This is a genomic window from Mycoplasma sp. CB776 (assembly GCF_054343395.1).
On sequence record NZ_JBTGVD010000002.1, the window covers coordinates 1 to 52,180 of the forward strand.

Below are 52,180 nucleotides of genomic sequence, written 5' to 3' on the forward strand. Positions count from 1 at the left end.
AAAAATTTCTCCTTATAAATATTTTAATTTAAATATTTGCTATTGAGAAATTTTTACACAAAATTTATTACACTTCCTAAACTCCTTCAGGGAATAAAGCAGTATGAGTAAATCCTTCATAATCTGCTTTCATTTTGGTAAGATTTTCTTTATAAGATTTTGTTTGTTTTGGATATTTTTGTTTATTTGATCCATCGATTAAATTATGAGCTGGTCCGTAGAAAGCATCGTCTGCATATTGCGTTAGAAAGACAACGCCACCTTTACCAGAAATATCTTTTCAATCTCCTTTATTGGCTGTTGTTGCAAAAATTCCTACTGCAATACCATATTCATTAAGAGCTAATGAGCCAGAAGAACCTCAAAAGAGACCGGAATTACTTATAAGACCTTGATAACCAATCCCTTTCATTGTTCTATTATTATCAAGTTCAGATTTAACATCTTGGCCATTAGTAAAGTTTGCTCTTTGTGCAAATGCTGCACTGTCTCTTTCTATATTTTTGGAGTAATTACGCATTCAAAATTGTTGATTGTCTGTTGATGGATAACCAGCAATGTATATTGATTTAAGATTTGCGTGAGAACGATTTTTAGAATTATATTGATTAATTTTAGCATCTTCTTTATTTAATCATTGACTTGCATAATCAATATCAAGATAAGGAATAGAATTATTTTCAACATTAGGTATATTATTTTTACCTTTTGATCTTGTGATACTATTTTTTAATGCAGCAATTGCATTATCTATTTTAGTTTTAAATTGAGTTAAATTAGCATCTGTTGCATTTTTCAAATTATTATAGTGAATTTTTAATGAAAAGACTGCAAAATCTTTTCCTACAACTAAATCTTTATTTTTGTCTTCTTCTTGTTTTTGAGCACTTTCTACTAATTTTTTATTTGTTTGATCATCAAAGAAATTTGTAGCAACAAAGACTGTTTTTGGATTATCAAAAACATTTGTAGTTTTAATAAAACCATTTAATGTTGTGTCATCATACTTTGTAGTTTGTGCTGATGTTGCATTAGTATAATAGATTGCTTTATTACCTTGTCCAGGGTGTTCCAAATTATTTATTGAAGCATTATTTGCTATGTTTTTAGGAGCAAAACCGATGTTAAAACTTTCAATTGAATCTGTAGAATTTTTAGAGAAATAATCAGGAAAATCAGTTTTTCATTTTTGATCTAAAACATTATATGCACGTTGATACACGTGAGCATTAGTAGCAAGGAAAAGAACTAATTCATCAGAATTTTCTTGATTATTTTTTCAAGCATAATCCAATAATCAAGCAGTACCATTTGGATTATTTGCTATTACACCAGATTGATTATCTTCAGGATCAACTCCGTTAGAATTAAAGGAAATTGCAAAACTTCTATCTAAAATTTCATTATAAGCTTCACTTTCAGAAATAATTAAATCAGAATCTTGTGGACCTAAATCATCCCTTTTTATTTGATCTTCTCTTTCTCGTTTTTCTCTAGCTTCTCTTAATTGTTTTTCAACATTGGAAGGATCAAAATAAGGTGGCATTCCGTTGTTTGGGTTTTCTTTTGGTGTTTCGGTTTCTGGGAGATTATCTTTAGGATTTGTAACTGGCTGTGTTGGTTTGGGTTCTTTTGAAGGAGGATTTTGAGGGTTTTCTGGTTTGTTTTCTTTACTTTTTTGTTTGTAAAAGAAACCAAAACCAAAGGATTCTTCTATATTTTTGATTTTAAAAGCTCAATACATTCTTGTTGGTTGGAGAGTTACAGAACTAACAGAAATATCACTAGAAAGTGTTAAATTTTGTTCTTGTAAAAATTCTTTTAATATTTCTAATTGTTTTGCATGAGAGATTTTATCAATCTTTTTTTCAAAAAATTTAGAAATATTTTTTTCTTCATCAGAGAATGTTTTCTTAGCATTCTTTAGAGTTTTATAGTCATTGGATTTTTCATATTGATGTTCATTGGTTGGTTTCACAGAAATTTCATTTTTAGTGTTTGAGCAAGAAAAAAGCATTAATGGAGTAAAAGAAGCAAGTGGAATAAATAACTTTTTAATAAATTTTTGTTTTTTCATTTTTGTAAAATATAAAAATAAAATCTAAAAAAATAGATTTTATTTAGTTAATTATTTATTTTGAATTGCTTTAATTCCAGGCAATTCTTTCCCTTCTAAGAACTCAATAGAAGCTCCACCACCTGTTGAAATATGACTAAATGCTTGTTCAAAACCAAGTTTTTCAACTGCCGCTACAGAGTCTCCCCCACCAATTACAGAGTAAGTGCCATTTAGTTTAGAAATTGCTTTTGCAACTTCTTCTGTTCCATATTTAAAGTTAGAAAATTCTGTTACTCCCATTGGTCCATTTCAAAGAACTGTTTTAGCACCTTCAAGTTCTTTTTTAAATAATTCTATTGAATATTTGTCAATATCTAGTCCCATTGTGTTATCAAGAATTTGTAAAGGATTTGAGTCATTTAAAATTCTTGGTTGATCTTCAAAAGATTTACCCATAGCGTGATCAACTGGTAAAATAATTTTGTTTTTGTATTTATTTAAATATTCTTTTGCTAACTCAATCTTATCTTCTTCAACAAGAGAAGTTCCAATATTAAAACCTAAAGCTTTATTGAATGTATAAGCCATACCACCACCAATAATAACTTTATCCGCTTTTTCTAAAAGTGATGATACAACACCGATTTTGTCTGAAATTTTAGCCCCACCTATAATTGCAACAAAAGGTTTTTCTGGATTTGTAACAATTTTGGAAAGTGCTTTCACTTCTTTTTCTAATAAGTAACCCATTGCAGATTCTTTGATGTTAGAAGCAATACCCACATTTGAAGCGTGTGCTCTATGAGCGGTTCCAAAAGCATCATTAATAAATACATCACCTAAAGAAGCTCAGTATTTTCCTAATTCTGGATTATTTTTTGATTCAGCTTTATCATTTAAATCTTCAAATCTTGTATTTTCAAATAATAAAATTTGCCCATCTTTTAATTTTTTAATTGCATCTTCAAGTTTTTTTCCTTTAGTTTCGCTAATAAAAAGAACTTCTTGATTTAATTGTTTAGAAAGTTCAATAGCAACTGGTTGAAGAGATTTTTTTGCTTTATCTGCTTCTTCTTTAATTCTTCCAAGGTGAGAAAAGACAATTGCTTTTCCCCCTTCACTAATAACTTTTTTAATTGTTGGAAGAGAAGCTACAATTCTTTTTGTAGAAGTAATTTTACCATCTTTAATTGGAACGTTAAAATCTACTCTTATTAAAACTTTTTTACCTTTTAATTGTAGATCATCAATTGTTTTTTTAACTGTTGATTTCATTTATTCTCCTATTTTTTATTTTTATTAATAATATTATAAAACTTTTTTATTATTATAGTTATTTTTTATCTTTAATATTTAAATTATTTCACTGGTCAATGTTGTTTTCAATTTTGGCAAAAATAGTTTGTTTATGATCTATTTTGGAACTTAAATAAGTAAAAATTATGTCTGCAATGATAAAGGCAGAAATTTTTGAACCAATTGAACCAATTCTGTAATTTTGTTCAATACTATCTAAAAATATTACGTTTTGCACATTTTTAGTAACAGTTATTTTGCTATTTTTAGTCCATATGCTTGTAGCAATGGAAAATTTGTCTAAATACTCCTTTATTTGTTTAATTTCTAATGTTTTGCAACTTTTAGAAATTAAAGTAATATGCATATGGTCTTTTAATAAGTTACTAAAAGAAAAAAATTCGTGGATATCATTGATAAAAATAGTGTTAAAACCTATTTTTCTTAAATTGGTTGCAAGGTATTTTGCTACAAGAGCAGATTCTCCAACACCAAAGAAAATTGTCATTTTCCTGTATTTTAAAAGGGTATTAATATAATCTGTAATGTTTTTTTCTAGATTTAAATTAGTTAAAGTGCTTTCTAAAGAAAAAAGATAATGTGATTTTATATTATTCATTACTTGAGTTAAAGTTAAATTATTTTCATCTTTAATATCTATTTCTAAATCTTTTTTATATTGAATTCTTTGAGATACATAAATTTGTAAATCTTTAAAACTAGCAAACCCTATTTTTGTTGCAAAACGCGAAACAGTAGATTGAGAAATATCTAATTTTTTAGATAAATCTGTTGAATTTGTTTTAATAAAGTTAAAAGGTTCTTTCTCGATAAAATTTCAAATTTTTTTAAAAGAAGAAATAGAAAAGTTCTTTTTATCAATTTCTTCAATTAAATCCTTGTCAAAAATTAAAATGTTTTTATTCATATTGCTTTAATTATATTCATAACTTAAGAATTTGATTAAAAAATTCAAGTCTTTTTATAACTTGAACTTTTTAATTATTCTAAAGGAGCACCGATGTTTGCGGTTATTTGGTTATTTAAAAGTTCTGCTTCAACACCAATAATTACTTGGAATGAATTTTCAGAAATTTTAATTAATCCAAAAGTTCCAGCGCTTTTCATCAGTTTTTCATCGATTTTAGAACCATCTTTAACAATATATCTTAATCTTGTTGAACAGTTATTGTATTCTACAATATTTTCTCAACCACCAAATGCTTTTATGATGGTTACTGCTTTTTTAGATAAAGTACTTTTAGATTTAGAATCTGTTTGTTCTATTTTGCTTGATTTTTGGTTTTCTATTTCTTCATCAGCAATTTTTCCTGTACCTCTACCTGGGGTATTTAGATTTAATTTTTTAATTAATAGTGTTCCAACAAAGAAATATGTAGTTGCTGTTAAAGCACCGATAGGAATTATTCAACCTGGGTTTGCAAATACTTTATTTGCTCCAGTAAATCCTGATTCTTTAATTATAGCAAGTGATTTAGGAATACTTAAAATGTAATCCATTAATCCAGCTGAAAAACCAAATCCTAATTGAATTCCAAATGCACCTGTTATAAAAGCAAAAATACCAGTTAAAACAGCATGTACAACAAATAATAATGGTGATGCATAAAGGAATGCAAATTCAAGTGGTTCTGTTATTCCTGAAAGGAAACTTACAAGTGCAGCAGAACCAAGAAGAGCTATAACTCTGATTTTTTGTTCTTTATTTTCTGCTGTATATACAAAAGCTCCAACTAATGCAGGTAATCCAAACATCATCATTGGGAAGAAACCTGATTGGAATAATCCACCTGGGTTGTTTTTAGCAACTCCTTGTAAGAAAATAAAGATATCTCCGTTTACAACTTCATCTGCTTTTCCACCTTCTTTAGCAAAACTTCCTAATTGGAATCAGAATAAATTATTTGGGATATGATGTAATCCAAAAGGGATTAATAGTCTATTTAAGAAACCATAAACCCCTTCAATAGAAGCTCTTGTGAATCTGACTGAAAGTGTATTTGCTTCTCCTGGACTTGTTGCATCAGAAAGCAATTTAGATAGTTTGAATATTACAAATGCTACTCAAGGGAAAATTAGTGAATAAACAACTGAGAAAATTACTGCAAAAACAACAGCTAATGAAGGTATTAGTCTTTTTCCTGAGAAAAATCCAAGCACTTTTGGTAATTCAACCATATTAGTTTTATTATAAATTCAAGCAACAAAAGAACCAACTATAATTCCACTTAAAACATTGTTTCCAAGAATTGCTTCGTATTTACCTCTAAATAACGCTTCAAATCCAAGCACTATAGTTTTTGAATCTTTTGCTCAAGATTCTCCTAAATTAATTTGAGAATATAAAGCTGTAGTTAAAATAGGAACGAGTTTTGCAACTATAAACATTGCAACAGCTCCTGAAAAAGCAGCTTCTCCCCTTCTTGATTTAGTAAATCCAAATGCTAAACCAATAGCAAATAGCAAGTAAAGATTTGAAAAAACAAGATCTCCAGACTGAGTTACAATATTTTGAATAAGTTTAGAAAATGTAGTATCTTGCGGAACATCAGCTCCGATTCTTAATAAAATAGCAGCTATTGGTAAAATAGCTATAGGGAATAATAAAGCAGTACCAATTTTTCCAAGTCTTTCTAACATTTTTTTGAAAAAACCTGAACTTGCTTTTCCAGCATTCATTGTTTTTAAACTACTCATTTTTTTGTTTTACTCCTTTCACTTTTTTAATAAAGAATCCATGTATAATAACAGTTGAAAGAATTGATCCAAAGAAAACAATTACAAAAACCAAAACAAAAGAAGCAATTACATCTGCTCTAACTTTTAATGCTGCTGCTTGAAGTTCAGCATTGTTTAAATTTGGTTTTGTGTAAAGAGTTAGCAATAAAACAACAGTTATTAGTAAAATTGAAAACAAAATTCATAGTGAAATGTATATTCATTGAATTTTTTCAATCTTTTTAAAGTCAATTTTTTTGAAAAGAGACATTTACTTTTCCTCCTTAGTGTTAAATAAGTCTTTAACAATTAAATTATTATACATTTTGAACTTTAATGAAATAAAATAAATATTTTATGCATTTTTTTTGAAATTTAATGAATATTTATAAATTCTTATGCATAATTTATGCAACTTTTTTTTATTTTGTTGATAAATTGTAAAATAAAATAAGGTGAAATATGACAATAATAAAAAACTGCAAAATAATTAATCCAGAATATACTATTGACAATGCAAATATTTATTTAGAAAAAAATAAAATATTAAAAATAGAACTAATAGAAGGACAAGGAAGTAATTTAATAGTTCCAGGTTTTGTTGATTTACATATTCATGGAATTGCAAATTATGATGTTATGGATAATAAAGAATCTTTATATAAAGTTTCTAAAAAATTAGCTAAACTAGGAACAACTTCATTTATGCCTACTGCAATGTCTAAACAATGAACTAAAATTTTGGACTCTTTAAATTTAATGTCTCTTGTAGAAAAAACAGTTTCTAGAAATTTAGGAATTCATTTAGAAGGTCCTTTTATTAATTTTGATAAAAAAGGAGCTCATAGTGCTGAATTTTTAAAAAAAGCAACTAAATTTAAAATTCAAAAACTATTATTTGCTTCCAATAATAAATTGAAAAGAATTTCCTTTGATCCTACAATGGCAAATTTAGATATTTTAAAATTTATGAAAAAGAAAGAAATTTTTCCTTCTATAGGTCATTCATCTGCATCATTTACTTTAGCTTCTAAATATTTTGAAAATGGGTGTGATTCAGTTTGTCATTTGTGAAATGCAATGTCTGGAGTGGATTCAAGAAATCCCGGAATAGCACAAGCAACCTTATCAAATAAAAATGTTTATAGTGAAATGATTATTGATTTTATTCATATTAAAAAAGAAACTGTAAAATTCACAATTGATATAAAAGGAGTGGATAAAATTATTGCAATTTCTGATGCTATTAAACCTGCTTATTATAAAGATGGAGAGAGTGTTTCTGGTGATCTTGTTGTTTATAAAAAGGCAAAAGTTATCAAATTACTTGCAACAAATACAATAGCAGGTTCAGGAATAGTAATACATGATGCATTTAAAAATATTTTAAAATTAGGTTATTCTTTAAATGAAGCTGTAAAAATGACTTCATATAATGCTTTTAGATATCTTGGAATTCAAAATTTAGGTAAAATTGAAGAAAATTATTTAGCAGATTTTTTAATTTTAGATTCAAAAAATTATTCAATAAAAAAAGTTTATATAAATGGAGAAGTGGTGAAATAATGAAAATATTTATTAAAAATAATGAAGAAAAAGTAGCAGAATTTACTGCTAATTTAATAAAAGAACAAATTTTTAAAAAAGAGGATTTAAAAATTTGTTTTGCTACAGGAAATTCACCTATTTTAACATACAAAAATCTTATTAAAATGTATAAAAATAAAGAAATTTCCTTTGCAAAAGTCACATCTTTTAATTTAGATGAATATGTTGGAGTTTCTAATGAAAATCCTTGTTCTTATCATTATTTTATGTATCAAAATTTATTTAATCATATTGATATTGTTAAAAAAAATATTAATTTACCTAATGGAATTGGTGATATTAAAAAAAATTCACTTATCTATGAAGAAAAAATAAAAAATAGTGGTGGAATTGATTTAATGATTTTAGGAATAGGAACAAATGGACATATTGCATTCAATGAACCGGGTTCTCAAATTTATGATAGGACAAGAGAAGTAACATTAACAGAAAGCACAATTCAATCTAATAAAATATATTTCAATAATGAAAATGAAGTTCCTAAAACAGCTATTTCCATGGGGATTGGAACTATATTAGAAGCAAAAAAAATTCTTTTAATTGCGACTGGAAATTCCAAAGCAGAAGCAATTAAAAGAATGATAACAGAAGAAATTTCTGGTAATTTACCTGCAAGTTTTTTAAGATTACATAAAGATGTAACTATTATTTTAGATGAACAAGCAGCTAAATTATTGGACTTTCAAAATAAAGAAAAATAAAAATTTTAAATTATACTATTTTCTTTCCCAGTTGAAAGTTTATATTACCGATTTTACTTTATTTTAAGGCATTTTAGTCTTTTTCTCTTTATACTTTACTTGTTAAATTAGTAAATATTAAAATAATAAAAAAGATATAAATTTGTAAAATTTAACCTATTAATAAAGATGATATTAAACAACTTTGCAAACCTTGAATTTAAAAACACCACATACTTTTGTGGTGTTTTTGAAATTATAATAAATCTGCAGGTTTTTCAGAAAAATGTTTTGCTCCATATCGTTCTGGGAATAAGTATGAAAGTAAACGAATTTTTTCATAAAATGAATAAGGATTTTGAGGATTGTGTCCGTTACCAATGTAACCAATTCTTTGTCCATCCAGTAACATAATTGAAGCAGTTCCTTGTTCTGCAGTTTGTCCATCTTGATCTTGTGTTACAAGTCCAGCTAAATTACCTTGACTATCAAAAACATTAGAACCTGATGAACCAGCTGCAAAATCAACACTATTTCAACCATATACAATGGTTTCATTTTTATGATTTAAAGAACCAAGACTATTAATATTTCCTTGGAATCTGAAGTTTCCTAATAAATATTCACGGAAACGAGTTTGTCCGTTTTTGCCTACTGGAGAATCAGGGTTTTTAGAATTTTGTCCTGGCATAGAACCAACAAGTCAATTTAAATTGTTGTAAGCATTTTGATGTAATAATTCATTAGAAATTTTAATTTCTTTAGCAGTTTTTCAGTTTAAAAAGAATTTAATAATTCGTTTTTGATCATCACTGAGTTTTTTACCTTCAAAGGTAAAATCAGTGCTATCTATATTTTTGTTTGCAAAATTATTTTCAAATCAAGAGATGTCTATAATTGCAACAGTGATATCTGAATATTTTTCACCTCTGCTAAGTGGATTTCCATAGTTATCGCGAAAATCTTGAAAGTAAGGATCTTTATAGGAATCTTCATCAGATTTACCATTTGCAAAAAAGTGTGAAACCATTTCAATACTTAAATTATTAATCATATTGTGCCCTAAACCATGATTTTCTAAAATGGGTTCTTTATTAGGTGTATTAGCAGTAGGTCTATTTAAGAAAATAGGAGATAGGATATTACTTCTTGTTCTTTTTTCAATGTTTAATCCATCTAGTGATTGACCTGCTCTTACTCATGAAGGACTAGAACCATCATCTAGCAAATCGATATTATGGGAGTTAGAGACAATGTAGTAACGATGATCGTTTGGATCATCTGGTTTTACTTTGTTGAATAAACCTCATGTTCCTCTTCCATGGTAATCAAAAGCGAAAGTTCTTTTTCTTACATCGTTTAATACATCAAATTTATCTTCTAAATAAAGGCGTTTAACAATTCCTTCTTCAGTTTTTAATTTTGATGTTTGTTGAAATTTATCATAGGAAGAATTGTTTCTTTTTCCTTCTTCAGCTTGCTGACGTGATTGGATAGTTTCAGTGAGTGAAATTGACATCGAATCTTTTAGTGCTTTTGCTAGATATGAAGGATTTTTAGTTGGATTAACTTTATTATCAACATAGTTCATAGTTAGAAAGACATTTCCAACAAAAGCTGTTGATTTATTTGCTAAAATATGCTCAGATAAAATATCTGTGAAATAAATATCAGAATTTTTTGGAATTACTTCTAATTTTAACTTTTTATTATTTTGATCATAAGTAACTTTAAAGGAATATCTATCTTTCATCATTGCAGCTAGAGTTTGATTAAATAAAGCATCTTCATTTCTTGCGGTAATTGTAAAACTTGCATCTTCAATTGTGTGTCTTTCTAAAAGTTCTTTAAAAGAAACTGAAACATTTACAAAGGATAACAACCCACGGGGAACTGGAACTGAAGAATTTCGATTAGTTTTAGTTGTAATAATTTTAGTGTTTTCTAATTCAAATCTAAAAGTAAAATATGTTTCATTTTGAAAATTTTCTCAGTTTTTATATTCATCTAAATCTTTTTCTATTCAAATTGAATGGTGATTTTCACCAAAGTTAAAAATAGTTTTAGCAAGAATTTCACGTGGTGTAAAAAAGTAATAATCAAGTTCTTTTCCCGTATCATCGACAAGTATAAAATCTTTTTTAGCTAAGGTGCTATCATCTTCAAGTGCACGATATTTTCACATTCTTTCATATTCAACTAAAGCATAATGGTTTTGAAGTGAGTAAGGAATTTTGCTTTTGCTTTCATGGTTTAATCAATATCCAGTTAAATCATCAACAGTTAAGTTTTTACTTTGAGTAATTAAATCGCTATTGTTATAAGTTGTAATAGCGTTAGTTTGATTATTGTTAGTTAATAAATAAGGACTACTTCCTTTTGTTGAATAATTAAAGTGATATCTAAATGATTTTTGTGCATTAGCAGAAAAATTAAATTTATCATAATACATATCCATTCTTTGTTTTTCTGTTGCATATATTTTAGAAATAGTATATTTAGTGTTTTCAAAATAACCAGAAATTTGGAATTTTCAGAGTTTTTCAAATGGCACAATTAGTTTTAAAGTAGTTGGTAAAACAAATTGATATGCTTCGAGTTTATCAGCTTGCACTTCAGGTTTTAGTTCAAAAATAATTCATTTGTTTTTGAATAATTTTAAATCTTCATTAGTAAAATCAAATTTTGCTGATCCATATAATTTTTTGTTATTTTCATCGATATAAGTAGAAAAATTAGTTAAATTAAAGGTTTTTGCTGATACATTTGTCTGAAATTTATATTTATCTAAAAAAGAAAAACCTGTTTGTTCATCACCTACTTGAGCTGCTGTAATAATGTATTTAGATAGGTTTTTAGGTAAAAGCGATACATTGAATGAAGCGTTTTTATTAGTTTTATCAACTGTTGCTTCAATAAGTTTTGAATAAGGATCAAAAGGATTTAAGTTTTTAACTAAAAGTTTAATTGAATTAATATTTTCATTAAGACTTTGTGAATATTTAACAATAACTTTGTTATTTTCTACTTTTGTTGATAAAACGTCTAAAACAGGATTTTGGTAATTATTAGTAAGAGTTCCTGAAGCACTATTAAATCCTGGAAAGCCTTCTATATCATAGTAATTAGAACCACTGTCACCATTTTTTTGTAAAACTAAATCTACATAATTATCTCATATAAATGATTCATTTTTCTGTAAAAATACATTATATTTACGAGCATTTGTTGAACCCTCTAAAGCACTACGACTAAATTCTTTGTATTGAAAAGAACCGTTTTGTTTATATTTTATAAAATATTGTGGAAAGTTTACATTTGAATTTTGATTTGATTTTTTTGTTGCAATAAATTCCAGGGAAATGAGACCATTTTGATATCTTATAGCTTTAAAATTATTTTCACTACTAAATTCAAAAGCATTTGATTCAGTTGTATAGTTTTTATTTTCAAAAATACTATTTAATCCACTAAAATGATTTATTTTATTTGAATTATTATATAAACCTGTTATTTTTACAAACTCATTTGCAGCTAAACTATTAATTGTAAAAGTTACTAAATTATTAGTTACAACAGCATTAACACCTGTTTCAGAAACTGTATTAAGTTGTTCTTTAGTGGCTTTTTTGTATTTTAAAGTAAGTGAAGTATTATCACTTAAATCAACTGTTTTAATTTGAATTTTGATAGTATTATCAGCTATTGTTGAGTTGATAATTTGTGTATTTTTTGGTGGATTTAAAACTTCGTTTGAAACTTGATTGTAATCACTACTTTCTATAAAAGTAAAGTATTGATTTAAGGAATTGTCTGCTTTAATTGTTGCATCAGTTGAATCTGTATATTGATTTACATTTAATAAATCTTGACTATATGTTCCGAAAACGTGACTTTCATTAAATACTTTTTTAAAGTTTTCACTAACAAAAGCTTCTGAATTTGTATTTAATGTTGTGAAAGTTGGATTATTAGTTGGCAAATTTAAAGTTACATTATTTAATTTTAAAGATGTTAATTTATAAGTTGTATTAGCAGTTAAATTATTAAAATTTAAATATAAATTACTTCCTTCTCTAAAATTTGTAACTTTTAAATTAACAGAATCTGATAATATAGCATCAAAGGTATGTTCATTTGGATCGTGTAATTTGCTATTAGAAGAAAATGAAATTCTTAATGATGCACTTGTTTTAGAAACTTCTGTTAAAGAAATAGAATCGATAGTAAATTGATCATTTTCTGGTCTTGGTTTTTCAATGGGGTTACTACTGTTATCGGGAGTAGTTGGTGAAGGATTTTCGCCTTTTGGATTATTTTGTTCAGGTGGATTCTGTGAATTATCTGTTCCGCCAAGATTATCACCTGTTCCTGGATTAGTTTTAGGTGGTGTCTCAGGTTCTGGAGAATCAATTTCAGGATTATTTGTTTTGTTAAAAGTAATTGTTAAATTACTGTGATATTGATTATTTGCAATTTCTAAATATGAAATTGCCAATTTATTATTATCTGGTTTTGTTATGTTTGAAATATCAAAGGTTAATATTTGTGTATTTGCATCATATAAAGAAGAAGTAAAAACGGAATCAATATTTTCAAATTTTATTTTTGCTGTATTTGCAAACATTGTTTTATTTGCATTAGCAAGTTTTACATATAATTTGCTATTATCTTCAGAAAGAGATAATTGAGTAATTTGTGGTTTTTTGCTTATATTTGCTGTATGAAAGAATAATTTATTGTTGTCACTATTTGATAATTTTAAAATAGTGTTTCCAACTTTGAGTTGTGATAAATGATAATCTGTATCTGGAGTAAGGTTTTTAAAACTAATAGTAACTACATCGTTTTTAGAAGTAATTGAAGCATTTGAGTTTGGGTTTAAAGTTGCTGATAATTTGCTTACATCTAAATTTTTATTAGTCAATTTTAAAGTAAATGTAGCACTATTTGAATCTGAATTAACACTCAAAATCTCTGCATCTGTTTTAACTTCTTGATTTTTTAATGTTTTGAATCTCAATTTTTCTTTATCAAATTGAGAAAATTTTAATTCAGTTTTATTAGCAAAAATACTATCAACTTGATATTCAGTATTTTCTTTCATATTTTTAAAAGTAATAGTTAAAATATTAGAAGAAATGCTAATATGTGGTTTATCATATTGTGTAGGTTTACTTAAATATAAAGAAATTTCAGAAGTTTTGTAAGTTTTAGTTAATTTTATTTTAATAATTGCAGAATTATTGTCAACATGAATAGATTCTACTTTAGCATCAAAAGTTTGTTCTTTTGTTATTTCGTTATTGCCACATGCTATTGTTAGTAAAGAAGCAGCAATAGTAATAGAAACACTCGGAATTAGTAATTTTTTTATTTTTTTCATTCTCACTCCTTATTTTTTAATTGGATTTTCAAACTCATTGAAAATATCAAGCATTTTATATTTTTTAGGATATAAACGACTTAATCTCTGTATTTTATAAGCAAATGAACCATTATTATAATCATTTAATTCACCAAAGAAATTAATTCTTTGTGAAGATAATAAATAGGAAGAAGCTTCACCATTTTCTTCGTTAGCATGGATTCCTAAAAAGTTTCCTTCATGATCATATAGACCAGTTCCTGAAGAACCGCCGGCAAGTTGGTATTCTGCATTACCTCTTATAATTTCACCATTTGAATTTTGGAATTTTTTGATAAAACTTGATTTTTCAGTTGTAGCATCTTGCACTAAATTTCCTGGATAAAATAAGATATCACCAACAAAGTTTTGACGAACTTGAATATTCTTTTTAGTATGTTTTTTTGTTGAACCAGGAAAGGAAGACATATACATTGTATAGTACATATAAGGGTGAATATAACGACCCATTTTAGATACTTTATTGTGTCTTATATTTTTTCAATTAGCAATATGTTCAGCAACTTTAAATCTTGGATTATTTTCTTTATTTACATCATTTTTATGCTGGTTATAGTAGTTAATTAGTTCGCTTATGTCTATTATATGAATTTTAAAATCTGTTCTATTTTTACCTTTAACATTTGATAAACTTCCATCTAAACTTTTATTGTTATTATTTTGAGAAGTTCAAAAAACAGAATTATTTGTATTTCAGTAATCTCCTAAAAATAGACTTACATCTTCTTTTGAAGTATGTTGCTTTGGTGCTGAAATAAAATCTGTAGTTTGTACTGGAACGTGAATATTAGTTCCAAAATAATATCTATTATCATTTGGATTGCTAGGATCAACTTTACCTATCATTCAAGCAGTTCCATACAAAGTTCCAAATGATCTAGCTATTACTTCTTCTTGAATTGTATTTTGAACTGAAGATTTTGTATATCAGGTTGTAACTTCAATATTTATAGGATTATCAGCATCATTATACCCAACACTTTTAAACTTAGTATCTTTATCAAACTCAAATCCATCTATTTTTAATTGATTTTTTGCTTTAGTGTGCTCATTTTTATATGAAAAAGGTTCTCCATTTTTTAAATACATAATAGATAGATAATTTCAAGTTTTATCAACAAAAGTTGAATAACTTGAAGAAAGATTGTGAATGTACATATCTTTATTAATGTGCCCTTCCCGAGCAATTAATGAGATTTTTAATTTATCTCCATTTATTGAAACTTGTGCTTTAAGATGTTTATTCATTAAGTCTTCAAGTTGTTGGTCATTTAATGTTAAATGATAGTTACTATTTGAATCGATTTTTCTTCCAATTTTTTTTAATAAATCTTCAGTTTTTCCTAAAAGTTTAATCTTTATGTTTGAAAGAGTTTTGTTATTACTTGCATTAAGTTTATTTCAACTAAAAGAAACAGCTCAATCAAAACTACCAAAAGAAAATTGTCTAAAGTTAACTTGTTTTGGACTTGCTACAAAACTAAAGTTAAGAATTGCTTCTTTACTAGTGTCTAAATTTTTAAAGTTTCTAAGATCTTTTTCTACATAAAATTCGGTTCTATCGGAGTTTTCGTGCATTTCTTTATCAAGAGCATGTTCTTTGATTGCTCCATAGTTATATTCTTGATTATTATCAAATAGTACAACAGGTAAAGGATTGTTATATTGTGAATATGAACCAGCTAGATATGAATTAACATCTCCACTATAATGTGTTAAAAATAAGGTATTTTTTAAATAAGCATTGTTTAAAGTTGTATAGTTATGTCAATTAAATGGTATTGATTCTGGAACATCTCCATTAATGTTGTTAGTTAACTGTGATTCTTGGTATTGATAACTATTGATTGTATTTAAATTATTTGCTATAAAATTAACTCCAAGTGCATCATTGTATGTATTTTGTGAAACATCTAAAGTTGGTTTTAATTCAGTTATTCCACTTTGTTGAATTAGACTTAATTTGCGATGTTTTAGTTTTCCTTCTTGTCCTTTGTCATCATAGTCTATAACTGATGATAAGTCATATTTATTAACAATTTGTACTTGATTTAGTTTTCAAGTAATTCCTTCAGTTAAACCAGTAAAAGAGAATTTTTTAAGTTCATCAAAATTTAAAAATATTGATTTGGTATTTTCTTGACGAAATTGTCTTTCAAATCAATCACCACCATCACCTGTATATCCATAACTTCTTTTGTCACTTTCACTATCGGTTGGAATATTTTTTTGCACTAAATCTACAAAAGTGAGTTTTAAATATTTAGTTCTAAATTGTTCCATTTCTGAATCAGTTGCATTGATGTTAATTGCTCCTACAAAGGTATTGCTTGTAGTATTTGCAACAGCAAACTGTATTTTGGAAATGGTTGGATTGAATGTTTGATTAGATTGTCATGAAAGTTCTTCAGGAACATTAAATGAATAATTATTATTTAGAGATACCACATCACTTAGAATATATTTATTGTATCCTTGATTAAATTTAATAATATTTTCAGATTCGATATGTCCATTTTTATAAGTTCCTACAACTGTTATGTCTCCATCATAGGCATTTACATCAGGTTTTATTGTAATGAGGTATTTATTATTTGCTGAATTAGGTAAATAATTTACATTGACATTAACTTTGTTGTCACTAAGGTTAAAAGAATTAATGGAGTATGTAGCACTTGTTCCGGTCTTGCTCATATTTACAATATTTTTACTAAATTCTACGGAATTTATGCCATAAGTTATATTAGAAATGCTATTATTTGAATTAGCATTATTTACATTAACTAAAATATTTTGGGAAGTTCCATTATATTTGGTTGTATAAGTATGTCCGTTAAATGTAAAGGTAAAATCGTTATTTTTTAAAGTAGGTAAATGATCAAAAGAAAATCATAAAGTTTTATTATCAATTAAAGAAATGTCTTTAATATGTAAATTATCTTTTGCATTAAATTTGCTTACTTGCTCATCGTATTTTGTAAATGGATCTAAAAGAGAGTAGTCTATTTTATTAAATTCTACATCGTTATTATTTGTTATAAAAGACTTATTATTTAAAGAAATATTTTGAGTTCCTATTTGTAGATTAGTAAGATAATATGTTGTATTTGCTTTAAGATTATATAAATCAAAAGTTAAATTTGTATTATTTGATTTTGGACTACTAAAATCTAAACGTTGCCCACTTGTGTCTTGAATGGATAAAGTTGCAGTATCTGATGAATCTAATGAAGTATCTAAAGAAATGGTAATTTGTGCTTTATTAGTTTGAATATTAGAAATTGTGGTATTTTGTAAATGATAGGTTTTTTTCTCTTTTTTTGGTGGTGTTTCAGGTTCTATTTCTTTTTGTTCCATTGCTGTTGTAATGCTTAAGTTATCACTTGGTAAAGATAAAGCCTTTCCATTTAACAACACAGAAGTTAAAGTATAAGTTGTATTTGCTAGAAGAGAATTAAAAGTTGTAAAAATTGTAGGTGATTCAGTTATTAAAAGATTTTGAGTATGATTTTGTCCATCTGAAATAGTAACTAAAAGATTATTTTTGTTTGAATCAGAAAGTGAGTAGTTAGAAAAGTTTAAAGTTAAAGTAACATTATTTGTATTGACATCTTTTCAAGAAATACTTGATATTGTAAAATTATCTTTTTTCTCTTGAACAGGTTCATTATCTTTATCTTTTGGTTTTGTAGGGGAAGTTGGATTTTCTGGAAGTTTTGGATTTTTATCCGGATTAGGTTTTGTAGGTGGTTTAGTTATACCGGGGTTAGGATTTTCTTGCTTTTCTTGTTTTTTAGTTTTAAACAAGAATTGACTTTCTTGTTGTTTAGTTTTTAGTGATTTTCCATTATATTTAATGTCAAAAGTATATATTTTATTTGATGATAAATTATTTATGAAAAATGTTATAGATTTTTTATCGCTTGATAAGTTTCCATTAACATTTTGATTATCATAAGTTAAAGAAAAATTACCATTTTGAAAAACGGGTTTTTCTAAAAAAACTTTAATATTAGCTGAATTTTCTGTAGTTTTATTATCTATTTTTTTAATTTCTATTTCTTTATCATTATTATCAAATTTTTCTACTTCTACTTTTTCATTACAAGCAACTGCTAAAATAGGAGAGATACCTAAAAAAGTAGGAATTATATATTTTTTAAATTTCTTTTTTTGCATAATTAATCCTTATATTTTAATTATATAAAAATACTTATAAATTGTCTTACAAATAGGGATTTCAAAAGAAATTATGCGTAAATTTTGATTAAAATATCTTTTTTTAATATTTTTTAAAATATAGAATTTTTTATAAAAGAAATAATAATATTTAAAATTTGTTATTGTTTTAGAATAACAAAGAGTATATATATATATATATATCATAATTAAAATAAATCTTCTTTTTTAATAATTTTATATTGACCTAACTCCAAATCATCAGGAAGATTTAAATTGTTAAATTTAACTCTTTTTAAATATGCAACTTTATAATCAAAAGAAAGAAACATTCTTTTTACTTGATGAAATTTCCCCTCACTAATGCTTAAAAAACATTTATTTTTTTCTATTAATTCTAAAAAGGAAGGTTTAACTTTTTCGGTTTGGGAAATGTAAAAACCTTGTGCAAATTTTTCTTTTAAAAAATCAAAATTGATTTCTTTATCTAACTCTACATAATATTTTTTAATTATGTGTTTTTTAGGTGCTAAAAGATTATGAGTGCTTTCGCCGTCATTTGTAATTATCAGTAGTCCTTCTGTATCTAAATCTAATCTTCCGATTGTATGTAGATTTTTTATATTAGTAATAGATTCAGGAAGTAAATTGAAAACTGTTTTATGTAAATTATCTTTATTTGCACAAACATATCCGGCAGGTTTATTTAATAAAATATAAATAAATTTTTCTCTTAAATAAAGATAATTCCCATTAATTGTGATTTGTAAATCGCTTTCTTGAAATAATTGACCTACTTTAATTTTAGAATTATTTACAAGAATTTGACCTTTTAAAATTAACTTTTTAATTTCTGTTCTAGAGAGATTGCAATTATCCGAAATTATTTTTTCTATTCTTTTCATTGTAACCTTATAAATTGTTTAAATCTATTATTTTTTCAAATTTATCATAATGCTTAAGATCTAAATTGTGATTAACTAAAATAAGGGTTATTTCTTTATCTTCAATTAATCTATCTAAAATTATTTCAATATTTTTTTTATCTAAATTTGAAAAAACTTCATCAAAAACTAGGAATTTTCTATTTAAATAAAATACTCTAGCAAGTGATAATCTTTGTTTTTGTCCTTCAGATAAAGCAATGGCAGACTCTTTGTGTTCAATTTTTTGCTGAACTTCATTTCATAAATTAGCTTTTTTAAGTGCTTCTATTACTTTTTCATCATTGTTTTGTTCTCATAAAGAAACATTTTTGTAAATCTCTTCATCAAAAATGATATTTTCACTATTTAAATAAGTTATTTTATTTTTATAGGAACTATCTGAAATAGTTTTTAAATCTGCTTTGTTAACTAAGATTTGCCCTTCATAATCTTGCTCAATACCAAGAATTAGTTTTAATAATGTAGATTTTCCTGTTCCTGAAGCGCCTTTGATGAAGTATTTTTTTCCTTGTTCAAAACTAAAATTAAAGTTATTGAAAATTAAATTTTTTCCATTTTTGTAACTAAAATTAATATTTTTTAGTTCAATTTTCTCTATTTCTTTTTCTAAAGTATTTCCTAAATCTTTTTCAATATTAAATTCAATTTTTTCTATTATTTTTTTAGATGTTTTTATTTTTTTGATTCCTGAAATATATGAAGGAACAGTGGTAATTAGTTTAGGAAATAGAAAATTAATAAAAGTAAGAGTAAAAATAGTAATATGTGGAACTTTTAAAAATAATAAAATAGCCATAGTGATTATTGAAACAAATTGTAGTATTCTTAAAATTCTTTCAGGAATCATTTCATTTAAAGCCTGAGCGTTGTTAACTTTTAAAGATGCTTTATAAAGTTGTCAATTTTTTTCTCTTGAGTTTTGATAAATTAAATGAGTTTTGTTGTTATAAAATAGAATTTTAAATCCATTTAAATAATTATCAATAACTTGTAAAAATTCAGTTCTTGCATTGGAATAATCTTTTTGTTTTTTTGTTTGTTTTTTATTGAAAAATAAAGAAAGCAGAACTGAAAAAAACACAATAATTAAAATAATGGGAATTAAATAAAAACTAATCAATCCTGCTGAAATTAAACTAGCTATTAGTCCAATTGTGGAACCGATTGTTCTAACCATTGTTAAAATAACTTGATCAAAAACAAGATTGCTATCATTGAAAATAATACTAAAAATTTTAGCACTATCAAATTCATAGTTGTTTTTAGCAGTTGAATTTATAAATTTATTAAACACGTTTTCTATTAATTTATTAATTAATTTCATTCTAAAATAAACTTCAAGTCGCACTCTTCATCAAATGGAAAATTTAGTAAAAAAATCAGTTGCTAAAATAAATATAATGACAATTAAAAAACTTTTAAAAAAAGCATATTTATCATTTGTAGGAACAATTGCATCATAAATTAAAGAAGAAGCATAAGACATTAAAATTCCAAAAAGAAGTGTTGAAATAACATTAATAATTTCAGCAATAATATACAAAATTGTATATTTTTTAGATGCTCTTAGCGATCATTTCATCTTTAATTTTCTCCATATCTATAATATAATCATACATTTCATAATTTTCAGCATGGTGACTGATATTTAAAATTGTTAATTCTTTATTTTGAAATAAGAAATTTTCAATTAATTCAATATTTTCTTTATCTATGTTAGCAAGTGCTTCATCTAAAATTAAAAGATTTTTGTTTCTTAAAAAAGTTCTTGCAAAATTAATTCTTTGCTTTTGTCCTGTTGATAAAATATTGTTTAAATTGATGTCATAATCTAAAGAAATTTCTGTTAAGTTAACTTTTTCCAACGCCTCTTGTGCTTCGTTATTCATACCTTGTTCTCAAAGTGTTAAATTATTATAAACAGTATCAAAGAAAACAAATTCTTTTGAGTCTAAATAAGTAAAGAAGTTATTAACTTCAGATTGAGAAATTTCTTTTAAATCATAACCATTTAAAAGGATTTTTCCTTTATATTCGTTAATTTGTTTAGTAATTATATTTAAAAAAGTAGACTTTCCTGAACCAGATGGTCCTTTGATTAAATACTTTTTTCCTTTTTCGATTTTTAAGTTAAAATCTTTAAAAATTACATTTTTTTCATTATATGAATAACTTAAATTTTCTATTATTAATTCTTCAAATTTAGGATTATCTCCTTTGAAAAATAATTTTTCATTTTTTGGTGTACTTTTGAATTCTTCTAATTTTTCTTTTAAACTTTTATAATGGACAAAGAATCACGAAGAGATTCTAAATGATAAACTAATTTTAAAGCTAAGTGCAGGAATTATTATAATGTTTGCAACCATTTCGTTTTCAAAAAGGATAAAATAAGCTGTTACTATTAATAAAGCAATATCAGTTATTGTTATTACATATCAAGTTACAACATCAACCAAAAATAATATAGAAAATATTTTCAATAATTTCATTCTAAATTTTGTGTTTAAATTATTTAATTGTTCTTGAAAAATGTGTCTAACATCTAGAAAATAAAACATTTTATAAGTAGATAAAAAAGCAGATAGTTTTACATTCCCTTCTTCAAAAGTTTTCATTAATAATTTTCATTTTTTTGAATTAAATGAAGAAATAATTAAAGGAATAACTGTTGTAATAAAAGAAAAAAGAAGGATAAATATACTTAGTTTTCAACTTGAAATTAATGCTAAAATAATGGCACAAATAATACTTCCGATATTGAAAAATAAGTTAAAAAAAGCAGAATACAACCTTTCAATAATTATTGGAATTTGATCCTGAATTTGTGAAATAAATTTACCTTTTGTTTTTATTTCAAAATTCATTGGATTTTCATTAACAGTTGATCTTAAAATATCTTCTCTAAGATGAAACTGAATTTTATTAAAAATTTTATTTTTTAAAAATAATCGTACAAATGCTAGAATTGTTGCAAAAAACAACAAACACCCTTCTATTGTAATTCAAAAATAAAATTCTTTACTATTATTTTCTTGGATGTATTGATTAATTAATCCAGGAATGTATAAAGAAAAAGTTATTTTTGTAGATATTAGCATTTCAATAATCGCAATAAAAAAAGTAAGCATTTTTTCTTTATTCAAATATTTAAACATTATTCAATTATACAACTTTCTGCAAGTAGTTTTAGTGATTTAATAACCATTTCTTCAATTATATTTTGTTTTTCTTTGATTTTATTTTTTAGATATTTTATATTTCCACCCGTAAAAAATACTGGAAGATTTTCTTTATTCATTTGCTCAATTAATCCTTTTATTGCAAAATAATTTCCGTTTATTATACCTATTGATAAAGCATCAACTGTGTTTGTTCCAATTGATTTATCAATTTTATCATTTAAGTTGATTTTATTTATTTGTGAAGTTGAATTAAAAAGAGAATTTAGTCCTTTTTCTATTCCTGGCAAAATCACAACTCCTTTAATTTCTTTTTTATATATTTTTGAAATAACAGTTGCTGTTCCAAGAGACACAATTATTGCTGATTTAAATTGTTTTGCTGTATAAAAAGCATTTAGTAAAATATCTGTTCCAATCTCAGAAAGATTAATTTGATTACTAATAATTAAATCTGTTAACTTAAATACGTGGTTTTTTATTTGGTGAATTTTAATATTATTTTCTTTTAAAACATTTTCTATTATTATATTTTTTTCAGGCTTTACTGAAGAAAAATAAGCATTTATAAAGGAAAAACCTTTATTTTTGATTTCTTTTAGTTTTGAATTTAAAGTATTTTCATCCATTTTATCAACTGGAATCTTTTCTATTTCTAATTCTTTGTTTGTGTTTAAAAATCCAATTTTTAAAAGCGAATTTCCTAAATCTAAATATAGCATTTATCCCTTTCTGTAAAAACTTTTGAAAATCTTTTCAAAAGTTTGTCAATTTAATTCTTGTGGTCTTGTGTTTTCAAGAATATTATTTTCTTTAAAAACATTTAAAATGTCTTGACTTGGAAATTTATTTTTTAAATTATTGTAAAGAGTTTTTCTTTTCATAGAAAAACAAAGTTTTACAAATTCTAAAAATTCATTAACATAATTTTGATCTAAATTTTCTTTAATTTTTAATGTTATAATAGCAGAATTTACTTTTGGTTTTGGAAAAAAACAAGTAGGAGGAACAATAAATTCTTTTGTAACATCTGCTAGAAATTGACAACTAACTGACAATTTTCCATATTCACTTTTATTATTTTTTGAAACAATTCTTTGTGCAACTTCATCTTGAACCATTATTGTTAATTTTGAAAAACTATTTATATTTTCAAATATTTTAAACAAAATTTTACTTGTAATATAGTAAGGTAAATTTGCAACAACTTCTTTTTTTGAATCAAAAGAAATTTCTTCTTTTAAAAAATCATTATGAATTAAATTAAAATTTTTGCTTGTTATCTTGTTTTTTAAAATTTCTATCATATTATTATCAATTTCAAAAGCAGTTAAATGTTTTGCTTTTGAAACAAGGATTTCAGTTAAAGCACCTTGTCCTGGTCCTATTTCTATGATTTCTTTATTTTCTACATTTGCTATTTCTATAATTTTATTGATAATATTTTTGTCAATTAAAAAATTTTGTCCCAATTGTTTTTTAGCTCTAATTTCTTTATTCATTATTTTATACCCCAAAGACTCTTTTAACATTATTTAAAATAATTTGTTTCATTTTTTCTTTTGAAATTCCTTTTATTAAACTTATTGTTTCGAGTGTATATTTTACATAGTGAGAATGATTAGTTTCAGAACGAAAAGGTTCTGGAGTTAAATAAGGAGCATCTGTTTCTGTAAAAATTCTTTCTAAAGGAATCATTTCTATCACTTTTCTTGACTCAACATTTTTTTTAAAAGTTATAACACCTGAAAAAGAAAAGTAAACATTTTTAAATTCAAGAAATTTTTCAGTTCATAATCTGTTGCCTGAATAAGTGTGAAAAACGAAGGGAACATTTTTATATTTTTTAATAATTTCATATATATCTTCAAAAGCATCCCTAATATGTAAAATTACAGGTAAATTATGTTTTTCTGCAATATCAATTTGTTTAATTAAAGAATTAATTTGAATATCTTTAGGTGGATTATCTTCATAATAAAAATCCAAACCAACTTCACCTATTGCTACAATTTCTTTTGTTATTAATTTATCTAAATTTTTATAGTCATCATTAATAGAAACAGTATTAGGATGTATTCCAAGGACTGGAAAAACATTTTTATGTTTTCCAAATTCCTGCATAATTTCTGTATTTTCGTTTCAATTAGTTGAAACGAAAAACATTTTATAAATGCCATTTTTAAAATTTTCTTGAATTTCTTGTGAAGGATTTTGATAATATTCTTTAAATGGATGAGCATGTAAGTCAATTAGATTATTTTCCATAATATTGGTACTTAATTTATAAAAGAAAGCAGATTCTTTTTCTCTTTTAATTTCTTTTTTAAAAAAAGGATTAAATTTTTCAATTATTTTTTGTGAAAATAAGTTAGTTTTATCTGCTGTTATAAAACAAGTATCTAGATTATATTCATTTTTTATCAATTCAAGTGCTTTTTCTAAACATAAGGTTCCAATTCCTCTTTGTCTTAATTTTGGATTAACTCAATAACCAATGTTACCAAAATTATTAATAATTTCATTATTTGAATCGTTACTTTTTCTTATACTAAATCAAGCTGCTATTTCATCAAATTCACCATCTTCATCTATTAAAAATAAAATTTTACCTTTTAAAAACTCATCATCTGCTTCTTTTTTAGTTAGTTCTTTCAAGAAGTTTACAATTTTAGGAAAATTTTCTTCAGAAATTTCAATTTTTGAAAAACTTATTGGATTATTTTCAAAATTTGTATTTAAAAAAAGGTCTTTATGGTTGGTTTTTAATTCACTAAATCTAAAATTAGCCATTTTTATTCCTTAATTCTTTTTTTTCTTTCTTTTAAGTTTATAATTTAAATAATAATTCAATTTTACAACAAAGGAGAAAAAATGCTAATAAACGAACGAAATGTTCTATTTGGAATGGAAAATTCCTTAAATCTAGCTAAAAAAATTTCACAAAAGGTAAATTTACCATTAACACCAATTAAAAAAGAGGTTTTTGCTGATGGAGAAGTTATGCTTAATTCAGCTGAAACTGTAAGAAATTCAAATGTTTTCATAGTTGCAAGTACCCATACACCAGTAAATGACAATATTATGGAACTTTTAATTTTTATTGATTCATTAAAAAGAGCAAGTGCAAAAGAAATAACTGTAATTTTATCATATTATGGTTATGCAAGACAAGATAGAAAAGCAAAAGGAAGACAACCAATTGCTGCAAAATTAGTTGCAAATTTATTAGAAACTGCTGGTGCTACAAAAATAATCACTGTCGACTTACATAATCCATCAATTCAAGGTTTTTTCAATATACCTTTAGATGATTTAAGAGGGCAATATGTTCTTGCAAAAAGAATTAAACAGAAAAAACACTCTTTTACAGTTGTTTCACCAGATCATGGTGGAGCTGTTAGAGCAAGAATTTTATCTGAATTGCTATCAAATTCAGTTAAAATCGCTATTATCGATAAAAGAAGAGTAGGAACAAATCAAACAGAAGTTCTTGGTATAATTGGAACTGTCGATGAAGAGCATGCAATTATAGTTGATGATATTATTGATACAGGTGGAACCATTTTAAAAGCAGCTCAAACAGTAAAAGAACACGGAGCAAAAAGTGTTATAATAGTAGCTACTCATGGAATTTTTTCCCGTGGATTTGAAATGTTTGAAGAAAGTCCGTTTGTAGATAAAGTTATAATAACTGATTCTATTGAAAAACCAGAATTAAGTAAATTTTCAAAAATAGAAATAGTTTCACTTTGTGATTTTATATCAGAAGTTATTATAGCAACAATTAATAAATCATCTGTTTCAGATATTTATAAAGGTTTCAAAAATGAACTTCTATAAAGAAAAAACCCGTATTTTTGTAAATAATGAAGACAATTTTAAAACACTAGAAAAATATGTAAATTTAATAGAAGAAAAAAATAAGGTTATGAATTTAACAGGATTTAGCGGAGACGTTCTTTGAAAAGAAGGGATTTATGAATCGCTCCTTTTCATGGAAGAAAGTTTTGCTAATAAAATAACTACAGAAAAAAATCATTTTCTGGATGTTGGTGCAGGTGCAGGATTTCCTTCAGTTCCCTTTTTAATAACTAAACCTAATATTAAATTAACTATTTATGAACCTTTAAAAAAGAGAGTAAATTTTTTAAATATAGTAAAAGAAGAATTAGATTTAAATATGGAAATTTTTCCATTAAGAGCAGAAGAATCTAAAGAAAAAGAAGTTTTTGATTTTGTTTGTGCAAGAGCAGTTATGGACTTTAAAAGATTATTTGAAATAACTCATCATTTAGGTAAAAAAGGTGCATTTTTTAGTTTTTTAAAAGGCCCTAAAGCACAAGAAGAAGTTCAAAGTTCTGTGAATTTAACTCAAAAATTCAATGAAGAAATTAATGTAAATGAATTAAAAATTTTTGAAGAAAAACAAAATTTTATTATTAATTTTTACAAATTACACTCTACTCCAATTGGTTTTCCAAGAAAGTGAGATAAAATTTTAAAAGAAAAATAAAAAGAACAAGTTGTTATTTTGTTCTTTTTCATTCTCTTTGTCTTTCTTCTAAAGTTTTGGATACAACTTTAATTTTGTCTATAAATTCTTTGTCATCAAAAGGTTTTGTTTCTTGAGCATTTACTCATAAAATGATTAAATAAAGAACCAAAATTCTGTGTTGTAAAACAAATTCGTAGTCATAAGAATCATAAGCGTTTAAAAAAATAGTTTCCTGTTCATCGCTTAATCTTGATGATTCAATGAAATAAGCTAAATCAAAATGTTTATCACCTTTTGAAGCATATTCTCAATCTATGATTCAAATTTTATTATTTTGATCAATAATAATATTATTTGCTCATAAATCATTATGAAGAGGTGTATCTTTTTTCATATTTCTCAAAATTAAATTGATTTTTTTATAATATTCATTAATTATTGGAATATTAATGTTTTTATTTTTCAATATTTCTCTATATTTTTTAATTCTTGCTGCATGATTTGAATTAGGCATTTCTACTTTGGAAGTATGTATTTTTTTCATTAAATTAGCAATGTTTATTAAATTTTCATTTGTAATTTCTATATTTTTTCCATCAATTCACTCATATTTTAATAAAGAATCTGAATTTTCTAAAAGTTTAGGAACAAAATCAAAAACACTTAAGTTTTCATAATTTATTTTGTGATTAAATTCGTTATATTTTTTTTCTTGAAGAAAAGTGTCATTTTCTTTATATGAAATATTTGTATACCCATTATTTATCTTTATTTTCATTTTTTAATTATATAATTTTTATATGAAATTAAAAGAGTTTCCATTAGAAATTAATAAAAAATTAAAAAAAATTTCTTTTTTTTATGAAGGAAATCATAATAAAACTTATATTGGATATTTTGAAAATAAAAAAGTACAAATAAGAGTTAAAAAAAACAATATTGTTAATTCAAAAAATGAAGAAAATTTCTTTTTACAAACACAAAAAAATAATTTTGTTTATTACAAAGAAGGTAACTATATAAAATTTTGAATTTCAGGAGAAAATTTAGAAAAAATTTTTTTAACAAAGAAAAAACAAAGAAAAATTCTAGAACATTTGTATTATTTTTCGTCTTTAAAAGCAAAAGATATAGAAGTTTTTAATTGGGAAACTTGAAATCATAATGATAAGAAAATTACTAAATTATTAAATGGATACAAAAATGAAAAAATGACACTTTCTCACGGAGATTTAAGGAAGAAAAATATTATAATAGACAAAAAAAACGATATTTATTTTATTGATTTTGAATGAACTAGACTAAATTATTTAATGTTTGATTTAGCTTCTTTATATTTATACGTTAATATAAGTAAAAAATTAATTATTAAATATTTTAAAATCAAAAAAAATAATTTAGACAAATGAATATATTTGGTTAAAAAGTTTAATAATGAGTGAAACGAAAAAATGTATTAAATTTTAAACTCAAATTACTCTTGCAAACAGTGGTAAAATAAAATAAAACTTAAAAGAATTTAAAAAAATATAAAAATGGTAAAATTTAATTAAAAAATAAGGAGAAAAAATGAAAAAACCAGTTATTTTAACAGTTATTGATGGATTAGGTTTAAGAGAAGAAAAACAAGGAAATGCGTTTGCATTAGCAAAAACACCTACATTTGATGAATATTTTAAAAATTATCCTCATTCTATAATTCAAGCATCTGAAGATTTTGTAGGATTGCCAAAAGGACAAATGGGTAATAGTGAAGTAGGACATTTAAATATAGGGGCTGGTTTTGTTGTTTATACAGGATTATCCCTTATAAATAAAGCTTTAGAAGATGGAGAATTTAAGAAAAATCCAAAATTTTTAAGTGCTTTTGAAAATTCAAAAAAAACAAATACAGCCTTACAAATTATGGGTCTTTTATCTCCAGGGGGAGTGCATTCATTAGAAAATCATTTATTTGAATTAGTGGAAGCAGCTCATGAAAATGGAGTTAAAAAAGTTTCTATTCACTTATTTGGAGATGGAAGAGACGTTGCTCCACAATCCATATTAACATCACTTGAAAAATTAAATGCAATACTTTCTAAATATCCAGATTATAAAATAGCTTCTATTTCCGGAAGATTTTATGCAATGGATAGAGATAAAGTTTTTGAAAGAGTTGAGAAAGCTTATGATGCAATTTTAGGGTTTTCTAATGAAAAATTTACTGATGTAACTGATTATGTAAAACAACAATATGAAAAAGGAATTTATGATGAATTTTTAGTTCCAGCAGTAAATTATGAAGTTGAAAAAAATGACTTTTTAAGAAATAAAAACTCTGTAATATTCTTTAACTTTAGACCAGATAGAGCAAGACAATTAAGTCATTTGATTTTAAGAACTAATCTTTATGATTTTATGCCAGAAAAACAAGTTCATGTACATAATTTTGTTTCAATGATGAAATACGAAGGAATTGAAACAAATATTGCATTTGAAGAAACTGAAGTAAAAGAACCAATTGGAAAAGTTATAGAACAAGCAGGTTTAAAACAATTAAGACTTGCAGAAACTCAAAAATATGCTCATGTAACATTCTTTATGGATGGTGGTAATGATGTAGAATACAAAAACAGTGAAAGAATAATGGTTCCTTCTTTAAAAGTTGAATCTTATGCTGATGCTCCACAAATGTCTGCAAAAGAAATTACTGATAAATTATTAGAAAGAGCAAAAGAATTTGACCTTGTGATTATGAATTTTGCTAACCCAGATATGGTTGGACATACAGGGAATTTAAAATCAGCAATAAAAGCAGTCGAAATTTTAGATGAGCAACTTGGAAGAATTAAAAAATGAGTTGAAGAAAACAATGCAATTCAATTTATAACAGCAGATCATGGAAATGCCGAAATTACAGAAGATGAAAATGGTAAACCAGCAACAAAACATACTTCTCAACCTGTAATGTTAATTACAACAGATAAAACTTTAAAATTAAAAGATGGAAAATTAGCAAATATCGCACCAACAGTTTTAGATTATATGGGTATACAAAAATCCAAATATATGACTGAAGAATCACTGATTATAAAAAAATAATTTAAATTAATAGGAAAAATAAAGAAAATTTCCTATTTTTTTATTTTTTTAAAATTTTTTCACAAAAAAAGAAATATTAAATAGAATGAAAAAAAGAATTGTTAGAATTATTATGTTTTTACTTATTTGTTTTTTATTACCTTTTTTCAGTTTTTCAGCAGGTGTGCAAAAATATGAAAATAAAGATAAAATTTCTATATTAAACAAAGAAAAGTTATTCAGTAACATTAATTATATTGAAACTTTTAAAAAAGACTTTGACTTAGATTCACAAAATATAGCATTTTTAATAAAGAATCAAGAAAAAGAAAAATTTAGTCAAAAAAACAAATTTTTAATTCAAGTTATAAGTGAAATTAGCCCTAAAACAAAAGTCAATATTTATTATTTTAATAATGAAGATGATTATAAAACCATTCTTAATAAGATTAATACAGAAAAAAATAAAGGAATTTTTCATTTTTATGATCAGGTTGATAAAAATGATGAAAAAAATGAAGAAGCTTTAAAATTTCTTGAAAAATTTTCAGATATTAATTATATAGGTAATTTTTTTCCTGCAATTTATAAAGAAAATAATATTTTTTTAGATAGTTTTAATTCTATTTTGGTAGGAAATATAGGAACTCGTTTAAAAGGAAATATTGTTGATTTTAATTCTTTAAAAAAAGAAAATCAGTATGAAAATAAAAAAACAAAAAATGGCAAAATTTCTGCAAGCATTGTAGCAACAACTGCTTGAATTTCAAATACTGAAGAAGGTAGTATGGAAGATGCTTATTTAGCAACAGCAATAATAATAGCTACATTTTCAAGAATGATTATTGAAGATACAAGAAAAAATTTAAAAGAAAAAACTCTTTTAGCAATTAATTCTTTGCTTTCTTCTGCTAAAAATAATTTAAATTTTAATGAAAAATATTTTAATAATTTTTGACTTAAAATAGGTAGTGGAGTTTTTGATTTTGAAAAGTCCATTAAAAACTATCAAAGGTCTAAACTTATTAAAATTGAGAACACATCAAAAGAAAATGAAATAGCATATTTACAGGAATTCTCTTTTTTAAAGGAACAAGACTTAAATTTAACTATTTTTTGATATGATCAAGAAGGAGTGCGAGATAAAGAAAAATATCAAAAATATTTAGAACTTAAAATGAGTCAAGTGGCAGCAAGCTGACAACCTAATCCTGTATTTGGTGATATAACTAGTGAATATTTAAGAAAAGAGTACAAAAAAACTTTTTATTCTAAAAATGACTTAGATTTATTTTTAGATTTTTACGATGGTGGTTGAATAGAAATAGGTAGTTCAACAAGCAAAAAAGCTAATGTTGAGAAAATTTCACTGAAAATTCCTTATTCTGGAAAATATAGAATAAGAGTTAAAAAACCAAAAGAAAAAATAAAAGAGAACAGTAAATTTGTTCTCAATTACTAAGAAAGACCATTTTTTGTGTTTTTTTCTTTATAAAATGTGTTTATTTTCTTTCTTTTTTCAAAAAATAATGTAAAATTTTTATATATTAAAAAATAAAAATAAATTTAAAAGTTTTTATTCAAAATAAAAATTTTAAAAGTAATATAGAAAACAAAATTTTAAAAAAGAGGAAATATGATTAGAAAATTTTATTGTTCTAAAGTAGAAAACCATAATACAAAAACAGTTGAATTTCAATTTAAAGCAGCTAAACAACCAGATCATTTAGTTTTTAACAGTTTAGAAGAAACTATTAATTATTTCAAATCATTAAAATTAAATGCAACAATGTGACTAAGAGAAAACGGAATTTTTGTTAGTTCAATAAAAACAAGAATTGGTGAAGAAGAAGATTCAGAAGTTGAAGTTGAAATTGTTCATTTTGAACCTAAGAAAAAAGAAGTAGAAGTTGAATGAAACGTTTCTGATGATTGTGAAGAGTGCAAAAAACTAGATGCAAGTGTAGAGACTTGAAATAAAGTTGAAGAAGTTAAAAAAGAAGAAGTGAAAGTTGTTTCTCATTCTTCTTCAAATGTTGCAGAAGGAAATTGTAATTGCGAAATGTGTGCAATTGCCTCTTCTATCGAAGATTCAAACAAAGTGGTTGAATTAAAAGATGAAACTTTAGATTGTTCAGAATGTAAAGAATGCTCTGAATTTGAAGAAGAAGATGACAATAAATGTAATTGCGAATTGGAAGAAGAAAAAACTCCAATTTTAGAAACAAAAGAAAATATTGTTGTTGAAGAAGAATGTTTAGAATGCAAATTAGAAGCAGAAGTTGGTTCTGACTGTTATGAATGTAAAGAATGTGATTTAGAGGAAAATACATCTAAAGTTGTTTCTGCTGTAGAAATATCATCTGATTTACCAAACTCTAATTCATGTGAAGTATGTGAAAATAATGTAGAAATTGAAAAAGAAGAATGCAAAGGTTGTCAACTACAAGAAAATGAACAAACTTGTTCAGAATGTGACTATAGTGCAAATGATAATAAAGAAATTATTTCATCTACAAACAAAGAAGTTGAATTGTCACATATAGATTGTGATGAATGTTTAAGATTACTTGAAATTGAAAATCAAAATTTAATAAATGGATGTAATATTTGTGATTCATTTGTTAAATCAAACGTATCACCTTCAACTCAAGTTTTAGCTGAAAATGAAGAAAAATCAAAAGATTTTGTAACTTTAGAAGAAAAAAATAAAGTAGAAATTTCTTCAGATTGTGAAGCTTGTGCAAAAGCAAATCAAGTAGAATTAGAAGAAAAATGTTCAGGATGCGAAATCTTATTCAAAAAATCAGATATTCACCATGTAACAAACTTGGAATCAAAAGAAGGATGTCAAGAATGTTATAATATAGAACAAGAAATCGCTAAATGAAATGCTGAATTAAATAAATATTCAACTATTGAAAAAGAAGAACAAACAATTATTTCTTCTCCAAAAACTTCATCTGTTGTATCTAATAAAGAAAATCCACAACTAATAATAAATGAAAATTCTGAATCTTTAGTTGTTTCAGGTAAGGTTTTAGTTTACCACACTAATGAAAAAATAAATGTAGATGAAGAATATGTTTTAGTTAAAAAATCTACAAAAGAAGCAATTGATGTTGAAGTTGTTGAAATTTCTAGTTTAGATATTAATACAGGTACTCAAAACGTACAACAAACTAAAGAAAGTATCTGAACTAGAACAAACTATGTTCTATGATTTATTTTCTGAATATTACTATTACTTTTATTAGTATCATTATTAATTTTCTTCTTGGCAGTTTAATAATAAAAATTAAAACGTATCAAATTTATTAAGATACGTTTTTTTAAAAAGAATAATAATGTTAGCATTAGTTATACTTACTTTTATACTTGTCTTTATAATATTTCTATCAATAGGAATAAAAGAAATATTAATTTTAATTAAAGATATAAAAAGTAAAAAATCAAAATTCAGAGAATTAGCTGATTCTAATAAAAATAGAGTAATAATAGAATTAAAAAACGCAGTTGATGAACTTTCAAGAACTAAAACAGGAGCAATAATAACTATAGAAAATCACGATAATATTGAAAATTTAAGAACAGATGGAATAAAAATTGATTCCAATATTTCTTCTTCACTTTTACTTTCTATATTTAATAAAAACTCTCCACTTCATGATGGAGCAGTGATAATTCGTGGAAATAAAATGATTTATGCTTCCACCTATTACAAAATAACATCTAAATCAATTAATAATAAATTTGGTTCTAGACATAGAGCGGCAATGGGAATTAGTGAACAATCAGATTCAACAACTATTGTTGTTTCAGAAGAAACAGGAGGAATTACCATTGCAAAAAATGGTAAATTTGAATACGTTTTAATAGATGATTTTAGAAAAATTTTAGAAACAAAACTTAAAAATTAAGAAACAAAGGAGGGCAGAATATGACACCTATTGAAAATGCTATTGAAAAAAAAGATATTTCTTGGATTAGGGAATATTCGAAAAATACTCCTATTGTAACAATCGCCGATGAGGTAGAAAAATTAAATGATATTCATAGAATAATTTTCTTTAGAATGTTAAATACAGAAGTAGCAGGAGATGTTTTTTCTTATTTGCCAATTGAAATACAAGAAAATTTGATTCATAATTTTTCTCAAGATATGCTTAATCAAATTGTTGATGAACTTTATACAGATGAAATTGCAGATTTAATTGAAGAAATTCCACAAAATTTAGCACAAAAAATATTAAAAAACATCGATCCGGAAACAAGAAAAGCATTAAACAGAATCTTAAGATATAATGAAGATCAAATTGGTTCGGTGATGTCTGTAGACATTATAACTTTAAAAGAAAATTGAACCGCAGGACAAGCTTTAGAATATATTAGAAATAAAAAAGATGAAGTAGAGTTAACTCATTATTACTACATTGTTAATAAAAATAAAAAATTAGTTGGTGCTTTAACTTTAGAAGATATCGTTTTTTCAAAAGTATCTTACCAACTTAAAGATATTATGTTTGCAGTTCCTAATGTTTATACAACAGACTCAAAAGAAGAAGTTGCTAATATCTTTGCTGAACACGATATGTCAGTAATTCCGGTAATGAATTCATCTAATAAGCTTGTTGGAATGGTGACTTCAGATGATATTATTGATATTTTTCAAGAAGAAGCTACAGAAGATATTTATAAAATGGCAGGAATTAGTTCGAAGATAGTTGAAGAAGAATACTTAAAAACTAAAGTATTAACCATTGTAAAATCAAGAATATTTTGATTAATAATTTTGATGTTAGGTTCTACTTTATCACAAGTTGTTATTCAACTTTTTACCGATTCACTTGAAAATAGTTCAAGTTTAAAAGCTTTAGGACTAGGGATATTTATTTCAACAATTGTTTCGATAATTCCTGTAATTTCGGGTTCAGCTGGAAATGCTGGTTCGCAATCAGCAACTACCATAACAAGAGCCCTTTCTTTAGGGGAAATAGAAAAAAGAGGATATTTAAAAAAGGTATTTTTCAAAGAAGTTAATGTTGGAGCAATTATTGGATTAATATTAATGCTAGTCAATTTTTCAAGATTAGTAATTTATTTTATGATAACAAAAGATATTTTTAATACAGAATTTATTACATCCAGTGAAGGAATTGTTACTAAATTACCTAAATATGCCTATATTTTAATAATTTCAGCAGCAGCTTCTGTATCAATGTTTTTGGTAATTATCTTTTCAAAAATTTTAGGTTCTGTAATACCTTTATTAGCAGCAAGAATGGGTAAAGATCCAGCTGTTATGTCTGCACCTATTTTAGCAACTTTAACAGATGCAACTTCAACTTTTATCTTTTTTGGTATAACTATTTTAATATTCTTATTAATTTAATATAATTTATATAAGGAGAAAATAATATGGATCAAGTAACAATATGAGTTATTGCTGGGGTTTTACTAGCTTTAATTATCGGAGTTCTTTTATTTCAAATAATTTCAGAAAGAATCAAAAGAAAAAAAATCAAAAAAGAAAAAGCAGAATTAAATAAAATAGAGCAAGAAGTAATTGAAGCATCTGTATATAAAGTGAATGCAATAATGGAAATTAACGATGACTTTTTAAAAAAATTTGTAGTTTCTGTTGGTGATAAAAAAATGAAGGACATTCGTAGTTTTGCAGAAAAACAATTAAAAGAAATCACTCATGAAAAAAAATATAAAAAAATTTTTATTCATAATAAATTGGAAAGAGATACTACAATTCATCAAAATATTTTAAATTTAATTGAAAATAAATCAAATTTATGATCTAAAAAAAATCAAGAAGAAATAAAATATTTTAAAGATATGGAAAAAATCTTTTTAGAAAAAAATTCAGAAGAATATTTATCTAAAAAAGAACAATTTAAGCAAGAGGTTTTATCAAATGTCTAAAAAGAAAAATATTCCCAATTATTTAACTATTTTTAGAATGATTTTATGAATTCCTTTTGTTATTCTTTTAGTCATTTATTACAATAATGCACATTATAAATATGCCTTTAAAGATAGTTTTATTAATTTTCATCTTTTAGCAGTTTCTGTTATCATCTTCTTGCTTGCAATGTTTACAGACTTTTTAGACGGATATTTAGCAAGAAAATGAAATGTAGTTAGCAATTTTGGAAAACTATTTGATCCAATTGCAGATAAAGTTATCACAACAACTGCATTAATATTTTTAGGACTATTTAATTTTACAGAAATTTGAGTAGTAATTGTTTTCATTGTTAGAGATATTGTTGTGGATGGATGTAGAAATTTAGCAGCAAAAAATAATTTAAATATTAGTGCTTCTATTTGAGGAAAATGAAAAACCTTTATTCAAAGCTTTGCTATTCCTTTCCTTTTCTGAATAACACCATTTTTTATTAATAATACAAACTGAGTTTGAATCTACTGAGTTGTAAATATCCCGCTTTTTATAGCACTTATTTTCTCTTTATTTTCTGGATTTTTATATGTGAAAGAAATGACAAAAATTCTAAAAAAATAATATAAATTAAACTTCTTTTTCCCAAGAAGTTTTTTATTTATTTTATATTTCTTTTTAGATAAATTTAAAAACTTTTAGATAACTTTATTGTATAATAGTAATAATAAATTAGTTAAATTAAGGAGAAAAAATGACCCCACATATTAATGCAAAACCAGGGAAAATTGCTAAAACAGTTTTAATGCCTGGAGATCCATTAAGAGCAAAATTTATTGCTGAAAAATTTTTAACAAATGTTGAACTTGTAAATACAGTTAGAAATATGTTTATGTACACTGGATTATACAAAGGAAAACCAATTACAATCGCTGCATCAGGAATGGGAGTCCCATCAATTGGAATTTACTCATATGAATTATTTAAATTTTATGATGTAGATAGAATTGTAAGAATAGGTTCTGCAGGAGCTTATACAGCAGATTTAAAATTATACGATGTTTTATTAGCTGATAGTGCTTATTCAGATTCACACGCATTTTCACAACTTGTGCTTGGAGAAAATACACATTTATTAGAACCATCTAAAAAATTAAATGCACAATTATTAGAAAATGCTTTAAAATTAGGAATTAATTTACATGTAGGAAGAGTTCACTCATCTGATGTTTTCTACTCTTCTAGACCATTAAATAAGACAATTGAATTAACAAAAGCAGTTGCTGTTGAAATGGAATCATTTGCTTTATTTGCAAATGCTAAAAAATTAAATAAAGAAGCTGCTTGTTTATTAACCATTTCAGATAATTTAATTACAAAAGAAGAAACTTCATCAGAAGAACGTGAAACTAAATTTTTACAAATGATGGAAATTGCTTTAGAACTTGCATAAAACAAAAATAGACTAACTTTTAGGTTGGTCTATTTTAAAAAAAGAAAAGTGAGAAAAAAATGAGAATAGTTGATTTAATAATAAAAAAAAGAGAAGGTTTTGAACTTACAGATAAAGAAATTGAATTTATTATTCATAATTATGTAAGTGGAGAAATTAAAGATTATCAAATGTCTTCCTTTCTAACAACAATTTTATTTAAAGGAATGACACCTAAAGAAATTGGTAAATTTACTTTAGAAATGATGAAATCAGGAAAAATAATTGATTTATCTTCAATTCACGGAATAAAAGTTGATAAGCATTCAACTGGTGGTGTTGGTGATAAAACAACTTTAGTAGTAGGTCCAATTATAGCAGCTTTAGGTGTTCCGGTTGCTAAAATGTCAGGTCGTGGACTTGGACATACAGGTGGAACTATTGATAAGTTAGAATCAATTCCAGGTTTTGGAGTTGAGTTAACTGAAGAACAATTTATCAATCAAGTAAATAAAATCAAAATTGCAGTTATAGGACAGAGCAATGACTTAGTTCCTGCTGATAAAAAACTTTATGCTTTAAGAGATGTTACGGGAAATGTATCATCAATTCCACTTATTGCATCTTCAATTATGTCTAAAAAACTAGCAACTGGTTCAGATGCAATTCTTTTAGATGTAAAATGTGGAAATGGTGCTTTTATGAGTAATTTAGAAGAAGCAAAAAAATTATCCGAACAAATGATTACTATAGGAAAACAACTTAATAGAGATGTTAGAGTAGAAATAACTAATATGTCTAGACCAATGGGAAAAGCTATTGGAAATAAAAATGAAGTTTTAGAAGCTATTGAAACTTTAAAAGGTAATGGACCAAAAGATTTTGTTGAACTATGTTATTCTGCTTGTTCTACAATTCTAAAACAAGCAAAAGTTACAAATGATGAACAAGAAGCTTTAAAAATGATTGAAGAAGTAGTTCACAACGGTAAAGCACTTGATAAATTTTATGAATTTGTAAAATTCCAAGGCGGAGATGTTGATAAATTGAAAGCTGCTGATTTTTGAAATCCAAAATACAAATTAGAAGTATTTGCCCAAAAAGATGGATATATGGAAATCACTTCCGCATTAGATTTTGGTATTGTTGCTTCAAAACTTGGAGCAGGAAGAGAAACAAAAGAAGATTCAATCGATTTTGAAGCTGGAATACAAATTAACAAAAAAACAAATGACAAAGTTAATAAAAACGATCTTTTATTCACACTATATTCTTCAAATCCAATAAATGAAGAATTAGTTCAAGAATTAAAAGATTCATATAAAATAAATTCTCAAACAGTAGAAAATAAAATAATTTTAGAAAAAATGGAGTAAAAATGAATTGAGCAAAATTAATTGATCACACTTATTTAAAACCAGAAGGAACAACAAAAGAAATTAATAAACTTGTTGCTGAAGCAAAAGAATACGGTTTTAAAACAGTTTGTGTAAACTCATCATGAGTAAAATATGTAAAAGAAAAATTAGAAAATTCTGAAGTAGGAATCACAGCAGTGGTTGGTTTCCCTTTAGGTGCAATGATTACACAAGCAAAAGCACAAGAAGCAAAACTCGCTGTTAACCACGGAGCTGATGAAATTGATATGGTTATTAATATCGGGAAATTAAAAGACGAACAATATGAATTTGTTTTAAACGATATTAAAGCAGTTAAAAAAGAAATCGGTTCTAAAATTTTAAAAGTCATTGTAGAAACCGCTTTATTAACTAAGGACGAAATCAAAAAAGCAACAGAAATAGTTTTAGCTTCCGGAGCAGAATTTGTTAAAACTTCAACAGGTTTTTCATATAGAGGTGCTTCAGAAGAAGATATTAAAATTATGAAAGAAGTTGTAGGAGACAAAATTGAAATCAAAGCAGCCGGTGGAGTAAAAAGTCTAGAAGACTTGAAAAAAATGTATGATCTTGGTGCTACAAGATTTGGAACATCATCAGGTGTTCAAATTATGCAAGGAATAGCTTTAGATAAAAATAATAACTATTAAAAAACCAAATATACAGAAAAATAAAGGAGAAATATAAATGGTAAAAGTTTTAAATCACCCCCTAATTACTACAAAATTAACAATAATGAGAGACGAAAACACAACACACCATTTATTTAGGGAATTACTAAAAGAAATTTCAACATTAATGGTGTATGAAATTTTAAGAGATTATAAAACTGTCGATTGTAAAGTTAAAACAGCAGTGGGAGTGGAAACCATTGGACAAAAAATGGAACAAGAAATTGTCATAGTACCAATTTTAAGAGCTGGTCTTGGGATGGTAGAAGGAATTTTATCACTTGTTCCAACATCAAGAGTTGGACATATTGGAGTTTATAGAGATGAAAAAACTTTTGAAGTTCATGAATACTTTTATAAAATACCTAATGTTTCTAAAGATTCTTTAATTTTAGTGGTAGATCCAATGCTTGCCACTGGAACATCAGCAGTAGATTCTATTAGTAGATTAAAAGCTGATGGATTTAAAAATATAAATTTAGTTTGTCTTGTTGGTGTGCAAGAAGGAATTAATCATGTTTCTTCTAAACATCCAGATGTTAAAATCTTTTTAGCAGCAAAAGACGAAAAATTAAATGATAAAAAATATATATTACCTGGTCTTGGAGATGCAGGAGATAGGATTTTCGGTACAAAATAATGAATAAATTTGCAACAGTTGATATTGGCGGAACTAATGTTCGTTTCGCTTTAATAAAAGAACACAAAATTACAAAAAAAATTAAATTTCAAACAAACACAACTAACTGACAAGAAACACTTGATAAAATAGTTAAACTTATCAATACATATGAAATTAATAAATTAGCAGTTTGCATTCCAGGGCCTGCTAACTACAAAGATGGTATCATCTTTAACACTCCTAATTTAAAAGGTTGAAAAAATTTAAATGTTAAAGAATACCTTTTAAATAACACTAAATTAGAAAAAATTGTTTTTGAAAATGACGCTAATGCTATGGCTTTAGCTAACCATCATTTTTATAATCAAAATAAAGAAGATATAACTCAATTTTTTACCATTTCTACAGGATTTGGTGCAGGATTAGTTATTAACAACCAAATTTACACTGGAGTAAATCATTTAGGACAAGAAATTGCTAGAATTCCTCTTGGAGAACCACTTTTTAGCACATTTCATTTATCTAAATATGCTGCAGAACTATTTGTTTCTGGAACAGGTTTTGCACTAAGAGCTAGTCAATTAAAAGATAAAAAAGTAGATGCAAAAGAAGTTTTAGAAAATTACAACAAAGATGAAACTTTTGAAAGAGTTTATAATGAATCTGTTATAACTTTAGCTAAAACTATTGCTATATTTATAGGGATTTTAGCTCCGAATTTAATTGTTTTTGGAGGTTCAGTAACTCACAAAAACAGTTTCTTTGTAAAAGAAGCTATTAAAATGGCAAAAACACTTTGTGATAAACAACAATTTAAACAAGTTAAGTTTAAATTTGATAAATTAAAGGACAATTCAGCACTTATTGGATTAAGTTATTTATTAAATGCATAAAAACTTTTCTTACTCCAAAGAAAGAGTTGTGTTTTCAATTGTATTTACAGCTATTTTTCTTTGTTTATCTTTAATAGCTCTTTTTCTAAGTAAATATATAGCGTGACCACTTGGGGATTTTGGTTTAAAAATTGACCTATCAATTATCTTTATATTTCCAATCGCGTTCTTTTTGCGTTATAGATATACTTTAATTGCTTTATTAATAAGATTTCTTTTAGGACCAGTAATTCAATTAAATATAGATGCAACGGGTTATTTGGGACATTTTATTTTATTAGTAGCAAACTTGATCTTTATATTTAGTTTTTTCTTGTTTAAAAAACTTTTTGAAAAAATAATTAAAAATAAAAACTGGTTTATTGTTTTATCTTTAGTTTTATCTATTATAGTTACAACTATTGTAATTACCACATTAAATATTTTTGTTTTTAATTGACCATATTTTTATTTATATGGTTTAAAAATGAGTTATAAAGAATATTTAACTGAATATTTTACAGTTTCTTTAATTACTTTTATTCCATTTAATTTAGCTAATTACCTTCTTTCTTCAATATTAACCTTTGGAATTATTGTATTTTTAGAAACTTATTATAAAAATCACAGAAAACAAAAACATCATATTTAAAAAACAAAATATGATGTTTTTTTATTGAAACGGACTCAAAATTTAATTAACTAAAAGGGCATAAAATGAATTTTTCCATAAAAATTCATAAAAAATGCAACTTTTTGATTTTATTTTATAAAAATTATTCATATTTTTCTATAATTTTATATGTAATCAAAAATTAATATTTTTAAGGAGAAAAATGAAATTAAAGAATATTTTAATTAAATCAAGTCTAGTGTTAACACCAGCAATCGCTTTTGCAACTGTTATTTCTTGTGGTGAAAAAACAACAAATCAAACTTCAACTAACCAAAATTCAGAAGATAAAAACATTTTAGATAATCAAAGATGATTAGCTAATGTTTGAAATTCAGTTTCAGCAGAAAAAGATGCTATGGCATACACTTTATACCAATCAGCAATGAAACAATTTGATACTTTAGTAGAAGGACAAACAAGTGTTTTTGAACTTGATAAAGTAAAAACAAATGGAGAACATGTAACTGTTACAAATACAACAGAAGGAAAATCTATTCCAGTTGTATTTATGGATTTAGATGAAACAGTTTTAAATAACTATGCTTACCAAAATTACTTAGTGTTACATAAACAAACATTTAATGCAGATTCATGAAATCAATTTGTTCAAGATAAAAAAGCTAAAAAAATAGCAGGAGCTATTGAATTTATTAAACACGTATGATCAAAAGGTGGAGTTGTTATGTTCAACTCAAATAGAGAACAAGAAAATCAACTAGAACCTACAAAAGCAAATTTAGTAGCTGAAGGATTAGAAGCAAAATACATGCCAAAATGAATTTGATGAATGCAAGGAGTTGATTTAACCAAAGACAAACCATGAGATCACATTCAAAAAGATGCTAATGGAAAAAGGGTAAAATCTGCTAAAGAAGCAAGAATGAATTTAGTAAGTTCTGATAAAAAATTTGACTTAAGTGCTGAACAATCAGGAGCAACTGCTGTTTCCTTTAAAGTTGTTATGAGAGTTGGAGATAACTTTGATGATTTCAACGACATAGCATCAGCTAAAAAATCTAATGAAGATAGAAAAACCGTATTAGAAACAACAAAAAAATTATTTGGTAACTTTGATGTTAATACAAAAGGAATTAAATACACAAAAAAAGATGGCAAAGTAACTCACGAAAATGAAACTTGAGCAGAAGGATATGTTTTAATTGGTGGTAATGCTTCATATGGTGGATTTGAAGAAGGACTTGCAGAAGGATACTACGGACTTTCTGATGACCAAAAAGTTGCAGCACTAAAAGCAGCACTTAATTCATTAAAATGAAAAGAATAAAATAGATTTTAAAAAAATTAGCACTTTTTATTGGAGAGTGCTAATTTTTATTATATAATTTTATTTATTGTATAATTGAATAATTAAATTAAGCAAAGGGGAGATATGCAAAATAAAACAAAAAACAAAATGTTATTATTAAATTTCGATGAAGTCTTTCTTTTTACTAAAAAAGTAATTAGACTAGATGAACAAGAATTTAAATTTTTATGAAAAGAAAGGGAAAAATACGGGGAAAATAACGATTTAAGTGAAGGTTTTCCTGTGGTTATTTCTCATTTTGATTTATGAATCGACTCTACAATGAATATGGAAGTAATTCCTGATGAAGAAAAAGTTGGTATAGTTTGAAGAATAATTGATATAAAAAGAGAAATGAAAACTTTTGTTGAATTAAATATGTTGCCAACAGCTCAAAAGGTTAAAATTAATTCTTTTTCTCCGGTAGATAAAAGTTTTAGTAGAATTATTGGTCAAGATGTTGATGCAGAATTTATAAAGTTTAATTCTTCTAGTCTTGGTGCTGTAAAAGCTGGTATTAGAAAAATGGAAGAAGAATTTTCAAATCATTCTTTTTTAAAACCAATTAAAGAATTTTTTGAACCACTTTTTTCATTAAAAAATTTAATGGATGAAAATGAAATTATTTTTCCACTTTTAGCAATTGCTGAAGAAGTAGATTTACCAAAAGAATATAAAAAACGTTTAATTTTTGCAACAGATAATTTACAAAGATTAGCAGCAATGGCAGATTTTATTAATAGTTTGATTCAAGAAAGAGCAATTGTTAATGAAATAGAAAATAAAATGAAAAAAACTCTTGATAAACAACAAAAAGAATTTATTTTAAGAGAAAAAATGAGAGCAATTCGTCAAACATTGGGTGATGAAGATTCACAAGAAGAAAAAAATGAAAAAGAACTATTTAAAAAAGATGATGAAAATAAATTTCCTTTAGAAGTAAGAGAAATAATTAAAAATGAAACAAGAAAATTAAAAGGAATGTTGTCTAGCTCTCCTGAAGCCAATGTAACTAAAAATTATTTAGATTTAATTTATAATTTACCTTGAAGAAAAGTAAAAATTGATCATTTAGACATAGAACAAGCATCCAAGGAATTAGCAAAAAAACACTTTGGTTTAAAAGATGTTAAAGAAAGAATTTTAGAATTTCTTGCTGTTTTAACAAACATAAAAAACAAAAATGATGAGAAAAAATTAAATATTATTAAGCCATTGCCAACAGAAAATGCTGCTTTAGATTTAAGTTTATTTGATAAACATTCTAATAAATTAAATAATAATATGCCTATTTTAACTTTAGTTGGTCCTCCTGGAACAGGAAAAACTTCTATTGCTCAATCTATTTCTGACGCCATTGGGAGAAAAATGATAAAAATTTCTCTTGGTGGAGTTAGAGATGAATCAGAAATTAGAGGACATAGAAGAACTTATGTTGGAGCTATGCCAGGAAAAATAATTAATGCAATTAAAAAAGCAGGTGTTTCTAACCCGGTTATCTTGTTAGATGAAATTGATAAAATGTCTTCAGATTTTAGAGGAGATCCTGCATCAGCAATGCTAGAAGTTTTAGATCCAGAGCAAAATAAATTTTTCCAAGATCATTATTTAGAAACAGAATATGATTTATCTAAAGTTATTTTTATTGCAACAGCAAATTACTTTGATGGTATTCCCGAAGCTCTTGCAGATAGAATGGAAATTATTGAATTATCTTCCTATACTTTATTAGAAAAAAAAGAAATTGCTAAAAATCATTTATTAGATAAAGTTTTAAGCGAAACTCAATTAGATAAAAAATACTTTAATATTGATTTAGAAACAATTGAATACATTATTAAATCTTATACAAGAGAAGCGGGAGTAAGGGATTTAAAAAGAAATTTAGATAAAATTGCTAGAAAAATTATCGTTAAACTATTAAAAAACGAAATTAGCAAAGACAAAGATTTTATAGTTGATAAAAAAGTTGTAACAGATATGCTTGGAATTGAAAAATTCTCAGATGATATAAACGAAACTAAACCACAAATAGGGATAGTTAATGGACTAGCTTACACTGCTTATGGTGGTTCAACATTATCAATTGAAGTTAATACCGTTCCTTCTACCAAAGCTGAAATTAAATTAACTGGTCAATTAAAAGATGTTATGAGAGAATCTGCAGAAATAGCTATTAGTTATGTTCGTGCAAATGCTAAAGAATTTGGTATTGATTTTGATTTTGAAAATAATCAAATTCACATTCACGTTCCTGAAGGTGCGGTTCCAAAAGACGGACCTTCTGCCGGTGTAACTTTCACTACCGCAATTATTTCTGCTTTAGCTAAAAAACCTGTTTCTCCAACAATAGGAATGACTGGAGAGATAACATTAAGAGGAAAAGTATTAGCAATTGGTGGTTTAAAAGAAAAAACTCTTGCAGCATATAAATTTGGTATTAAAACTATTTTCATTCCTAAAGATAATGAAAAAAACATTGTTGATTTAGCTGAAGAAGTTAAAGAAAATATTACTTTCCACCCAGTTTCTAACTATCAAGAAATTTACAATTATATTTTTAAATCTCAAACAAAAAGTAAATAATTTAAAAACAAAAATTCAACCAAAATCATAATGGTTGATTTTTTTATTTAATGAATACCTTTTTTCAAAAAGTTAAAATAATATTAAAAAAACAATTTTTTATTTTGTTTTTTACCAAAAAAATATAAAATTATACATATGAAAAAGCTTGATAAAATTACACCTTGAAAAGAAAACTTTGCACAGTGATATGTGGATGTTATAAAAAACGGAGAATTAATAGAATATGGTCCTGTAAAAGGAACTATTATTTTTAAACCTAATTCTTATGCTATTTGAGAAAATATTCAAACAGAAATGAATAAATTATTTAAAGAAAAAGGAATTCAAAATGTTTATTTACCAATGTTAATTCCTGATTTCTTTATTAATACAGAAAAAGAGCATGTGGCAGGTTTTGCTCCTGAACTTGTTACTGTAACACATATTGGTGATAAAAAATTACACAATAACCTGTATATTAGACCTACTAGTGAAGTTTTATTTGCTGATTTGTTTAAAAAAAATATTGAATCTTATAAGGATATGCCTTTGATTTATAACCAATGAACTTCAGTTATGAGATGAGAAAAAACAACAAATCCTTTTTTAAGAACTAGTGAATTTTTATGACAAGAAGGACATACAGTTCACTCCGATGCTATGGAAGCTAGAAAATTCACAAGAGACATGATTAAACTTTATGAAAGATTTTTAAAAAAATATTTAGCTATTCCTACAGTTGTTGGTAAAAAAACACCAAGAGAAAAATTTGCAGGTGCTTGTTCTACTTATACAATTGAAGCTATGATGAAGGATGGAAAAGCACTTCAATCAGGAACTTCCCATTATTTAGCTCAAAATTTTTCACGTGCTTTCAAAATTATTTTTACAAATAAAGATAATAAAGATGAATTTGCTTATCAAACATCTTGAGGTTTATCTACAAGATTATTAGGTGCTTTAATTATGACTCACGGAGATGATTCTGGAATTGTAATTCCACCAAGAATAGCTCCAATTCAAGTTGATATTCTCGAACTTTTTGCAAATAAAAACCCACAAGTGTCAAAAACAGTAAATCAACTAGAAAAATGACTAGCTAAAAAACTAAAAGTTAGAGTAGATAGAAGCGATAATCAACCAGGATATAAAGCAGCTAATTCAGAAATTCAAGGAGTTCCTATCAGAGTGGAAGTGGGACCTAAAGATGTTGAAGAAGGTGTAGTTACAGTAGTTAGAAGAGATACATTACAAAAAGAAAAAGTAAAAATTTCTATTTTAAGAGATTATCTTGAAGACAAATTAATTGAAATTCAAGATAGTATGTATCAAAGAGCTAAAAAAAGACTTGAAGACAATACAGTAGTTGTAAATAACTATGAAGATTTCAAAAAAGAAATTGCTAAAAATAAATTTGTTATTACTGCATTTAATGGTGATGAAAAAGAAGAAGAAATGATTCAAAAAGAAACTGGTGCTACTTCTAGATGTATTCCATTTAAATATTTAAAACCAGTTGATGAAGGATTATGTATGTTTTCACAAAAACCTTCAAAAAGATATGTTCTTTTTGCAAAAGCTTACTAAAAACACAAGTTATCTAAACTTGTGTTTTTCTTTGTTTATGTTCAAATAATTATTTATCACTATTTTGGTTATTTGATTCGTTTTTGTTTTGTTTTTCTGTATTTTTGGTATTTTTATGTTTTTCTTTTTTTTCAATTTTAGTTTGCACTTTTGATAAAAATGCTCCTGCAATAACCCCGGAAGGGATTGCAAAGATAGCTATACCTATAATTGACATAATTACTACTAAACTTCTAGCAATATCAGAATGAGGGGTTATATCTCCATATCCAATAGTGGTTAAAGTAATGGTAGTAAAATAAATAGCTTTAGGAAACGTATTTACATAACTGCCTAAATATTCTTCTGGTATTTTATTGTTTTTAATATAATCTAACTCTGCATCTAAAATAATTAAAGAGAAGAGTAAAATAACAATTATTATAAAAACAAAAATATTGGTTAAAATTGTTTTTTGTGTTTTAAAAACAGAAAATAATGAAGAAAATGATGAAAATAAATTTAATAATAAAATTATTCTAATCATTCTTAAAAATTTAAAACTTTTTAATAATGTTATTCAAGAAATATTTAGTTCTGTTGGTGTTAATAAATCAATAGAATATAATGAAGGTAATATTGATAATATTAAATTAAAAGATAAGACAGAAAATACAAAGAAAATTCTTGGATATTTATGTTTTTTTACATTTCTAACAGGAGCGCTTCACATTCACAAAAGATAGTCAAATATCATTAAAAAGAATGTGAATACCTCCATAAACCCTACTAAATGTTTGATTCCTGAAGAATCATTATTATTTAAGTAAAGTGCTAAAATTGTGGTACTGAAAATTGAAAGAATAGAAAAGAAGAAAATCACTGAAAAATATATTATCTTAGTTATTTTAACTTTTTGTTGATGTTCGTCTTTAATACCTTTCATATTTTCTCTAGTAGCAACTATATTGTCCAAAATAGTTAGAAAATAGTCACTTTTTAAAAAAAATAATTTGTTTTTCATAATTGTATTATACTAAAATGTAATAAAATTATATAAATATGAAAGATAAAATAATTTTTATAAAAAAAGAAGAAAATTTAGAAGATATAGTTAACTACATTTTTCAATTTAATTGAAAATATTTATATTTAAATGGAGATTTAGGAGCAGGAAAAACAACTTTGACAAAATTAATTGCAAAAAAGTTAGGTATTAAAGAAAATGTAGTTTCTCCTACTTTTAACAAAATGAAAGTATATTCTAACTTAATACATATCGATGCTTATAATTTGTTAGGTGATTTAGAAGAATTTGAAGATTATTTTGAAGATAAAAAAGTTATAATCGAATGATCTAAAAATTTAAATTTAGATTATGAAAATTTTATTGCTATTGATATAAAATTTTCAAACAATGAAAGAATTTATGAAATTACTATAAATACGGAGGATTAAAATGAAAATTTTTATAGATACAACGTTAAATGATTTAGTTGTGGCTCTTTTTGATTCTCAATATAAACTTATTAATTATGTTTTAGAAACTGAATTAAAAGAAAAATCAGAAAAATTACCTTTAGTTTTTAAAAACCTTTTAGAAAGAAACAATTTTAGCTTACAAAATATTAATAGTTTTTACATTAATTTAGGTCCAGGAACATTTACAGGAAGCAGAATAGCTTTAGTTTTTTGTCGTACCATTGCACAATTAAGTAACATTAATATTTACACAACTTCTAGTTTTAATTTAGTTTCTTTACATACAAAAAATAAAGAAATTGCATATATTGATGCTCGTGGCAAATCTTCTTATAAAGCATTTGTTCAAAAAGGAAAAATCCTTTCAGATATAGAAGTGGTTGAAAGAAATCAAAACTGAGCAATCGATTATTTAGATGTAATAAATAATTTCTTTGATTATCAAAAATTATTTAAACTAGAAGAAAATTTGCTCGAAATTCAATCGATTTATGTAAAAAAACCACATATCGGTTAAGCTGGTAAAAATTTTTCTTTTTGTGTTAAAATTAAATTAGACAAAAAGAGGGAAAAATGAAAAGAAATATTTTTATTAAGAAAATTAAAAATATTATTACTATAAGTATTAGTAATTATTTTTTCATTTTTCAAGTAAATTAATTTTTTAATAATTGTTATATTTAAAAATAAATAATTACTTGAAAAAGTAATTTTTTGTCAAAAAAAGAAAGGAAATTATTGTATGAAAAAATATTTTAGCAATAAATGAATTATCATATTTTTTACAATTTTTTATTTATTTACTATATTAAGTTCATCTCTATTAGTTTTATATTTGGTAAATTTAATAGATGCAATAGAACAAAGAAATTGGGAAGAATATAATAAATTTATTATTGCAAATGCAGTTTTATCATCTTTATTTGTAATTTCAACGTTTTGTTATTTATTTTTAAAAAATAAATTAAATATGAAAATAAATCAAACATTAACAAAAGATGCTATTACAAAAATTTCTTCTATTTCTAATTATGAAATAGAGAAAAATAAAGAAGGAAAATATTTAATTTGAATTAAAGAAAGAATTCCTGAAATTACTAGTTTAGTTTTTGAACATTCCTTAGAAGGTTTTTTAAAAACTTTAACTAATATTGTAGTTTTAATCATTATGTTTTTTATAAGTTGAAAACTTGCTTTAATAGGAATTGCAGTTTTAATTTTAGCCTTTATAATTCCTTTATTTTTAAGTATTTTAGCTGGTAAGATAAATGAAAAATATATTGTAAATCAAGAAAATCTTATTTCTTCTTTACAGACAGTTTTCAATGGTTTTAAAATTTTATATTATTTAAATAAAGAAGAAAAAATTATTCAATTGGTTAATTCAATTTTGAATAATTGAATAAAAGAAATAAATACTAAAAAATCTAAAGTAATTTTGCTTGAACTAATTAATAGTTTTTTTCAAATTATTTCATCAATATTATTGCTTTTTATAGCAGGATATTTTATTTTTTATCTAAATGAACCTGTGGGAACAATTTTTGTTATACCTTCTTTCTTTATGGGATTTGCTCATAATTTTAGAGAAATAATTATGTTACTTCAATATTTTGGAACTTACAAAGAATATATTAAAGAATTTACGGGTGCAAAAGAAATTACTAAAGAAAATATCGTAAAACAAAATATAGATAAAATTGAAGTAGAATCTCTTGATTTTAACTATGAAGAAAAAGAAATTTTCAAAAATTTTAATTTTACTTTTGAAAAAGGTAAAAAATATGCCCTTATAGGAAAATCAGGATCAGGAAAATCTACTTTGTTAAATATTTTATTAAAACAAATTGATGATTATAAAGGAAATATCCGTATAAATGGAAAAGATTTAAGAGAAATTAATATAAATAATTTAAAAGAAAATTTAATATTTTTATCTAATAGAGAAGAATTGTTTTTTGATTCTATTTATAATAATATTTCTCTTTGAGAAGAGAATCAAGAGCAAAAAGTTCAACAAGCATTATTAAAAGTAAATTTAGAAAATTTAGATTTAAATAGAGAACTTAAACAAGATGATGAATTATCAGTAGGAGAGAAGCAAAGAATTAACATTGCAAGATATTTCTTTAAAAATCCAGATTTATTAATTTTAGATGAAGCAATGTCTAATATTGATGAGAAAAATGCAAAAATAATTTTAGAAAATATTTTCAAAAATAATCCCAATTTACTATTTATAAATTGTACACATCATCTTAAAAATCCAGAATTTTATGATCACGTTATAGAACTAAAAGGAGATGAAAATGAATAAAACATTAAAAAATATGAAATTTACTTTTTCTGTTTTTCTAATTTGTTCTATTTTAATAAGTGTTATAGAAATGGTTCTCTCAATTATTGAAGGTTATGCAATTGATAGTGTTTTAAAAACCTTATCATTTATTAAAAATGATCCTTTTTTAACTTTTGGTATTTTAATAATAATATTAATTTTAGCAAATGTGGTTTTATTTGTAAGTAATTATTTTTACTTTACTTTTTATAATAAGCTTTTGCTTTATGTTGCAAAAAGTATTTCTAAAAACTTTTATAGTGATTTTTTAAATACTAATGCAAAAGGGATGAAAAAATATAGTCCAGATTTAGCTTTTAATTCAATTATAAATAATGGTAGTGCAATTACATCTCAATCCATCATTCCTTTAGCACAATTAACTGCAATATTAGTGAATTTACTATTTATTTTCTTATTTTTTGGAATAACTAATTGAGTAATTTTATTAATAGTTTTAGCAATTTTTACTTTAAGTACTATTCCAAATTTAATTTCAGTTAAAAAAGCAAAAATATATACAGAACAAAAACAAATTTCTTTTAATCAACTCTCTTCTAAACTTACTTATTGAATAGATAGATATACTGTTTTATATTATGCTAATAAAGAAAATATGCTTTATTCCTTTATAGAAAAAGAAATTTTAGATTATTATTTAAAAACTTATAAAAAAGAAAGATTTAATATTTTTAATAATAGTCTTTCACAATTAGTTGTGGAAGCAGGTGAAATAATAGGAATAATTATTTTGGTATTTATGTATTTTAAAAACGATTCTTCTGTAAGTATAGGGATGATTTATATTTTTAAAAAAGTTATTGAAAATTCTAAAACTGAATTTCTAGATTTTATTTCTGAATTTAAAAAATTTGTTGCTTCAAAAGAAATTTATAAACTTTTAGAAACAAATCTTGAAAAAGAAGAAAATCAGTTAAAACTTGATTCAATAGAGCAAATAGAAATTAAAAATTTAAATTTAAGTTTTGATAATAAAGTAATTTTTAAAGATTTCAATCAAACCTTTTCTAAAGGGCAAAAATACGCATTAATTGGTGCTTCTGGTTCTGGTAAATCAACACTGCTTAGTGTTTTATTAAATGATTTAGATAATTATCAAGGACAAGTTCTTATTAACAACCAAGATATAAAAACATTCAACGATAAAAGTATAAAAAATGCTATTTCTTACTTAGATAATCAAAATTTTGTTTTTGACAAAAATGTTTCTGAAAATGTTTCCTTGCTTGAAAATGATGAACAAAAAATAAAAGAAGCATTAGAATTTGTAGACTTAAATAAAGAATTAGAACAAAACGCATTTTCTAGTGATTTTGATAGTTTTACATCTTTATCTTTAGGACAAAAACAAAGACTTGCACTTTCTAGATTGATTTACTTTAATAAAGATTTTATTATTTTAGATGAATCATTATCTAATTTAAATAAAGAATTAGCACAGCAAATTTTAGATAAATTTTTAGATAGCAATAAAACTTTAATTTACGTATCACATCATTTAGATTCAAAACAATTAAATAAATTTAATAAAATAATAAATTTAAATGAAATATAATAAAATCAAGAACACTAAAATAAGTGTTCGCTTAATTGTAAGATCAAGTGCACCACTTTAAAGTAAAATTTAAAGTATGGGACA

40 protein-coding genes are annotated in these 52,180 nt (G+C 24.8%); 25 read left to right on the forward strand and 15 right to left on the reverse strand.

Annotation, left to right across the window (positions count from 1 at the left end):
* Positions 1 to 76: 76 nt before the first annotated feature.
* The 5 genes from ACXX86_RS00345 to ACXX86_RS00365 form a co-directional block, all read right to left on the reverse strand.
* The gene (locus ACXX86_RS00345; protein WP_458560927.1) at positions 77 to 2,077 is read right to left on the reverse strand and encodes an MIP family Ig-specific serine endopeptidase; all 2,001 of its coding nucleotides are present in this window, start codon (positions 2,075 to 2,077) and stop codon (positions 77 to 79) included.
* A gap of 51 nt (positions 2,078 to 2,128) precedes the next feature.
* Positions 2,129 to 3,334: a phosphoglycerate kinase gene (locus tag ACXX86_RS00350; RefSeq protein ID WP_458559317.1), complete on the reverse strand. Its 1,206-nt coding sequence runs from the start codon at positions 3,332 to 3,334 to the stop codon at positions 2,129 to 2,131.
* Between the two features lie 58 nt (positions 3,335 to 3,392).
* The gene (locus ACXX86_RS00355; protein ID WP_436358534.1) at positions 3,393 to 4,283 is read right to left on the reverse strand and encodes a MurR/RpiR family transcriptional regulator; all 891 of its coding nucleotides are present in this window, start codon (positions 4,281 to 4,283) and stop codon (positions 3,393 to 3,395) included.
* 74 nt (positions 4,284 to 4,357) lie between these two features.
* On the reverse strand, positions 4,358 to 6,073 hold the full coding sequence (locus ACXX86_RS00360; RefSeq protein ID WP_458560341.1) for a PTS transporter subunit EIIC: 1,716 nt from the start codon (positions 6,071 to 6,073) through the stop codon (positions 4,358 to 4,360).
* Positions 6,066 to 6,365 (reverse strand): hypothetical protein, encoded by a 300-nt coding sequence (locus ACXX86_RS00365; RefSeq protein WP_458557239.1) that lies wholly within the window; start codon positions 6,363 to 6,365, stop codon positions 6,066 to 6,068. Before ACXX86_RS00365 ends, ACXX86_RS00360 begins: the two co-directional genes overlap by 8 nt.
* 191 nt (positions 6,366 to 6,556) lie before the next feature.
* Here ACXX86_RS00365 and nagA point away from each other — a divergent pair, with 191 nt between their 5' ends.
* Together nagA and nagB are read left to right on the forward strand one after the other, a co-directional pair.
* Positions 6,557 to 7,660, forward strand: coding sequence for an N-acetylglucosamine-6-phosphate deacetylase (nagA, locus tag ACXX86_RS00370; RefSeq protein WP_458560928.1), 1,104 nt, complete (start codon positions 6,557 to 6,559; stop codon positions 7,658 to 7,660).
* Positions 7,660 to 8,403: a glucosamine-6-phosphate deaminase gene (gene nagB / locus ACXX86_RS00375; protein ID WP_436358530.1), complete on the forward strand. Its 744-nt coding sequence runs from the start codon at positions 7,660 to 7,662 to the stop codon at positions 8,401 to 8,403. Before nagA ends, nagB begins: the two co-directional genes overlap by 1 nt.
* Before the next feature lie 235 nt (positions 8,404 to 8,638).
* Here the strand turns inward: nagB and ACXX86_RS00380 are convergent, their stop codons facing one another.
* The 8 genes from ACXX86_RS00380 to ACXX86_RS00415 all read right to left on the reverse strand — a co-directional run bounded on the left by ACXX86_RS00380 (position 8,639) and on the right by ACXX86_RS00415 (position 24,911).
* Positions 8,639 to 13,768 carry a hypothetical protein gene (locus ACXX86_RS00380; RefSeq protein ID WP_458560929.1) on the reverse strand — a complete coding sequence of 1,710 codons (5,130 nt, stop codon included), beginning with the start codon at positions 13,766 to 13,768 and terminating at the stop codon, positions 8,639 to 8,641.
* Positions 13,769 to 13,777: 9 nt separating this feature from the next.
* Positions 13,778 to 17,989: a hypothetical protein gene (locus ACXX86_RS00385; RefSeq protein WP_458560930.1), complete on the reverse strand. Its 4,212-nt coding sequence runs from the start codon at positions 17,987 to 17,989 to the stop codon at positions 13,778 to 13,780.
* Between the two features lie 209 nt (positions 17,990 to 18,198).
* The gene (locus ACXX86_RS00390) at positions 18,199 to 18,894 is read right to left on the reverse strand and encodes a pseudouridine synthase (RefSeq protein WP_458559322.1); all 696 of its coding nucleotides are present in this window, start codon (positions 18,892 to 18,894) and stop codon (positions 18,199 to 18,201) included.
* Between the two features lie 7 nt (positions 18,895 to 18,901).
* Entirely contained in the window at positions 18,902 to 20,518 is a 1,617-nt protein-coding gene (locus ACXX86_RS00395; protein WP_458559323.1) for an ATP-binding cassette domain-containing protein, read from the reverse strand.
* The gene (locus ACXX86_RS00400; protein WP_458560931.1) at positions 20,493 to 22,094 is read right to left on the reverse strand and encodes an ATP-binding cassette domain-containing protein; all 1,602 of its coding nucleotides are present in this window, start codon (positions 22,092 to 22,094) and stop codon (positions 20,493 to 20,495) included. Before ACXX86_RS00400 ends, ACXX86_RS00395 begins: the two co-directional genes overlap by 26 nt.
* Positions 22,094 to 22,840, reverse strand: coding sequence for a type III pantothenate kinase (locus ACXX86_RS00405; RefSeq protein ID WP_458559325.1), 747 nt, complete (start codon positions 22,838 to 22,840; stop codon positions 22,094 to 22,096). The genes ACXX86_RS00400 and ACXX86_RS00405 overlap by 1 nt, the downstream gene beginning before the upstream one ends.
* Positions 22,841 to 23,620 carry a 16S rRNA (adenine(1518)-N(6)/adenine(1519)-N(6))-dimethyltransferase RsmA gene (rsmA, locus tag ACXX86_RS00410; protein WP_458560932.1) on the reverse strand — a complete coding sequence of 260 codons (780 nt, stop codon included), beginning with the start codon at positions 23,618 to 23,620 and terminating at the stop codon, positions 22,841 to 22,843.
* Between the two features lie 4 nt (positions 23,621 to 23,624).
* Positions 23,625 to 24,911 carry a TatD family hydrolase gene (locus ACXX86_RS00415; RefSeq protein ID WP_458560933.1) on the reverse strand — a complete coding sequence of 429 codons (1,287 nt, stop codon included), beginning with the start codon at positions 24,909 to 24,911 and terminating at the stop codon, positions 23,625 to 23,627.
* Positions 24,912 to 24,992: 81 nt separating this feature from the next.
* On the opposite strand from ACXX86_RS00415, the gene ACXX86_RS00420 reads away from it, so the two are divergent.
* Both ACXX86_RS00420 and rsmG read left to right on the forward strand, forming a co-directional pair.
* Positions 24,993 to 25,961 carry a ribose-phosphate pyrophosphokinase gene (locus ACXX86_RS00420; protein ID WP_458560934.1) on the forward strand — a complete coding sequence of 323 codons (969 nt, stop codon included), beginning with the start codon at positions 24,993 to 24,995 and terminating at the stop codon, positions 25,959 to 25,961.
* Positions 25,948 to 26,634 (forward strand): 16S rRNA (guanine(527)-N(7))-methyltransferase RsmG, encoded by a 687-nt coding sequence (gene rsmG, locus ACXX86_RS00425; RefSeq protein ID WP_436358516.1) that lies wholly within the window; start codon positions 25,948 to 25,950, stop codon positions 26,632 to 26,634. Before ACXX86_RS00420 ends, rsmG begins: the two co-directional genes overlap by 14 nt.
* Positions 26,635 to 26,647: 13 nt before the next feature.
* Here the strand turns inward: rsmG and ACXX86_RS00430 are convergent, their stop codons facing one another.
* Positions 26,648 to 27,394, reverse strand: a complete 747-nt coding sequence (locus tag ACXX86_RS00430; protein ID WP_436358515.1) for a phosphotransferase — start codon at positions 27,392 to 27,394, stop codon at positions 26,648 to 26,650.
* A 22-nt stretch (positions 27,395 to 27,416) separates the two neighbouring features.
* Here ACXX86_RS00430 and ACXX86_RS00435 point away from each other — a divergent pair, with 22 nt between their 5' ends.
* The 17 genes from ACXX86_RS00435 (at position 27,417) to proS (ending at position 46,721) form a co-directional block, all read left to right on the forward strand.
* Positions 27,417 to 28,076 carry a phosphotransferase gene (locus tag ACXX86_RS00435; protein WP_436358513.1) on the forward strand — a complete coding sequence of 220 codons (660 nt, stop codon included), beginning with the start codon at positions 27,417 to 27,419 and terminating at the stop codon, positions 28,074 to 28,076.
* Between the two features lie 109 nt (positions 28,077 to 28,185).
* Entirely contained in the window at positions 28,186 to 29,700 is a 1,515-nt protein-coding gene (gene gpmI, locus ACXX86_RS00440; protein WP_436358512.1) for a 2,3-bisphosphoglycerate-independent phosphoglycerate mutase, read from the forward strand.
* Positions 29,701 to 29,785: 85 nt separating this feature from the next.
* Positions 29,786 to 31,141 (forward strand): hypothetical protein, encoded by a 1,356-nt coding sequence (locus ACXX86_RS00445; protein ID WP_436358510.1) that lies wholly within the window; start codon positions 29,786 to 29,788, stop codon positions 31,139 to 31,141.
* Positions 31,142 to 31,315: 174 nt separating this feature from the next.
* Positions 31,316 to 32,968 carry a hypothetical protein gene (locus ACXX86_RS00450; protein ID WP_458557227.1) on the forward strand — a complete coding sequence of 551 codons (1,653 nt, stop codon included), beginning with the start codon at positions 31,316 to 31,318 and terminating at the stop codon, positions 32,966 to 32,968.
* Between the two features lie 58 nt (positions 32,969 to 33,026).
* Complete coding sequence (locus ACXX86_RS00455; RefSeq protein WP_436358508.1) at positions 33,027 to 33,599, forward strand: diadenylate cyclase; 573 nt, start codon at positions 33,027 to 33,029, stop codon at positions 33,597 to 33,599.
* A gap of 20 nt (positions 33,600 to 33,619) precedes the next feature.
* A complete protein-coding gene (gene mgtE / locus ACXX86_RS00460) occupies positions 33,620 to 35,071 on the forward strand; it encodes a magnesium transporter (RefSeq protein WP_458560330.1) in 1,452 nt (483 codons plus the stop codon).
* 26 nt (positions 35,072 to 35,097) lie between these two features.
* Positions 35,098 to 35,613: an MHJ_0274 family protein gene (locus ACXX86_RS00465; protein ID WP_436358505.1), complete on the forward strand. Its 516-nt coding sequence runs from the start codon at positions 35,098 to 35,100 to the stop codon at positions 35,611 to 35,613.
* Complete coding sequence (gene pgsA, locus ACXX86_RS00470; RefSeq protein ID WP_436358504.1) at positions 35,606 to 36,214, forward strand: CDP-diacylglycerol--glycerol-3-phosphate 3-phosphatidyltransferase; 609 nt, start codon at positions 35,606 to 35,608, stop codon at positions 36,212 to 36,214. Before ACXX86_RS00465 ends, pgsA begins: the two co-directional genes overlap by 8 nt.
* Positions 36,215 to 36,344: 130 nt before the next feature.
* Positions 36,345 to 37,043, forward strand: a complete 699-nt coding sequence (deoD, locus tag ACXX86_RS00475; protein ID WP_436358503.1) for a purine-nucleoside phosphorylase — start codon at positions 36,345 to 36,347, stop codon at positions 37,041 to 37,043.
* A gap of 59 nt (positions 37,044 to 37,102) precedes the next feature.
* Positions 37,103 to 38,398: a pyrimidine-nucleoside phosphorylase gene (locus ACXX86_RS00480; protein ID WP_436358502.1), complete on the forward strand. Its 1,296-nt coding sequence runs from the start codon at positions 37,103 to 37,105 to the stop codon at positions 38,396 to 38,398.
* 2 nt (positions 38,399 to 38,400) lie between these two features.
* A complete protein-coding gene (deoC, locus tag ACXX86_RS00485; RefSeq protein WP_458559333.1) occupies positions 38,401 to 39,069 on the forward strand; it encodes a deoxyribose-phosphate aldolase in 669 nt (222 codons plus the stop codon).
* Between the two features lie 37 nt (positions 39,070 to 39,106).
* A complete protein-coding gene (upp, locus tag ACXX86_RS00490) occupies positions 39,107 to 39,730 on the forward strand; it encodes a uracil phosphoribosyltransferase (protein ID WP_436358499.1) in 624 nt (207 codons plus the stop codon).
* Positions 39,730 to 40,605, forward strand: a complete 876-nt coding sequence (locus ACXX86_RS00495) for an ROK family protein (RefSeq protein WP_458560935.1) — start codon at positions 39,730 to 39,732, stop codon at positions 40,603 to 40,605. The genes upp and ACXX86_RS00495 overlap by 1 nt, the downstream gene beginning before the upstream one ends.
* Positions 40,598 to 41,236, forward strand: coding sequence for an MPN527 family putative ECF transporter permease subunit (locus ACXX86_RS00500; protein WP_436358497.1), 639 nt, complete (start codon positions 40,598 to 40,600; stop codon positions 41,234 to 41,236). The genes ACXX86_RS00495 and ACXX86_RS00500 overlap by 8 nt, the downstream gene beginning before the upstream one ends.
* Before the next feature lie 184 nt (positions 41,237 to 41,420).
* Positions 41,421 to 42,545 carry an HAD family acid phosphatase gene (locus ACXX86_RS00505; RefSeq protein WP_458560936.1) on the forward strand — a complete coding sequence of 375 codons (1,125 nt, stop codon included), beginning with the start codon at positions 41,421 to 41,423 and terminating at the stop codon, positions 42,543 to 42,545.
* A gap of 105 nt (positions 42,546 to 42,650) precedes the next feature.
* The gene (gene lon / locus ACXX86_RS00510; protein ID WP_458560937.1) at positions 42,651 to 45,152 is read left to right on the forward strand and encodes an endopeptidase La; all 2,502 of its coding nucleotides are present in this window, start codon (positions 42,651 to 42,653) and stop codon (positions 45,150 to 45,152) included.
* A 138-nt stretch (positions 45,153 to 45,290) separates the two neighbouring features.
* Positions 45,291 to 46,721, forward strand: coding sequence for a proline--tRNA ligase (proS, locus tag ACXX86_RS00515; protein WP_436358494.1), 1,431 nt, complete (start codon positions 45,291 to 45,293; stop codon positions 46,719 to 46,721).
* A gap of 49 nt (positions 46,722 to 46,770) precedes the next feature.
* Here proS and ACXX86_RS00520 read toward each other — a convergent pair whose 3' ends face one another.
* Entirely contained in the window at positions 46,771 to 47,724 is a 954-nt protein-coding gene (locus tag ACXX86_RS00520; RefSeq protein ID WP_458560938.1) for a potassium channel family protein, read from the reverse strand.
* A gap of 38 nt (positions 47,725 to 47,762) precedes the next feature.
* On the opposite strand from ACXX86_RS00520, the gene tsaE reads away from it, so the two are divergent.
* The 4 genes from tsaE to ACXX86_RS00540 all read left to right on the forward strand — a co-directional run bounded on the left by tsaE (position 47,763) and on the right by ACXX86_RS00540 (position 52,096).
* Entirely contained in the window at positions 47,763 to 48,158 is a 396-nt protein-coding gene (tsaE, locus tag ACXX86_RS00525; protein WP_458559611.1) for a tRNA (adenosine(37)-N6)-threonylcarbamoyltransferase complex ATPase subunit type 1 TsaE, read from the forward strand.
* Between the two features lies 1 nt (position 48,159).
* Complete coding sequence (gene tsaB, locus ACXX86_RS00530) at positions 48,160 to 48,699, forward strand: tRNA (adenosine(37)-N6)-threonylcarbamoyltransferase complex dimerization subunit type 1 TsaB (protein WP_458560939.1); 540 nt, start codon at positions 48,160 to 48,162, stop codon at positions 48,697 to 48,699.
* 225 nt (positions 48,700 to 48,924) lie between these two features.
* Complete coding sequence (locus ACXX86_RS00535; protein WP_458560940.1) at positions 48,925 to 50,499, forward strand: ATP-binding cassette domain-containing protein; 1,575 nt, start codon at positions 48,925 to 48,927, stop codon at positions 50,497 to 50,499.
* Complete coding sequence (locus ACXX86_RS00540) at positions 50,492 to 52,096, forward strand: ATP-binding cassette domain-containing protein (protein ID WP_458560941.1); 1,605 nt, start codon at positions 50,492 to 50,494, stop codon at positions 52,094 to 52,096. Before ACXX86_RS00535 ends, ACXX86_RS00540 begins: the two co-directional genes overlap by 8 nt.
* Positions 52,097 to 52,180: the final 84 nt, after the last annotated feature.